Source organism: Tautonia marina, assembly GCF_009177065.1.
GTDB lineage: Bacteria > Planctomycetota > Planctomycetia > Isosphaerales > Isosphaeraceae > Tautonia > Tautonia marina.
In genome coordinates, this window is record NZ_WEZF01000004.1 from 288,358 (window position 1) to 346,028 (window position 57,671).

The 57,671-nt window shown below is 62.0% G+C and carries 37 protein-coding genes (1 of these 37 running past the window's edge); 14 read left to right on the plus strand and 23 right to left on the minus strand.

Annotated features, from left to right (window positions below):
• Positions 1-576: 576 nt before the first annotated feature.
• The gene (locus GA615_RS07235; protein WP_152050601.1) at positions 577-11,184 is read left to right on the plus strand and encodes a S8 family serine peptidase; all 10,608 of its coding nucleotides are present in this window, start codon (positions 577-579) and stop codon (positions 11,182-11,184) included.
• A 299-nt stretch (positions 11,185-11,483) separates the two neighbouring features.
• On the opposite strand, the gene GA615_RS27770 is transcribed toward GA615_RS07235, so the two are convergent.
• The gene (locus GA615_RS27770) at positions 11,484-11,780 is read right to left on the minus strand and encodes a ferredoxin family protein (protein WP_201750125.1); all 297 of its coding nucleotides are present in this window, start codon (positions 11,778-11,780) and stop codon (positions 11,484-11,486) included.
• A gap of 391 nt (positions 11,781-12,171) precedes the next feature.
• On the opposite strand from GA615_RS27770, the gene GA615_RS07245 reads away from it, so the two are divergent.
• From GA615_RS07245 to GA615_RS07275, 7 genes are all read left to right on the plus strand, one after another.
• Positions 12,172-14,658 (plus strand): DUF1549 and DUF1553 domain-containing protein, encoded by a 2,487-nt coding sequence (locus tag GA615_RS07245; RefSeq protein WP_152050603.1) that lies wholly within the window; start codon positions 12,172-12,174, stop codon positions 14,656-14,658.
• 65 nt (positions 14,659-14,723) lie between these two features.
• Positions 14,724-16,112, plus strand: a complete 1,389-nt coding sequence (locus tag GA615_RS07250; RefSeq protein WP_152050604.1) for a DUF1501 domain-containing protein — start codon at positions 14,724-14,726, stop codon at positions 16,110-16,112.
• Between the two features lie 264 nt (positions 16,113-16,376).
• Complete coding sequence (locus GA615_RS07255) at positions 16,377-16,700, plus strand: DUF971 domain-containing protein (protein WP_152050605.1); 324 nt, start codon at positions 16,377-16,379, stop codon at positions 16,698-16,700.
• An 84-nt stretch (positions 16,701-16,784) separates the two neighbouring features.
• A complete protein-coding gene (locus tag GA615_RS07260) occupies positions 16,785-17,822 on the plus strand; it encodes a glycosyltransferase family 2 protein (protein ID WP_152050606.1) in 1,038 nt (345 codons plus the stop codon).
• A 726-nt stretch (positions 17,823-18,548) separates the two neighbouring features.
• Complete coding sequence (locus GA615_RS07265; RefSeq protein ID WP_449343055.1) at positions 18,549-20,498, plus strand: YgiQ family radical SAM protein; 1,950 nt, start codon at positions 18,549-18,551, stop codon at positions 20,496-20,498.
• Positions 20,495-21,958 carry a hypothetical protein gene (locus GA615_RS07270; RefSeq protein WP_152050607.1) on the plus strand — a complete coding sequence of 488 codons (1,464 nt, stop codon included), beginning with the start codon at positions 20,495-20,497 and terminating at the stop codon, positions 21,956-21,958. Before GA615_RS07265 ends, GA615_RS07270 begins: the two co-directional genes overlap by 4 nt.
• Before the next feature lie 220 nt (positions 21,959-22,178).
• On the plus strand, positions 22,179-22,787 hold the full coding sequence (locus GA615_RS07275; RefSeq protein WP_152050608.1) for a sigma-70 family RNA polymerase sigma factor: 609 nt from the start codon (positions 22,179-22,181) through the stop codon (positions 22,785-22,787).
• Between the two features lie 79 nt (positions 22,788-22,866).
• Here GA615_RS07275 and GA615_RS07280 read toward each other — a convergent pair whose 3' ends face one another.
• The 16 genes from GA615_RS07280 to proB form a co-directional block, all read right to left on the minus strand.
• Positions 22,867-24,501, minus strand: a complete 1,635-nt coding sequence (locus tag GA615_RS07280; RefSeq protein WP_152050609.1) for an NADH-quinone oxidoreductase subunit N — start codon at positions 24,499-24,501, stop codon at positions 22,867-22,869.
• Positions 24,498-26,201, minus strand: coding sequence for a complex I subunit 4 family protein (locus GA615_RS07285; protein ID WP_152050610.1), 1,704 nt, complete (start codon positions 26,199-26,201; stop codon positions 24,498-24,500). Before GA615_RS07285 ends, GA615_RS07280 begins: the two co-directional genes overlap by 4 nt.
• A gap of 72 nt (positions 26,202-26,273) precedes the next feature.
• Complete coding sequence (gene nuoL / locus GA615_RS07290; protein WP_152050611.1) at positions 26,274-28,484, minus strand: NADH-quinone oxidoreductase subunit L; 2,211 nt, start codon at positions 28,482-28,484, stop codon at positions 26,274-26,276.
• A complete protein-coding gene (nuoK, locus tag GA615_RS07295; protein WP_152050612.1) occupies positions 28,477-28,938 on the minus strand; it encodes an NADH-quinone oxidoreductase subunit NuoK in 462 nt (153 codons plus the stop codon). The genes nuoL and nuoK overlap by 8 nt, the downstream gene beginning before the upstream one ends.
• Positions 28,939-28,995: 57 nt before the next feature.
• Positions 28,996-29,868: an NADH-quinone oxidoreductase subunit J family protein gene (locus GA615_RS07300; RefSeq protein ID WP_201750132.1), complete on the minus strand. Its 873-nt coding sequence runs from the start codon at positions 29,866-29,868 to the stop codon at positions 28,996-28,998.
• A 4-nt stretch (positions 29,869-29,872) separates the two neighbouring features.
• The gene (locus tag GA615_RS07305; protein ID WP_152050614.1) at positions 29,873-30,499 is read right to left on the minus strand and encodes a NuoI/complex I 23 kDa subunit family protein; all 627 of its coding nucleotides are present in this window, start codon (positions 30,497-30,499) and stop codon (positions 29,873-29,875) included.
• Positions 30,500-30,543: 44 nt separating this feature from the next.
• Positions 30,544-31,608, minus strand: coding sequence for an NADH-quinone oxidoreductase subunit NuoH (gene nuoH, locus GA615_RS07310; RefSeq protein ID WP_152050615.1), 1,065 nt, complete (start codon positions 31,606-31,608; stop codon positions 30,544-30,546).
• A gap of 69 nt (positions 31,609-31,677) precedes the next feature.
• A complete protein-coding gene (locus GA615_RS07315) occupies positions 31,678-33,429 on the minus strand; it encodes a molybdopterin-dependent oxidoreductase (protein WP_152050616.1) in 1,752 nt (583 codons plus the stop codon).
• Positions 33,430-33,501: 72 nt separating this feature from the next.
• A complete protein-coding gene (gene nuoF / locus GA615_RS07320) occupies positions 33,502-34,917 on the minus strand; it encodes an NADH-quinone oxidoreductase subunit NuoF (RefSeq protein WP_152050617.1) in 1,416 nt (471 codons plus the stop codon).
• Positions 34,918-34,987: 70 nt separating this feature from the next.
• Positions 34,988-35,521 carry an NADH-quinone oxidoreductase subunit NuoE family protein gene (locus GA615_RS07325; RefSeq protein WP_152050618.1) on the minus strand — a complete coding sequence of 178 codons (534 nt, stop codon included), beginning with the start codon at positions 35,519-35,521 and terminating at the stop codon, positions 34,988-34,990.
• 67 nt (positions 35,522-35,588) lie between these two features.
• A complete protein-coding gene (nuoD, locus tag GA615_RS07330) occupies positions 35,589-36,818 on the minus strand; it encodes an NADH dehydrogenase (quinone) subunit D (protein WP_152050619.1) in 1,230 nt (409 codons plus the stop codon).
• Positions 36,819-36,947: 129 nt separating this feature from the next.
• The gene (locus tag GA615_RS07335; protein WP_152050620.1) at positions 36,948-37,475 is read right to left on the minus strand and encodes an NADH-quinone oxidoreductase subunit C; all 528 of its coding nucleotides are present in this window, start codon (positions 37,473-37,475) and stop codon (positions 36,948-36,950) included.
• A 62-nt stretch (positions 37,476-37,537) separates the two neighbouring features.
• Positions 37,538-38,134, minus strand: coding sequence for an NADH-quinone oxidoreductase subunit B (locus GA615_RS07340; RefSeq protein WP_390622221.1), 597 nt, complete (start codon positions 38,132-38,134; stop codon positions 37,538-37,540).
• 113 nt (positions 38,135-38,247) lie between these two features.
• Positions 38,248-38,667, minus strand: coding sequence for an NADH-quinone oxidoreductase subunit A (locus tag GA615_RS07345; RefSeq protein WP_152050622.1), 420 nt, complete (start codon positions 38,665-38,667; stop codon positions 38,248-38,250).
• Positions 38,668-38,915: 248 nt separating this feature from the next.
• On the minus strand, positions 38,916-39,632 hold the full coding sequence (locus tag GA615_RS07350) for a hypothetical protein (protein ID WP_152050623.1): 717 nt from the start codon (positions 39,630-39,632) through the stop codon (positions 38,916-38,918).
• Positions 39,633-39,797: 165 nt separating this feature from the next.
• Positions 39,798-40,955, minus strand: coding sequence for a glutamate 5-kinase (gene proB / locus GA615_RS07355; protein WP_235905177.1), 1,158 nt, complete (start codon positions 40,953-40,955; stop codon positions 39,798-39,800).
• Positions 40,956-41,203: 248 nt separating this feature from the next.
• Here proB and GA615_RS07360 point away from each other — a divergent pair, with 248 nt between their 5' ends.
• Complete coding sequence (locus tag GA615_RS07360) at positions 41,204-42,817, plus strand: amidophosphoribosyltransferase (RefSeq protein WP_152050625.1); 1,614 nt, start codon at positions 41,204-41,206, stop codon at positions 42,815-42,817.
• 158 nt (positions 42,818-42,975) lie between these two features.
• On the opposite strand, the gene floA is transcribed toward GA615_RS07360, so the two are convergent.
• Positions 42,976-44,049 (minus strand): flotillin-like protein FloA, encoded by a 1,074-nt coding sequence (gene floA / locus GA615_RS07365; RefSeq protein ID WP_152050626.1) that lies wholly within the window; start codon positions 44,047-44,049, stop codon positions 42,976-42,978.
• Between the two features lie 368 nt (positions 44,050-44,417).
• On the opposite strand from floA, the gene GA615_RS07370 reads away from it, so the two are divergent.
• From GA615_RS07370 to GA615_RS07385, 4 genes are all read left to right on the plus strand, one after another.
• Positions 44,418-45,185, plus strand: a complete 768-nt coding sequence (locus GA615_RS07370) for a PIG-L family deacetylase (protein WP_152050627.1) — start codon at positions 44,418-44,420, stop codon at positions 45,183-45,185.
• A gap of 224 nt (positions 45,186-45,409) precedes the next feature.
• Complete coding sequence (locus GA615_RS07375; RefSeq protein ID WP_161602215.1) at positions 45,410-46,285, plus strand: PP2C family protein-serine/threonine phosphatase; 876 nt, start codon at positions 45,410-45,412, stop codon at positions 46,283-46,285.
• A 95-nt stretch (positions 46,286-46,380) separates the two neighbouring features.
• A complete protein-coding gene (locus tag GA615_RS07380) occupies positions 46,381-47,772 on the plus strand; it encodes a serine/threonine protein kinase (protein WP_152050629.1) in 1,392 nt (463 codons plus the stop codon).
• Between the two features lie 161 nt (positions 47,773-47,933).
• A complete protein-coding gene (locus GA615_RS07385; RefSeq protein ID WP_152050630.1) occupies positions 47,934-49,088 on the plus strand; it encodes a lactonase family protein in 1,155 nt (384 codons plus the stop codon).
• Positions 49,089-49,198: 110 nt separating this feature from the next.
• Here the strand turns inward: GA615_RS07385 and bioA are convergent, their stop codons facing one another.
• Genes bioA through queF form a run of 3 tightly spaced genes read right to left on the minus strand, consistent with a single transcriptional unit; the run spans position 49,199 to position 51,800 of the window.
• Entirely contained in the window at positions 49,199-50,578 is a 1,380-nt protein-coding gene (gene bioA, locus GA615_RS07390; protein WP_152050631.1) for an adenosylmethionine--8-amino-7-oxononanoate transaminase, read from the minus strand.
• 32 nt (positions 50,579-50,610) lie between these two features.
• Complete coding sequence (locus GA615_RS07395) at positions 50,611-51,402, minus strand: SAM hydrolase/SAM-dependent halogenase family protein (protein ID WP_152050632.1); 792 nt, start codon at positions 51,400-51,402, stop codon at positions 50,611-50,613.
• A 41-nt stretch (positions 51,403-51,443) separates the two neighbouring features.
• Positions 51,444-51,800: a preQ(1) synthase gene (queF, locus tag GA615_RS07400; RefSeq protein ID WP_152050633.1), complete on the minus strand. Its 357-nt coding sequence runs from the start codon at positions 51,798-51,800 to the stop codon at positions 51,444-51,446.
• 338 nt (positions 51,801-52,138) lie between these two features.
• Between queF and GA615_RS07405 the strand changes: the two genes are divergently transcribed.
• Positions 52,139-56,437, plus strand: a complete 4,299-nt coding sequence (locus tag GA615_RS07405; RefSeq protein WP_152050634.1) for an amidohydrolase family protein — start codon at positions 52,139-52,141, stop codon at positions 56,435-56,437.
• Between the two features lie 68 nt (positions 56,438-56,505).
• Here the strand turns inward: GA615_RS07405 and GA615_RS07410 are convergent, their stop codons facing one another.
• Both GA615_RS07410 and GA615_RS07415 read right to left on the minus strand, forming a co-directional pair.
• Complete coding sequence (locus tag GA615_RS07410) at positions 56,506-57,420, minus strand: hypothetical protein (protein ID WP_152050635.1); 915 nt, start codon at positions 57,418-57,420, stop codon at positions 56,506-56,508.
• A protein-coding gene (locus GA615_RS07415) for a VWA domain-containing protein (protein WP_152050636.1) crosses the window boundary here: on the minus strand, positions 57,417-57,671 show its 3' portion. 1,860 nt of this gene lie beyond the right edge of the window; 255 of the gene's 2,115 nt are visible here — the last part of the coding sequence; its start codon lies off the right edge, out of view; the stop codon is at positions 57,417-57,419. Before GA615_RS07415 ends, GA615_RS07410 begins: the two co-directional genes overlap by 4 nt.

A 57,671-nucleotide genomic window follows, 5' to 3' on the forward strand; every position in this document is an offset into this window, starting at 1 on the left:
TCGTCACGGCGTTCGGTAGGGAGGGAATCGTGATCAATCCTGCTACATCCCGATCATCCCGTCCGATCCTCAACCGACCGCGACGATCAGCCCACCGACGGTTTGACTCGGCCGTCCCAGGCCCCACACTCCTTAGCAAGCCACGGCCCAACGGAACGTCCAGCCGCTCGGGATTGTTGCGACCACGACACCACTTGATCCCACTTCGAAAAAATCCCACGGACAGGGACTTGACTCGCCCCGGGGCACGGCGCCATGATTGGGTGAGTGCATTCATGCCATCTTCGTCCAAGCGTTTCGATCGAACCAACTGTCCCGACCTGCCCGAAGCCCCTCCAAGCCGGGGGGATGAGGTGGTCGATGACTGAAAGCGATTGGCGCGCGGGGCGGCATCACAACGCGTCGGGACCCTGGCCGAGTTCGGCCGGGACGTTGGAACACTTTGGGATCTGATCGCACCTTATCTCCGAGCATCCCCCGGGAGAAACTCCCCGTTCGTCGCGGGGCATCGTCGGCACGCCACGTGATTGTCCGGCGGACGAGTGGGGGGGCGGGACCAATTCCAGGAGTCGTTCGATGGGCAGCTTCAAGGGTGACAAGCGAAAGCCAGGCCGGAATCGTCCTCGCTCCCTCAGTGGGCTCGCTCGACGCGATATGAGCCCGGAGCGATTGGAAGAGCGGACGCTTCTCTCATCAGGGTTTATCACTCCTCAGCAAGTCACCGCGGCCGCGTTGAACGGGCCGGTCTTCGAGAACGGGGGAAAACACCTCTCCGAGCTGTACGAGGCGAGTCGGGTTGGCGGCAATGACCTGCAGCAAACCATCGCCGCGAAGTCGCAGTTCATCACCTTCCGCAATGGCCTGGTCGGGGTCGACATCTACAGCGATAAGACCGTCGGCTTCGATCGACTCTCGAAGACGCTCACCGATCTGGGCATGCAGATCGTTGCGACAGACTCCCGCAATCAGATCGTCGAAGGCTTCGTGCCGCTCAACCAGCTGGGCACCATCGCCCAGATGGCGGGCGTTCGCACCATGACCCCGATCTTTACCCCGGCGGTTCGTTCGCAAGGCTCCGCCTCGAACCAGGCCAACGAGGTGATGGGGGCCGACGTCGCCCGCTCGCAGTTCAACGTCGACGGCAGCGGCGTGACCATCGGGGTGATCTCGGATAGCGTCAGCCGCTTCCAGGGAGGTCTGGCCGACTCCATCGCGTCGGGAGACCTGCCGCCCCTGAATCGCATCAACGTTCTGCTCGACGAACAAGTCGGAGGCAACAACTCCGACGAAGGCCGGGCGATGATGGAGTTGATCTACGACATCGCTCCAGGAAGTAATTTCGCATTCCATACCGGATTCCTCGGTCCCGTCGGCTTTGCCGATGGCGTCCGCAGACTGGCTCGCGAAGCCGGCTCGGAGCTGATCGTCGACGACGTCGGACTTGCCGGCGAGCCCGTCTTCCAGCCTGGCCTGATCGCCCAGGCGATCACCGATGTCACGACCGCCGACAATGTCACCTACTTCAGCGCCGCCGGAAACGATGGCGACCAGGGGATCGAAACCAATTTCCGGGGCGTCAACGCCACGGTGAACGGTGTCGGAGCCGGCCGCTTCCTCGACTTCGATCCCGGCCCGGGGGTCTCCACGACCCTGCAGGTCACCACCAATCAGGCCAATTCTCGAGTGGTCATGTGGTGGGATGACCCCTGGTTCACCGGCGCCGCCGATACGAACCTCGACTTCTTCCTCCTCGATGCCAACGGCACGGTCGTGGCCTCGGGTGTGAACAACAACATCGGCAGCGCGACCCCTCAGGAATTTGAGGTCATTCCCGCGGCCGGTACGTACCAGCTGGCGATCCGAGTCACCGGCGGCCCCGACCCCTCTCGGGTTCGCTTCCAGACCTTCTTCGATAGCCTCACGGTCGACCAGCAATTCGGCAACGCCGGAGCGACCACCTACCCGACGACCTTCGGCCACCCCGCGCACACCGATACGATCGGGGTTGGTGCGGTCAACTTCTTTGATGCGCCGCCGTTCTCGACGCAGACTCCGACCCCAACGGCCAACTTCACGTCAGTCGGCCCAGTCCTCTACTTCTTCGATGCAGCGAGCAATCGACTTCCTCAATCGCAATTGCTCCTGAAGCCGGACGTTGCCGGTCCGCAAGGAACGAATACCAGCTTCTTCGGCAGCGACATTCCGCAGGATCCCGACACCAACCCGAACTTCTTCGGCACCTCGGCCGCTGCTCCGAACGTGACCGGTGTCGCGGCCTTAATGAAGCAGCTCAACCCTTCGTCTCGTCCCGCTGATATTCGCCAGGCCCTGGTCAACACCGCCTCCCCGGTCAACGGCACTCCAGCCCGTGCCTGGGACAACCGGGGTGGATTTGGTCTGGTCGATGCCGTTGACGCCATGACGGCGATCGACCAGCTCCGAGTCGTCGCATCGACCCCGGCCAACGTGGCCGTGCTTCCGTCGGCTCCCACGTTCGTCGAACTCGAATTCTCGAAAGCGATCGATCCCTCGAGCTTGCAGGCGTCCGACCTGACTTTCCCCGTTGCTCCGAACGGGGTGACCATCAGCGTGGGAACGCCGGTCGTGATCAACCCGATCACCGTTCGGTTCCCGATCACGCTGAACGTCGCGTCCCCCGATGTCCAGGTCAACGGAACCTACGTCTTCCGCCTGGCCGACAACGCCATCAACGCGCAGGACGGCAGCGAGCTGATCGGCCTCGACCGGGCCTTCTCGATCAACGACGTGACCGCCCCTCGCGTCACCAACACGATCCTTCAGGGTCGAATCCTCGTCGTTCAGTTCAGCGAGGCCATGCGAGCCTCGACCATCAACAAGGGCACCGTCCAGCTCATCCGGACCGGCGGAAGCGGCCAGTTCGGTAATCCCTCGAACGTCGTCGTCACCGACGATCCCCGGGCGCTCTTCTTCTACGACGCTCAGTCCAACCGGGCGATTTACGACCTCCGGGCCCTGCCGCAGACGGTGATGCCCTCCGACATCTATGCCCTGGTCGTCAGCGACCAGGCACGCGACGCGACCGGCCTTCGCCTCGATGGCAACTTCACCGGACAGTTCCCGTCCGGCGATGGGGTTGCGGGCGGCTCTTTCGTCCAGAACCTCGGCGGTCGGCTGGTGACGGCTCCCCAGATTGTGGAGTTCGGCCTCAGTGCGTCGTCCGACACGGGTCTTCCGAGTGATCGCAACACCAACCAGATCCGACCGACCTTCACCGGCTTCGTCGCGGCTCAGTTCCCGGCCACCAACGCCGGTCTTCAGGTCGCCGTTCAGTTCATCCAGGATCGTCCCGGCGGCTTCGACCTCGATGTCGGACCCAACGGCGAAGGCTTTGTCGGCACCCCCGACCTGATCGTCACCACCGACTCCGCCGGCTTCTTCTCGTTCCAGGCCCCGGAAGACCTTCGGGAAGGCTTCCACCAGGTCCGAATTGTGGTCGTGGGCGAGGTGGAATGGCCACCGGCCGAAGGGAAGGCCAGCCGCGCCGAGCTGTCCTTCCGGGTCGATACCAACGGGCCGCTGGTCACGGCCAGCTCCATCCCGATGGACTCCCGGATCTCGAACCTTCGAAACATCACGCTCAACTTCTCGGATCCGATCAATCCGACCGACCCGAGCGATCCGCTCGCGGTCCCGGTTCAGCTCGACATCCCGGCACTCGATCCCCGAACCGCCGAGAACCTCGGGAACTATTCGCTCATCAACCTCGGTCCCGACCGTCGCTGGGGAACCTCGGACGACATCGACCTGTCCGATTTCATCCAGAGTGCGACGTTCACTTCGACCACCAATCGAACCGTCTCGACCGATCCCTACACCGCTCAGGTGGATCTGACCTTCTCTGACGGGCTTCCTGAAGGTCGGTATGCACTCGTTGCACGGACTCAGGGCTTCGGCTTCTCCGGGATTCGAGACGCCTCGGGCAACCCGCTCGATAACAACACGGCCCAGGCCGGCAATCAGAGCTTCTTCACCTACTTCGAGCTGCAACCGGAAGCCACCTTCATCAGCGGCTTCAAGGCGTTCAGCCCATCGGCCATCACCCCCGGCACGACGGCCGAGAGTGGCCCCAGGGCCTTCTACGAGGTTCCGGTCCCCGGCTTCACGCCTCGAGCCGAAGCGCCGCCGACGATGTTCCACATCGATTTCTCGAACAGCCTGGAGGTTCGAGACTACACCAACGCGGTCCAACTGATCCGCTCGGCTGATTCCGCCGTGGCCGACGCCGACGGCGACTTCGGGCTGAATGGGTCCACCGGCTTCACCACGGTTTCCGGCCTCACGGTCGAGCTGACCAACTCGATTTCTGGAGCCACTCCCGGCCAGCCGGGCTTCCAAAACCGCCTGGTCGTGCGGCTGCCGCAGGGTCAAACCCTCGAGCCCGATTACTACCGCATTGTCTTGCCGAACACCGGCAGCGAAGAAATCAAGGACGTCTTCGGCAATCATGCCGACCTCGAATTCCTCGGGAATCAGAAGCCCACGGGCACTGACTTCGAGGTCTTCATGCCCGATGGAACCTACCGAGACGGCCTCACCGGCGACGGTGTCGACGGTGGCACGTTCGTCACCGGGTTCGCCGTGGTTCCCGGTCAGCGTCTCGGCTCCGATGGTCGGGTCCGCGGGAACATCATCTACACCCGCCCCGACTACCAGGACGATCCGTTCCTCTCGACCGACGATCCCGACGGCAGCATGCAGCGTCCCTTCGCAACCCTGCTGCCCGAGGCCGAGGCGAATAGCCTCAACGGGGGCGATCTGAACTCGGCCGCCAACTTCGGCACCGGCTTCAACCAGTTGCTCGACCGGAACGCCAACCGCCGGTTCGACCGCTCCGCCTTCTTCGAGGCCGAGCAGAACCGCGCAGAGGGACCGGTCGTGATCGTGGCCCTGCCCGGCATTCCTCGGCCTGGCACCGGTGACTTCCAGACGACTCAGGAGACGTTCGTCATTGCTCCTCCGGCCGGGATCGACCCGACCATTCCGGAAGGCAATGCCAGCGGATCAGTGCCGGAGATGACCACTCTGGTCTTCAATCCCGGCTCGGCCCTGAAGATGTTCAACGCCTCCCTCTTCGTTCAGAATCAGGGGTCGGCGCTCCAGCTCCGAGGTGGATCAAATCCGGGCGAAACCGTCCTCATCACCTCGTTCCTCGACGACACGGTCGGTGGCGACACCAACCGCGACCGAACCAACACCACCCCTCGCGGTGGCGACTGGGGCGGCATCGTCTTCCGGAACTACGACGACGTTTCCAACGGTCGAGCCGCGCTCCCCGCTCAGTTCCCGGTCGATGGCAAGCTTGGCCTGTCGGGCGCCTCGGACGTCATGTCCTTGATCAACCACGCGAACATTCGGTTCGGTGGTGGTGCGGTCCCGCAGACGATCGGCACGCGGTACGACACGATCACCCTCTTCAACAGTCGGCCGACGATCACCAACACGGTCGTTTCCGACAGTCAGGGAGCCGGTGGTTCCCAGGCCGCCATCTCGGCCGACCTCGACTCGCTCCGGGAAGACGCGATCGCTCGCGGCCCTCTGATCCGCCGCGTCGAGTTCGTCGAGAACTCGATCAACGGTATCCTGCTTCGGCCTGCCGTGGGAACGCTCCAGGCCCAGGAAACCGACGCGCAGTTCTTCCCGAACAATCCGTCATCGCAAGGTGGGGTCCGGAACTTCGTCATCGACGACCCGATTCCCTACGTCTTGAACTCTCAGGTCATCATCGGCCAGCGGCTGAACACAATCACCGGAGGCATTCAGGGCGGGATCGGCAGTCGACTCTATGTCCAGCCGGGCATGCTGATCAAATCCAGCCCTGGCTCGTCGATCGCCGTTGCCAGCACCAACGCCAGCCTGAACATCGGCGACCGAGCCTACATCTCCCAGTTCGACGCCAACCCAAGCTTCGGTCCCAACAGCCCGAACTTCCGGCCGAGTGACCTGGGTGACGCCAAGCCCCTGTTCACCACGCTGTTCGACGACGCAGCCGAAACCTTCTTCTTCGACCCGACCACCGGTGTTCGTCGCACGATCGTGCCGGCCAATGCCACCGACGGCAACTCCAACAATCCGCAGCCCTCGCCGGGGAACATCCCCTCGTCGCTCCGCTGGGGCAACATCTCTGTCACCCCCGGTGCCCGAGCGGTCATCGACGAGGCTGAGTTCCGCTTCGGTGGCGGCCGGATTATCGTCCCCGAAGGCGGCCTGGGGAACCGTCAGGTGCTCAACCTGTCGGGCTTCGGTGCGGGGGCCTTCGTCTCGGTCACGAACAACGACTTCTACGACAACTTCGACGTCCCGATCCTCGTCTCGCCGAACCAGTTGCTCGCCGCCGATCCGACCCGGCCGCTGCTGTCGGGCAACCCGTTCTTCCGCGGCAACGTGATGGAGCGAAACTCCATCAACGGCCTGGGGATCAGCACCGGTGGGTTCGTGATCCCTCCCGTGAATTTCCAGGGAGATTTCTACGCCGAAACCGTTCCGTTCAACGGCAACTCCCCGAACCTGACCGTCGACTCGGTCTGGGACGACACCGACATCGTCCACGTTCTTCGCGGAACCGTGATCCTCGCTGGCTGGCACAACAGCGGCTTTGGCTCCAAGCCGGTCCCGAGTTCCACCACCTTCGAGGATGAACTCGATCCCGCCGTCTCGTTGACCCTCCAGAGCGCCTTGCCCGATACGCTGCTAAGCAACGGCGAGCGGATCGCCCGCCCCGGCGAGGAACTGGTTGTCAAACTGTTCAACGACACGCCGATCGGCAACCCCGGCCCCGGCGACGCGATCGACCCTGCTCTGAGCATGCAGACGCCCAACGTCACGGGCAATCTCTTCGGCGCCGGCTTCAACGTCGGCTACGATGACGGCGCCGACCCCGACCAGCCCAGCCCGACCGTTGATCCCGGCTATGGCAGCCAGATCCGCATCGTCGGCATCGGTTCCAACGAATCGACCGGTCAGCAGCGGGTCCCCGTCGTCATCACCTCGTTGCGAGACAACACCGCCGGACCGGTCGTCCGCGGGGTTGACCAGTCCGATACCTGGTTTGCCGACTTCCGCGGCCGTAACATCCCGCTCGACACGCCGGCCCCCGGCGACGGTGGGATGATCGGCATCGGTGGCGGCAGCCTGTTCGACTACAACCTCTTCGACCCCCGCAACGGCAGTCTCATCGACAACGCCGACATCCGATACCTCCACCGGATCGAGTTCCAGGCCGGCGGGATCGTCGACGCCTTCGACCTCGACGACAGCGACGCGATCGACCTCGCCGACCAACTCCGCTTCCAGAAGCTCGGCCTCGATCCGGCCACGCAGTACAACGCTCAGCATGGCTGGACGGTCTCGAACTCCAACCTGTCGAGCTTCCGCGATGCCGGTATCCTCGCCGATCAGGGCTTCGACCTCATCGCCCGCGAGCTCACCGATATCGGAGGAAATCTCACTGCTGGTTTCCCGGCCCGCATCAGCGGCCAGAGGGGCCAGCCGGTCAACCTGTTCCTGGTCAACAACACCATCGCCAACATGCCGGTGGGCGTCCGCGTCAACGCGACCACTGGCAACAACGACACCTCGCAGTCTCCGACCCAGATCGTGATGCTGCACAACACCTTCTACAACAACGGTGTTGGTTTCCGTGCTGAAGCTCCGGCCTATGCCGGTGGCCCTCCTCCCAACAGCCTGTCGCATGTCTACTTCTTCGGGATGAACAACATCTTCGATGGAGGGACGATCGGCAGTCAGGCCGGAGCCGCGGCCGTTCGAACCAATGGTATGGTCGGTGGCAGCGAACTGCTGTTCAACGTCTTCCACAACTACACCACGAACGTCGAGATCAATAACCCCGCGATCGCCGGCTTCGGCTTCCTGGGGAACAACAACCCGATCTTCGGCGATCCGCGGTTCCTCGATCCTCAGAACGGGAACTTCTTCCTTCAGCCCGGTTCGGTCGCCATCGACGCCGCGATCAGCGAAATCGGTCCGCTGGCCATTGGCAACATGCTCCGACCGGTTTCCAACCAGGTGCTCGACGCCTCGGGCGGAATCCGGAACACTACCGGACGCACCAACCCGTTCGGGAGCCTGGGCAGTCCCTCCTCGACCCTCGATGTCATCACCTTGCCCGGCACTCCCGGTCGAGGATTCGTCGACCAGTTCATTCCGGTCTTGCAGGGGACTCCCGGCGGTGTCATCGGACCGGCGTCCAGTGCCGCCACCTTCGCCTTCCGCCCACTCGGTGGCGAACGCGACCTGGAAGGCTTCCTCCGGATCGACGATCCGAACACGCCGAACCTCGGCTTCGGCAGCCGGCCATACTTCGACATCGGTGCCCGAGAGTTCCGCATCTTCAACCCGCCGATCGTCACCAACCAGGGGGCGACGGATGTCAATGGAGACGGGGTCGGTGACGGCGTCACGGCCACGATCATCGATCCGACCACCGGCAACCCGCAAGACATCAGCATCTACATCCCTGGTGGTGTTGCCGGTGTCAACCAGTCGCCGCAGACCCTCAGCTTCCAGATCAACAAGGATCTGGACCCGCAGACGGTCAACAGCCAGACGGTCCTGCTTCAGGCCTCCGGTGGCGACGGCATCTTTGGCAACGCCAACAGCCCGGCCGACCGCACCATCCCGCTCTCGGGCCTGGTGAGCTTCGACCCGACCACCAACCGCCTGGTCGTCGAACTGGCCTCGGCCAACCTCCTGCTGTCCAACGATCTCTACCAAATCACGCTCGTCGGCACCGGCGGCAATGTGATCCGAGATCGACAGGGCAATGCCCTCGACGGCGAAAACCTCGCCACCAACGGGCTGCCCGGCCCCTTGCCCTCCGGTGACGGCTTCCCGGGCGGCAACTTCATCCTGCCGTTCACGATCGACACGAGGGCGCCGGAAGTCGTTCCGGGCACCTTCCGCCTCGATCCGACGAACGACCCGACCTTCCCGGTCGGCATCACCAACGTCGACATGCCGACCTTCGTTGGCCGGATCACCGACCTGTTCCCGCCGGTCAACCCGCTGGTCAACCAGACGGTGGTGCTCGATGTCGACAGCAACGGCGACGGTGTCTTCGACCTGATCGGCATCGGCCAGGCCATCACCGACGCCAACGGCAACTTCGTCATCACGGCCAACCAGTCGTTGCCCGATAGCCCGTTCAACGTCGGCCCCGACGGAATCTTCGGCACCGCCGACGATACCGGCTACAGCCGAGCCCGCGTCCGGGTCACCGATGTTTCCGGCAACGAGTCGGACCCGAACGACCCGAACGCCACCATCCGGTTCGTGCTCGACACCCGCTCGCCCGAGCTTCTTTCGACCACCCCGGCGGATGGCTCTCAGGTCAGCAGCGGAGGCTTCCAGGTCTCCTTCACCGCCGACGAGAACCTCTTGCTCTCCAGCCTCACGGCTCCGGGTTCCATCCAGGTCGTGGGCGCCGGGCAGGACGGTGTCTTCGGCACCGGAGACGACCGCACCGCCAATGTCGTCCTCTCGTCGCTGAACATCGCGTACCTCGCCACGGCACCGAGCGGCCCGGTTCGGGTCAGCTTCAACGTGACCGGCGCGGATGTCAACGACATCTACCGGGTCACCGTCAACCCCTCGGTCACCGACCGGGCCGGGAACTCCATCGAGGACGGCGGCTTCAGCATCGACATCGTCGTCTTCACTCCCGGTCAGGAACGGTTGCTGTTCGTTGGACCGTCGGGCTCGTTCAACCCGACCGGCTCCCGCAACAATCCGTTCCCGACCATCGCCGCCGGCCTGGCCGCGGCGACCGTGGGCGACACCGTGGCGGTCTTGCCCGGCACCTACAACGAGGCGGTCACGCTCAAGTCGCTCGTCCGTCTGGTGTCGGCCGACCTCTCCAGCACCGACAGCAACGTCGTCCCCGGTCGGGCTCAGGCCACGATCATCCGAGCTCCGTTGAATCCGAACGGGCCGGAAGTCACGGTGACCGGCTCCGACCTGATCGGCCTCGGTGGCGACGTCGATACCGAGCTTCGTGGCTTCGCCATCGTCGCTCCGCTGTCGAACGTCAGCACCGGGCAGCTTCAGGAAGACTCGACCGGCCTCTTGCTGCTCAACTCCGGCGGCCTGTTCCACCGGAACATCATCATCAACGGTGGTCGCGGCATCGACATCACGCCTCGATCCTCGGGCGACAACGCCCGGATCGAAAGCAACGTCATCGTCGGCAACCGCACCGGCCTGGTCATCATGGACGGCGACAACACCGACCCGATCGATCCGGTTCAGGTGACCAACAATACCTTCGCCTTGAACAACGGCGGCATGGTGGTCTACGACGCCGCCCTGAACACCGGCTCGATCGTGCTGACCGATGTTGCCAACAACATCTTCTGGCAGAACAATGACCGCACGCCGGGTGCCACCGACTCCCACCTTGCCGTCTACCCGCCGGTCGCCCAGGTCCGCGGCAATATGTTCGGCTCGAACCCGAACAACCCGCTCCTCGGCTTCCCGGTGGGTGCGATCAGCACCACGCCGAACCCGACGGCCGCCTTCAACTACATCGGTGAGCCGGCCTTCATCGCGGCCCGAGACCCGAGGCCCGGATTCGACGGCCCGACCGTCACCCTGCTCGACGGCAACTTCGGCCTGACCCCGTCCTCGGCCGCCATCGACGCGGCCCTCGGACAGGTCGCCCCCACCCTCGACTTCCTCGGTCGAGCCCGGGTCGATGTGCCCAATCGCGGCTTCGTCAACCTCGGGCCGGCGGATGTGGGAGCCTATGAGTTCCAGCCGTCCAGCCAGGTGATCATCCCCGGCTTCCCGGGCATTCCGGGATCGCCGATCTCCCCGACCCCGACCCCGACCCCGCCCGGCACGATCCTCTTCGGAACTCCGGGAGCCGCCTCGCCGAGCGAACCGGGATCGCCGGTCAACGTCGGACCTAACAACCCCGCCGTCACGTTCCAGCCCGGAACCGGCGTCGGTCGGGCCGCTCAGACTTCCGGCACCTCGCAAGCGACCGCCGGGCAGGCCCGCCGCGATCGAGACGCCCTGCGAGGTCTCCTCACCGGCAAGCAGACCAAGGTCGCGGAAACCGCTCCGCAAGGCAAGCGAGCCTGGCACGACCTGATCTCGTTGACCCGCTTCCGCCGCGGCAACTGATCTCGCTTCGCCACCCCGTCAACACTCAGGCGAGCGGTCCCTCGGGACCGCTCGCCTTTTTGTTGTTCCGGAGCTGGAGCAACGACACCCGCGATCGCCGATTGCCGGCGTTCCCTCGCGCGTCATTCTCACACGCTCTTCCCAACCGAAAACCCCGCTCCCGCGCCCGATGGGTCCACCCACTCATCCGAGTCTGGGGAGACAGCCAGGAGAAGGGGCTTCTCTCACACAGTCAAACACCGCTCAACATGACGCAAGGGCCACCCGAGAGCGATGGCCCGTTTCGTCCCGTCCCGTCGTCAGGACTTGCCGGTGCAACCTTCACCTTCCAGCGCCGGCTTTTTCTCCGTGATCACGGGACACTTCAGTGATTCTTCCGCGTTCAACGGGGTAAATTCCTTCCACTCGTCAGGCACGTTGTCCTCGTGGAAGATCGCCTCGACCGGGCATTCCGGCACGCAGGCCTCACAGTCGATGCACTCCTCCGGGTGGATGAACAGCATCTGCGCCCCTTCATAGAAGCAATCGACCGGGCATACCACGACGCAGTCGGTGTACTTGCAGTCGAAGCATGGCTCGCAGACGATATGCGCCACGTTGCGCTCCTTTAAGTTCTTGAGGAATTGAGCGAAGCAAATCAACCGATCGTTCGGCCGGATCGGTCTGGGAGTCAACACCAATTGTAAAGAGTTTGCAAGTCCACTGCACGACGGCCGGGGCGGTTGTCGTCGATTCCCCGCGTCGCTTCCCTCTCGCAAGAATCCCCGCATCCCGCTCGTACAGTCGTCCAACTCGCTCGATCGAATTGACGACTCGCCGTTCTCCGGAAACACAATCGTGCGATCCGGTTCGCGTGCGTCATCCGCTTGACGCGCCCCGCCGATCGGCCCTATGTTGAAGAATTGACGGAGATTCGGTCGCGTTCCCGCCGGATCGGTCCTCCTCGTGCCCCGGTCCTCCCGCCTTCGCCTCCGAGGAGCATGCCCCGTGCGACTCCCTTCCTCCTTCCGATTCGGATCGACCGTCCTGGCACTGGGATGCTTCGTCTGGTCGCTTCCGAACCTTCAGGCAGCCCCCTCCTCCCCCCAATCCCTTTCGATTGAGCCCGCCTCCATCCACTTGAGCGACCCGAGCGACCGCCAGCAGGTCGTCGTGACGGCGCACTTCGCCGATGGTTCAATCCGCGACGTCACGTCAGAAGCCACCTTCTCCGTCGATTCCGACGGTCTCGCCCACGTCTCACCGTCTGGCGTCCTCACGCCTCGCACCGGCGGCGGCTCGACCTCCTTGATCGTTCGCTTCGGAGCCGCCACCGCCGAAGCGAGTATCACGGTTGCCTCCACCGAATCCCCTCGGCCCATCAGCTACCGGCAAGACGTGGCCGCGGTCTTTTCGAAAGCCGGATGCAACATGGGAGCCTGCCACGGCAATCTCAACGGCAAAGGGGGCTTCAAGCTCTCGCTCCGCGGCGATGACCCCGGCCTGGATCTGCTCACGATCACCCGGGGCGTCTTCGCCCGTCGGATCGACACCGTGGCCCCTGAGTCCAGCCTGATCCTCCTGAAGGGCCTCGGCCAGCTCCCGCACGAAGGAGGCCGTCGCTTCGGTCCGGAAGATCTCGAGGCGCACATCCTCCGCTCCTGGATCGCCGGAGGCGCCCGGGACGACCTTGGCTCCGTCCCCGAAGTCGCCTCCCTCTCCATCTTCCCGAGCGATCGGATCAACGCCGCTCCCAGCCTGACTCAGCAGCTCGTCGTCACGGCCACGTTCACCGACGGCTCCACCCGAGACGTCACGCGTCTGGCCGCCTTCGACCTGGACGATCCGACTGCCGTCGCCGTCTCTCCCTCCGGCCTCGTCCGCCGCAATGGTTCGGGAGAATCAGTCGTTTCGGCCCGATTCCTCGGCAATCACGCTGTCTCCCGCCTGGCCTTCCTCCCCGATCGTGCCTCCTTCGCCTGGGACGGACCCGCGCCGAAAACCCCCTTCGACGAGGCCGTGTTCGCCAAGCTCGAAGCCCTCAAGATCCACGCCTCCCCCCCGACCCCCGATCACGTCTTCCTCCGTCGTGCCTTTCTCGACGCCATCGGCGTCTTGCCCACTCCCGACGAGGCCCGCGCCTTCCTCGATTCCGACGATCCCGACAAACGGGCTCACCTCGTCGATGCCCTCCTCGATCGCCCCGAGTTCGCCGACTTCTGGGCCTTGAAGTGGGCCGACCTGCTCCGCAACGAGGAAAAGACGATGGGTCCGAAAGGCGTCTGGGCTTTCCAGCGCTGGCTCCGCGACCAGATCGCCGCTGATGTCCCCCTGACCAACTTCGCCGAGGCCCTGCTCACCGGCTCCGGTTCCTCCTGGGGCAACCCCCCGGCCAGCTTCTACCGCACGAACCGCGACCCCGAAACCTGCGCCGAGAGCTTCGGCCAGATCTTCCTCGGCGTCCGCCTGCAATGCGCCCGATGCCACAACCACCCGTTCGACGTCTGGACGCAGGACGACTACTACGGCATCGCTGCCGCCTTCGCCAACATCGAGCGCAAGGAAGTCAACAACACGCGGCGCGACCGGCTCAACTCGCACGAGATCAACGGCGACGTCCTGGTCCACCTCAAAGGCACTCCTCGAATGACGCATCCGGTCACCCGCGAGCGGGTCGCGCCGACGGCTCCCGGTGGCGTCTTGCTGGAGTTTGCCGACGACAACGACGCCCGGGCCGCCCTCGCCGACTGGCTCACCCGGCACGACGAACAGTTCGCCCGGAACATGGCCAACCGCGTCTGGTTCCACCTGTTCGGCCGGGGGGTCGTCGATCCGGTCGATGACTTCCGATCTTCCAATCCCCCGAGCAACCCCGCCCTCCTCGACGCCCTGACCGATGCCTTTATCACCGGTGGTTACCGGGTCAAACCCCTCGTCCGCCAGATCATGACCTCCGCCGTCTACGGGCTCGACTCCACCCCCCGACCGACCAACCTCGACGACGAAGCCAACTTCGCCCGGGCCCGAATCAAACTCCTCCCCGCCGAGGTCCTGCTCGACGCCATCGCCTCGGCCCTCGACCGCCCGGCCGACCTCGACGGCGTTCCCCCCGGCACCCGCGCCGTCTCCCTTGCCGGCGCCAACACCGGGCCCGAATTCCTCGACGCCTTCGGCAAACCCGACCGCCTGCTCACCTGCGAATGCGAGCGATCCGAGGAAACCACCCTCTCCCAGGCTTTCCAGCTCATCAACGGCTCGTCCGTTCGCGCCATCCTGGAAGATCCCAACAACCGCCTCGGTCAACTCCTCGATTCCCAACTCAGCAACGAGGCCAAGCTCGACGAGCTTTACGTCGCCTCCCTCTGCCGTCCGCCGACCGACGAGGAGGTTTCCGGAGCCCTCGACTACCTCTCCTCCGCCACCAACCCCCGAGCCGCCTGGGAAGACATCGCCTGGGCCCTGGTGAATAGCAAGGAGTTCCTCCTCCGACGCTAGGAACTCAACCGAGAAGACTCTTGGCCTGCGCTCAACGACAGTCGCTCAACCGGGAGAACGCCCCGATGAACCGCGGATGCCCCGATTTCCAGGCCACTGCTCTCCTCTCGCGCCGAAGCCTCCTGCGCGTCGGGAGCCTCGGCCTCGCCGGCCTCTCCCTCCCAAACGTTCTGCGGGCGGCCTCCGACCCGAGCAAGTCGTATCGCCCGGCGACCGCGAAGAATGTCATCTTCCTCCACCAGTTCGGCGGGCCGAGCCATATCGACACGTTCGACATGAAGCCCGACGCACCCGAGGGGATTCGCGGCGAGTTCTCGCCCATCGCCTCGACCGTGCCGGGGGTCAACGTCACCGAGCATCTCCCCCGCTTCGCCCAGGTGATGGACAAGGTCGCGCAGATTCGATCGGTCCACCACCGAATGAAGAACCACAACTCGGCCAGCTACTACAGCCTGACCGGCCACGCCCCCCCGCTCGACGATATCCGCCTCCGCGACACGCTCGAACTGTTCCCCTCCTACGGCTCCGTCGTCGCCAAGCTTCGCCCGAGCGACGACCCAGCCGTCCCCTCGTACGTCTCCTATCCGCACGTGATGCGCGACGGCAGCGTGACCCCCGGCCAGCACGCCAGCTTCCTCGGCAAGCCGTACGATCCGTTCTTCATCGGCCAGGACCCCAACGAGCCCAGCTTCCGCCTTCCTGAGCTGGACTTGCCCGAGTCCACCCCCCTGTCCCGTCTTGACGACCGCCGCGGCCTGCTCGAACTGATCGACCGCCAGGCCCAGCTCCTCGAATACGACGCCACCGCCCGAGGGATCGACGACTTCTACGGCCGAGCCCTCTCGATGCTCGCCTCCCCCCGGGTCAAGGGGGCGTTTGATCTCAGCCAGGAACCCGACGACCTCCGCGACCGCTACGGCCGGACCACCTACGGCCAGTCCTGCCTGCTCGCCCGCCGCCTCGTCGAGACTGGTGTCCGGTTCGTGACCGTCTATTTCTCCCGATCCATCGGTGGCAACGGCTCAAACGGCTGGGACACGCATCAAGACAACTTCAACGACCTGAAGAACCGGCTCCTGCCGATCACCGATCAAACCGTTCCCACCTTGATCCAGGATCTCGATGCCCGCGGCCTGCTCGACGAGACCCTCATCGTCTGGATGGGCGAATTCGGCCGCGGCCCGAAGATCGGCGACCGCGACGGCAAAGGGCGCAACCACTGGCCCAGTTGCTACACCGTGCTGTTTGCCGGTGGCGGCACCACCGGAGGCGCCGTCTACGGCTCCAGCGACCGCATCGGCGGCTATCCTGCCATCGACCCCGTCCCTCTGGAGAGCATCGCCGCCACCATGTATCATGCCCTCGGCATCGACCCCGAAACCGAGGTCTCCGACCGCCTCAACCGCCCTCTTGCCATCGCCTCGCAGCGTCCGATCACCGAGATCTTCTCATAAAGTGAATTGGGGAAGCCGGAGGGGAGTATATGCCACGGATGAAACACAGATAAGAAAACACCACCAAATAGAACAGAACCACAGCGAAAAGTTCCGGTAGAACAAACCGACCAATCCAAGCACTCCCCTCGAATCGTCTCTTCGCTCGATCTCTCTCGTTGCGTTGGTGCACTCTTCCCTCATCTGTGTTCCATCAGTGTTTCATCCGTGGCTCAATTTCCCTCTCGCTTCTGCCCTTCCTCTCCCTCGCCCCCGTAAACTCCCATGAGCGACCCACCCACCAACATCCGAGCCCACCAGGCCGACCAGGCCCTCGAACTCTCCTGGATCGACCTGGGCACCTCCAGGGTTCCTTACCACTTCATCCGGAGCGAGTGCCCCTGCGCCTCCTGCAAGGACGAGTGGACCGGCGCCCGCATCCTCGACCCCGCCACCATCCGCCCCGACCTCCGCATCGAGGCCCTCGAACCGATCGGCAACTACGCCGTCCGGATCGCCTGGAACGACGCCCACTCCTCCGGCCTCTACACCTGGGACCACCTCCGCGACCTGACCCAGCGGCACGAGCGAGACGCGACCCCCTCCTGAACCTGACCTGATCCCAGACCTTGGTATCGCTCAGGCGGGGCGATTCCCCCCGATCGAACCCTCTATTGAAGTCGAATGGCCGGGATGTCTCCCTCCTCTGTCCGCCTGACCGTGGCCCTGCCCACCTACAACGGGGCTCGCCACCTCGCCGAGGCACTCCGTTCCATCCTTGACCAGTCCTCCCCACCGTTCGATCTGCTTGTTTGTGACGATCGCTCCGAGGACGAAACCCTCTCCGTGATCCAACAACTGGCCGGCGACCGAGCCCGGATCGTCGTCAACCCCGAGCGCCTGGGCCTCGCCGGCAACTGGAATCGCTGCGCCTCTCTGTCCCGAACACCCTACCTGGCGATTGTTCATCAGGATGATGTCCTCCTCCCCGGACATCTCGCCTTGCTCCTCCGCGTCTTCTCCCAGCATCCCGACCTCGGCATGGCCTGCGGAGCAACCCAGGTCATCGACGAATTCAGCCTGCTCATCCCCCCCTCGGTCATCGAGCGTCCCGACCTCGGCCCGACCGACCGTCTCTATCCTCCCGGTGCCTTCGTGGCCGAGCTGGCCGAGCGGAACCCGGTCCGCTGTTCCTCGGTCATGCTCCAGGTCGACGCCCTGAATGACGTCGGCGGCTTCGACCCCTCCTATCGCTACGCCGTCGACTGGGATTGCTGGCTCCGCATCGCCCGCCGCTGGCCGGTCGCCTGGCTGACCACTCCCACGGTCGCCGTCCGCTGGCATTCCGAGAGCGAAACCCACCGCTTCCACCGCGGCACGGCCGATCTCGACGAAGTGGCCCGCCTGCTCGATCAGTTGCACACGCTCGACTCGGCTCTCTTGCCCGACCCCCTCGCCTCACGCCGGGCCGCCGATCGTGCGCTCTCGGCCGCCTACCTCAACCGATCGCTCGACGCCCTTCATGCCGGTGACGCCCTCCTGGCCCGCTCGAGCCTCGGCCGATCGTTCTCCCTGCATCGCCCGATCCTGGGACGAATCCTCCGCGATCCTCGCCTCGCCCTTCAGATGGCCGCCCTCGTCCTCGCCCCTCGTTGGGCCTCCCGACACTTGCAGCATCCCGCGGAATCGCCCAGTGTTCCACCTCGAAACGAACCGCCCGCCGAGCCTTGAGTTCGGCCCCCCTGGACCGATCACCCCCCGCCCGAGCCGCCTTCTTGAGCGGTTCCGAAAAAAATGTGACTACCGAAGTGAGAATTCTCGATCATTTTGGTGTCAGGCGATCCCCAACGAGGGCCACTTCCTCGGGAACCCCGCGACCGCGCCTGCTCTTGATCTTTGGCAAGCTGACCAGCCCTGGCGAATTTGATTCACCTTCGGGCTCCAACGCCTCCCACCCGCGCGAAACAAAGCCATTCCGGAGAAAATCTGCTGTGCGAAACGAGGCCATTCCCTCACGCCGATTCACGGAACGAACCCAACGAAAAACACTTAAGGTGCTTCCATTTTAAGCTTTACGACAACAACGCACCAGCGCTCCGGAGCGTTCCAGGAGTCGATCCGAGACGCTCTCCCCCCAGGCTTTCCACCACGTATTCCGGTCCGAGCCTGGTAACCGATCGTGTCGAGTTCGCGGCCCAGACGGTGCGCTTGCCCCTGAGAATTCAGATCGTACTCGAACTTCCATCACCCCGGACCGTACAATGATCTGCTCAAGAGTGAAGTTCCAGCCCTCGATTCGCAAAATCTGACCCTTGGCGGTCGCCGCTTATGGACCTCGTTCACCTGCAACTTGCCGACGCCGCTCGGAACGAGCCGAACCGGGCCATGACCCAGTTACCGGTTCTCGACGATCATGCGACACGCGCCCTCCCGCCGCTGCCCGCCACCCGGGCAGAGATGGACGCCCGAGGATGGGAGGCCGTCGACGTGGTCTTCGTCACCGGAGACGCCTACGTCGATCACCCCTCCTTTGCCAACGGCATCCTCGCCCGAGTCCTCGAAGCCGCGGGCTACCGCGTGGCCGTGCTCGCGCAGCCCGACTGGAAGAGCGCCGACCCCTGGCGGACCTTCGGCCGCCCGCGCCTGTTCTTCGCCATCAGCGCGGGGAACATGGACAGCATGATCAACCACTACACGGCCAACAAGAAGGTCCGCAACGACGACGCCTACAGCCCCGGCGGCCGCATCGGCCTGAGGCCCGACCGCGCTACCTTACCTTACTGCCAGCGTGCGCGCGAGGCCTTCCCCGGCGTCCCCGTCATCGCCGGCGGGGTCGAGGCATCCCTTCGCCGCCTGGCGCATTACGATTACTGGAGCGACACCGTCAAGCGCTCGATCCTGCTCGACTCGAAGGCCGACCTCGTCGTCTTCGGCATGGGAGAGCAGCCCATCCTGGAGATCGCCCGGCGTCTTTCCTCGGGAGAAACGGTCAAGGACCTCCGCGACATGCGAGGTGTCGCCTATGCCCTCGGCGCCAAGGAATCCCCCCCGTCCGACTGCCTCACGCTCCCGACCTTCGAGGAGGTCAAAACGGACAAGCTCCAGTTTGCCAGAGCCACCCGAATCATCCACCAGGAAACCAACCCGCTCAATGCCCGACGCCTGGTCCAGTATCACGACCGCCAGGCAATCGTCTGCAACCCTCCGGCCTTGCCCGTGACCGAGGCCGACATGGACCGCATCTACGGCCTGCCCTACACCCGACGACCCCACTCGATGTACGGCAATGAGCCGATCCCGGCCTTCGAATCGATCAAGGACTCCGTGACCATCATGCGAGGCTGCTTCGGCGGCTGCACCTTCTGCTCGATCACCGCTCACCAGGGGCGGATCATCCAGTCCCGCTCGAAGGATTCGATCCTCAAGGAGTTGCAGGCGATCGGCCAGGACCCGAGCTTCAAAGGGGTTGTCTCCGACATCGGCGGGCCGACTGCCAACATGTACCAGATGAAATGCACCCGTCCCGAGGTTGAAGCCGTCTGCAAGCGCCAGTCCTGTGTTCATCCGAAGATTTGCAAGCTACTCGGCACCGACCACGGCCCCCTGATCGAGCTGATGAAGGAGAGTCGAGACATCCCCGGCATTCGGAAAGTTCTAGTCGCCTCGGGCGTTCGGATGGACCTCGCCCAGCAATCTCCCGAGTACCTGCAGGAGCTGGCCGCCCACCACGTCGGAGGTCACCTGAAGGTTGCCCCCGAACATACTGATCCCGAGGTCCTCAAGCGGATGAAGAAGCCGGAGATCAACGATTACGAGTCGTTCGACACCGCCTTCCGCGCCGCCAGCCAGCGGGCCGGGAAGACCCAGTACACCGTCCCTTACTTCATCGCCTCGCACCCCGGCAGCGACCTGAAGGCGATGATCAACCTCGCCCTGTTCCTAAAGCGCAACGGCTACAAGCCCGATCAGGTCCAGGACTTCATCCCGGCCCCGTTCGACGTGGCCACCTGCATGTACTACACCGGCCTCGACCCGTTCACCGGCGAAGAGGTGTTCATCGCCCGCCACCTCCGCGATCGGAAGCTCCAACGGGCCTTGCTCCAGTTCTTCAAGCCCGAGAACTACTTCGAGGTCCGCGATGCCCTGCTCAAGGCCGGCCGATCCGACCTCATCGGTGCCGGTTGCGACTGCCTGATCCCGTCTCAGCCTCCAAAGGCCGCGCTTCGAGCCCGGATGGAACGGGCCAACAAGGCCGTCGACGAAGGTCGCTACGTCCATCAGATTGACTTGAAGTCAAACGCCTCCGGACCGCCCGCCGCCACGGCCAGTACCGATCGCACCGGCCAGGGGCCGCGAGCGGCCGGCTATCGCCCGGGTCGCTCCGGTGCTCGGAGGCGCAAACGATGAGACACCCCCGACCCACGCGCGGCCGACGCTCGGGCCCCTCCCCCTCCGTCAAGCGTCCTCCTCGATTCGATCGTGATCAGGCTCCCCCCCAAGACGACCCCACAGCCTCGCTCGTCGAACACGCCGCCCCCGCCGTGGAACTGGCGAAGGCAACCGCCTCGATTGCCTTGCAGGTCGAGTCCGCCCTGTTCGTCGACCGGAGAAGGCCGGACGCGCTCATCGCATCAGCCTTGAAACGACAACGGGCCTTCTCATTGGTCGATCGCCTGTTCGTGTCCCGTTCGATCGACGCCCTGTTCCGCTGGTGGGGCTGGATCGAGCCGCTCCGCCTTGACCCGATTGAGGCGAGACTCCTGATCGCCGTCCTGCTCGATCGCTCGGACGTGCCCGAAGCCTGTCGGGTTTGGGCGCGACAGATTGGCGTCGATTCTCGGTGCCTCTCTCCCATTGGCAACGCCCCAAGCTGGGCTCGGCGCGCCGAAGCCTTCCGACGCCTCGTCGAACAGCCCCGAGCCACCACCGAACCCTGGGCCTTGTTCCCCCGCTGGCTCCGGGACGAACTGCTTGAACCGCCCGGCACTCAGCCACTCAAACACCGGATCGCGGATCTCCTTCAGACGCTTCAGCAGCCGATTCCCTCCTGGGTCCGTGTGTTCCGAGGGCAGCCTGAAACCGTCTGGAACGAGCTCCGAAGCGCCGGCTGTCCTCCTCGCATCCACCCTCACTATCCCGACGCCGCAACACTCGATCCCGGCACGATCCTCCAGACACTCGAACCGTTTCGCCGCGGTGACATCGTGTCACAAGATCTCTCATCACTGGCCGTCATCGCCTCCTGTGACGCCGATCCTGGGGAACGATGGTGGTACGCAGGCAAGCCGCGCGGAGAACGCGCGGTCCTCCTCGCCGATCGCATGTCCGGCAAAGGGACCTTGATCGTCGCCGAACTCGATGCCCGCAACCGCGCAAGAACCGCCAAAATTGCCCAGAAAGGTCCTTTCTCGAACGTGGCCACGCGTGTCTGGGACGGTCGCCACGTGGTCGGAAAAGCAGGAACCTATCACGGGGTTCTCCTCGAACCTCCCAGCTCCGGGATGGGACTCTGGCGTCGGGAACCGGCCCTTCGATGGCTCATCGATCGGCCCGAACTGGATCGCCTAATCGAGCAGCAAACCGGACTGCTCCATGCCGCGGCCTCCGGAGTCCGTCCTGCGGGCGTCCTGATCTACGCAGTGCCCTCCCTTGTTCGAGCTGAGACGACGGCGCAAGTCGAACGGTTCCTCTCAGAGCACCCTCAATTCCAGCTCGACCCGTTTCCCGATCCCATCGATGGAACACCAACCGATGGAACCTTCGTTCTCTGGCCAGATCGGGCCGAGACCGAAGCCTGGTATATTGCTCGAATCATTCGATCCTCTGAGTCCCGTGACAGCGAGTCGCCCACCCTCACCCAGGAGTAATCAACCCAGTCCATCACAACGTAACCCGCGAGAGCATTCGCTATCATTGCCCAATTCAAGCAAAAGAAAGCCGGCTACACCATCTCTTGATTGAGCAAAGCCATTCATGGAATTGGATGAGACTTGACAGTGTCCAAGGTTTCACCTCATAGTGCATGAGGTTTGCCGGATTCCTGATCAACTTTCGATCGAACCAGGTCGGATCTTACGGAGCCATCTGATGCCGCTCTTCGCTCCTCAAACGCCACCTGAAATCCGCTTTCATCAACTGCTCCGAGAAGCTCGTGATGGCTCGACCGAAGCACGCTGGCTCGTTGTTCAACTCTTTCGGAAGATGATGCTTACGATTGCGAACGAGGAGGTCGATCAGGCGGTTCAGGCACGCGAAGCACCGTCCGACATCGTTCAGGAGACCATCGTCGAAGCGCAACGCGATCTGGACCGCTTTCATGGAATGACCGAGAAAGAGATGCGCGGGTGGCTGCGAAGAGTCTTGAAACGGAATATTCAAAACCTTCATCTAAAATACCGGACTATCAAGCGCGACCTGAAACGTGAACGATCAATCGAAACTCCAACTCAGAGTCACGATCTCAGCATGACCGATCCGGGTCCGTCACCAAGCACGGTGTTGGATCGTCGTGAGCGACTGCAGGGGATCGATCGGGTCATCAAAACATTGCCCGACCACTATCGCCAGGTCATTGAGCTCTACTATCGAAAAGGTTTCACCTTTGCTCAAATCGGAGAAGTCATGAAGCGATCGGAAGGGGCGGTTCGACAGCTCCACGCCCGATCGCTTCATGAACTCAGCAAACGTCTCAAGTAACCTGAGTGCCACTTCTCTCTGAGTTCGAAGCGACGTTCTGGTCAATGGAACGTCACTTCCTTGAGGTACGCACCGCGATTCAACGAGTTTCCTGAGCCTCGAGCTGGGCGAGTTCGTCGGTGAGGTCTTCGTTTGAAGGAGCTTCGACTCGTACTGGAGAGGGTTGATAAATCGCTGAATCGGCAGCCTGACGGCTTGCAGTTTGAAGCGGCCCTGGAATGCAACCGAGGACCAGGCTCAACACCGCACAGGTACCAACTGCCGCGACCACAGGCCAACTAGGGCGAACTCGGTCGGTCGAATCGGTGACCTGCGCGGGAGTACCGTAATACATGGCTGCGACGATTCGCAGATAGTAATAGGCACCCACTGCCGCGTTGATCACACCGATCACCGCCAGCAGTCGAAGCGAGGGAATCCCCTGGATCGGAGCCGCGTTCCAGGCGGAAGCGAAGATCAAAAACTTGCCCCAGAACCCCGCCAGCGGAGGTACTCCCGCAAGGCTGAACAGGCAGAGTGCCATGGCGAGGCTCAGCAGCGGCCGAGTGCGGGAGAGACCGGACAGGTCGTCGATCGTTTCAGCACGCTCCCCGACCCCTTCGAGGAGTAAGATGACTCCGAAGGCACCAAGGGTCATCAACGCGTAGGCTGCGAGATAGAAGATAAGACCTTCCGCCCCGGAGTTGGGTCCGAGGTTCGAGGGATCCTCGACCGTGGCAAATGCCACCGCGATGCCAATCATTAAGTACCCTGCGTGGGCAATCGATGAGTAGGCAAAGAGTCGCTTGAGATTGGTCTGGACCAGGGCCACGGTATTGCCAAGCACCAATGTTGCCGCCGCAATAATCCAGGCCAGGAAGACCGCCCGCTCCGACAGCATCGGATCACCCACACTGACGACCGAGGTGAGCACTCGGATCATCGCCACGAAGCCGATCCCCTTGGGAATCCAGGCGAGCAACGCGGTGATCACCGTCGGAGCTCCCTGGTACACGTCAGGGGCATAAAAGTGAAACGGGACTGCCGCCACGCGAAACCCGAGGCCGGCGGTGATGAACACCACGGCGATCAGACCGAACGCAACGTTCCCCGAGGTGATAATCCCTTCCCCTTCGTGCATCAGAAAGGCGAGTGCTTTCAGATTCGTGACCCCGGTCAACCCATAAAGGTAGGCGAACCCAAAAAGGAGTAAACCGGTCGAGAAGACACTCAGGAAGAAGTACTTCGTCGCTGCCTCTTGAGCCTGCCGATCGCGTCTCGGCAGGTACAGCAAGAGATAGGTGGGAATCGAAATCAATTCGAGCCCGACAAAGAGAAATACCAGTTCATTCGCGGTGCTGACCACCATCGAACCGGCAATCACGAAGAGGATTGCCCCAAAGAACTCGGGAGCTCGATCATCTCCGATCTGATTCGATCCGAGCGCCAGCAAAATCAACCCGGTGAGGAGGAACGCGAGCCTCGCATAGAGCGATAGCGCATCGTTCAGAGCCACCGTGCCATAAGCGAAGTCGGTCGTTTCTAACCGAGCGATCGCAAGCAGGGTCACGAGCGACGCAAGGATTGCAGCTCCTGAGAGTCCAGCCCAGAGTGACCGCCCCCATCGTACGAAAGGTCCAGCCACCATGATGGTCGCGGCGGAGATCGAAAGAACGATTTCCGGCAGCAAGATCAGGAGTGTCCGGGTAAGCGTTTCCGACTGATCGGGAGTCATTGGGCGATCACCTGCGCCGGTCCGGCGAGAAAGGCCCGAGGCGGCACAGTGTCGCGCTCGGCCGAGACGGTCTGAGTCGATTCATCGGACCGGTCCGCCCCAACCTCGGGGAATCGAGCGACAATGGGCTCGACCGAAGGAGTGATCCGGTCAAAGAACGGTTTGGGATAGACACCAATCAGCACAATGAGGACCAGCAGGGGAGCAAGCCCCGCGATCTCATACCATTGCACCGGAGGCACCTGCGTGTCGTGAGCGTGCCCGTGCTGCTCGGGCTCACGAAGGGGGCCGAAGATCACGCGTTGCAGCATCAGGAAGAGGTAGTAGGCGCCGAGGATGATTCCGAACCCTGCAAACACGGCAGCCACCGGGAACCGAGCGAAGCTTCCGACCAGAATCGGAAACTCTCCCACGAACCCATTGAGGCCAGGAACCGCGGCCGAGCCCAGTGAAGCAAGCATGAGAAAGAAGGCGAGCAAGGGCATCCGGTTCCAGATGCCTCCCATCTGACTCATCTCTCTCGTGTGATAGCGCTCATAGAGAATGCCGACGCAGGCGAAGAGAGCCCCGGTGGTCAGGCCGTGATTGATCATCTGAAGCACGGCGCCATCCACACTGACCAGCGTCATGGAAAAGAGTCCGAGCGCGATGAAACCCATGTGACTGACCGAACTGTACGCCACAAGCCGTTTCACATCGGACTGGGCCAGTGCGGTAAGCGCTCCGTAAAGAATGCCGATCACCGCAATGGTGACAAGCATCGGAGCCAGGGCCGCGGCCCCCATCGGCGTCATGGCCAGATTAAAGCGGAGGAAGCCATATCCGCCAACCTTGAGCAAGACACCTGCGAGCAGGACAGAGCCCGCCGTGGGAGCTTCCACGTGAGCCAGGGGAAGCCAGGTGTGAAAGGGGAAGAGAGGAACCTTGATCGCAAACCCGGCAAAGAGCAGCAAGAAAATCAAGACCTGAGGTTGGAGCAAGAAGGCCCCATAACCCTCTGCCCCAACGGTTGTGCGGGTGTTGATCCACTCCTCCCATCGCAAATTCGCCAGTCCGGACGTTAATTCCGGGATCGAGAACGTCAACACACGCTCAGGCGAATACTGGTAATGCACGACAATCAGTGCAATCACACCGAGGAGCGTGAGCAAGCTGCCGGCCAACGTGTAAAGAAAGAACGTGATCGACGCACGTTTTCGTTCGGGTCCACCAAAGAGCCCCACGAGAAAAAAGAGGGGGATCAGGGTGAACTCGAAGAAGATGTAGAACAAGACGACATCGAGGCTCGCGAACAGACCGAGCAGCCCCGTTTCGAGGAACAGCAGCAACGCGTAATACGTTGACGAGCGTTCGACGATGGACGACCACGACGAGAAGACGGCCGTGATCATCAGCAACGCGGTCAGGGTGAAGAGAGAAAGCCCCAACCCATCAAGCCCCATTGCGAAACGGATGCCCGGCCCGTCGCCGACGGCAACCCAGGGCAGACCGTAGTGTCCCTCGCTCGACTGGGTCGAGAATTGCGGGTCTGCGGAACCGACCTGAAAGGCAAAGGTCAAGATGAGCGAGAGGGCAAGGGTGACGAGGGTCGTCACCAGAGCACCCGATCGGGCGACGGTATGGTCAAGCCTGGGCGCGAGTAAGAGCGCGAGGCCCCCAAACAGGGGAAGCATGACCGTGATTACCAGGAGCGTTGCCATCTCGAATTCCTTCTCACCTCGGATCGATGCGGGGGGCTTGAAGCGGGGCCAGGCGATCGGTTTTCACTTGGATTAGCCGACGAACATCAAGAGGATCAAAAGCGCGGCAATCCCCATGGCGGTCACAATCGCGTAGGACTGGACCAAGCCGTTTTGGAGCGGTCGAAGCGCGTCTTGACCAATCAGTCGAGGCACAAAGGCCACGAATTTCACCAGGCCATCGATGACATAAACATCGAAATACCGGCTGATGGTAGCAAGAAGTCTCGTGGGAGCAACGACGAGCACGGAATAGGCTTCGTCCACGTAGAACTTGTTCCACGAGGCGTTTGCCAGGGGACGAATGGCATTGAACAGCTTGCTCGGAAGTTCGGAAGGTCGAGCATACATGATGATGCTCAGACCGAGGCCGATGAGGGCTGCCAGTGTTCCCGTGATTGCGGTGGCCCAGTCAAACTCATGCTTGCCATGTTCGAGCAGATCGAACGTCGGGGTTGCCTCAACATGGTGTGCGAACCAGTGAGTCGTGGGGCCGAAAATGACACCGACCAGGACCGCACAGACGGCCAGCACCATTAACGGAACGGTCATGATCGGCGGTGATTCGTGACCGAAATGGGAATCGTGACCGTGATGGGAGTCATCGCCGTGTCCGTGAGGAGCGTGGTGCCCCTGAGACTCCGGTTCACTTCGGTGAGACCCCATTGCAGAATCGTAGCGAGCAAGCTCGGGAGAGTCTGGGGCAGGCGTATCGACGCCGAAGGCCGCTCCGCCTGAAACAGCATGTGCGTCCGAAGCGGATCCGGAGGTCGAATGATGGCCATCCGGAGTCGGTAATTTCTCCGGACCCCAGAAGGTCAGGAAGAAGGCTCGCCCCGTGTAGAAGGCCGTGAGCAACGCAGTGAAGGTCGCGACCCAGTAGATTCCGAGATAGAGTCCGGCGTAGCGGACACTCTCGTCGTGAGATGCGGCACTCAATGCGGCAAGAATCTCGTCCTTACTCCAGAATCCCGCCAATGGGAACAGACCGCAGAGGGCCAGGGCACCGATCGCGAAGGTCCAGCACGTATAAGGAAGTCGGTGGCGAAGCCCACCAAACTGTCTCATGTCGATGACGCCACCCATCGCGTGCATGACAGAACCGGACCCGAGGAAGAGCAATGCCTTGAAGAACGCGTGGGTAAACAGATGAAACACCGCGGCGATCACAGCGAACTGTGCGATGTGACCCACCGCCGCGCCCAGGCCCATGAACATAAATCCGAGTTGGCTCACGGTGGAGTAGGCCAAAACACGTTTCAAATCCGTTTGCGTCAGCGCGATCAACGCGGCGAGCAGCGCTGTTGCGCAGCCGATGGTCGATACGACAGCCTGAAGACCGGGTTCGGCTGCGAGCAGGAGACTGGATCGAGCGAGCAGGTAGACCCCGGCCGTCACCATGGTTGCGGCATGGATAAGGGCGGACACCGGCGTTGGGCCTTCCATGGCGTCGGGCAGCCAGACATAGAGAGGAATCTGAGCACTTTTCGCGGTCGCCGCCCAGAACAGGAGTAAAACGACCCAGAACAGGGCCGACTGCCCGAGAAACAGCGGTGTTGAGGAGAGAAGGTCCCGAGTCTCCAGTGTCAGGATATTCGAGTAACTCAGGTCATGGTTCGGCGCGTAGGTCCAAAGGATGAACAGGGCGATCGCAAACCCAAGGTCGCCGATCCGATTGACGAGGAACGCTTTCTTGGCTGCTTCCGCGGCCTCTGGCTTGGCGTACCAGAACCCAATGAGAAGGTAGCTACAGAGACCGACGCCTTCCCAGAAGGCATAGGTGAGCAGGAAGTTGCTCGAAAGCACCAGTCCCGTCATCGAGAAGACGAACATGCCGAAAACAAAGAAGAACCGTGGATAACCAGGGTCTCCAGCCATGTAGCCCGCGGCAAAGACGGCGACGATCGATGCCACGAATGTCACCATTCCGAGCATCATGGTCGTGAGGCCGTCCACCCGAAACTCGATCGGGATCGTCAGGGCGGCATCTCTGAGATCAGTCTCGGCGGCCTCCGCGGAAGCGATCGTCTGATCGATATTGAACCAGGAATAAACCTGGGTGACCTCGGCCCCATCGGTGCCGAGGAGGATGGTCAAACTGAGCAAAAAGGAGAGGGCGATTCCAGCGATGACCGGCAGGTGGTTCCAGCCCTGCAATCGCCGGCCGCCGACGAAGGCGATGAGCCCGCCCAGAAGGGGCAGTAGCGGGATCAGCCAGACGTTGCGGATCAGCGACTCAACCACGACGTTGCTCCCAGGGCTGGCGAGGGTGCGGCGGTTCCACGCCGGACGGGGTCAGGTTCGGATAGCTTTCGGGTCCAGGCAGCGGGACGTACGGCTCGGCCTTATCCGTATCGAGCGACTCAGGCAACCCAGACTCGCGGAGGCCTTGCCAGAGCGAAACATCGAGCGAGCGGTTTCGATTGAACAGGACCAGAATGAGGGCGAGGGCCAGGGCGGCCTCACTCGCGGCGACGGTCAGCATCACGATGGTGAAGACCTGCCCCGTCCAGTTCCCATGAAACCGACTGAACGAGACGAGCGTCAGTGCGGTCCCCTGGAGCATCATCTCGGCCGAAAGAAACATGACGATCAGGTTTCTCCGGGAGAGAAACCCGAGCATCCCCAACGACATCAGCGCGGCGCCGATGATCAGGTAGTTCGAGAGCTGATCAAAAGAAAAAGCGTAGTCCGTCATGGATTCAAGGGCCTCTGTCGAGTTCTCGCTCCGTTCAGAAGAGAATCAGCTCACGCGTCAGGCAGTTCCGGCAGGGGCAGACGAAGATCCGGGCGCCGAGCCTCCAGAGCGATCGGGGCGAACCGGAGTTCGGGGTGTTGCGATGGCAACGGCTCCAATCAGGGCAATAAACAGGAGCAACCCGATCACCTCCACCGTCAACAAATGGTCGGTGAAAAGAGTTCCTCCCAGGCCTGCGACGTGGGGCGGACGCTGGCCAAACTCAACCGGTTTGGGCAGGCGAGCCGTTTCGCGAACTGCGGAGGACGCCACCAGAGCCACCGGATCGATTGAGGAATTCTCAACCTCAATCAAGTCCTGGACCGACACGACGGGCGAGGGAGTTTCGGGAGTCACGTCAGAGCCCGTGGCGATGATTGAAGCGACTAAGGCACCCAGGAGCAAGAGGCTGGTGAATGACGACGCCAGAGGACGCCGGGCACTTCGGTCGTAAATGGCTTGCCCGTGGGATTGAGCGAGCATCAATACGAACAAGAAGGTGACGATGATGGCTCCGGCGTAGACGATCACCGTCCCCGCCGCCAGGAACTGTGCTCCCGCCAAGAGAAACAAACCCGAGCTGGAGAGCACGACCGTGGCGAACCAGAGTGCCGAGTACACCGGATCGCGAGCGGTGATCATCAGGACTGCGCCCACGAGCGCTAGGATGCTGAAGGCGTAGAAAAACAAGGTCGGCAGGAGGGGGCCCGGAGGCGTCAGGAGGGGAAGGATCAGCAATAAAGTGATCCCGGCAAGGAGTGCACCGACCGAGGTGGCGCGGGTCGTCCGAGCCCCTCCGTGGCGATGGGGCAACAGGAGCCACAAACCCACCCAGCCGAATACGACGATCGCCAGGATCCAGCCGAAGTCGCGAGTGTCGAGCAGCGTCACGGGGTCAGCTCCTGGAGGGCATGTCGGCGGAGGAGGAGGATCGAGGGCCAGGCCCCCCGGGTTCAAGCGGCGAAGTAGGCAGGGCAAGGGTCGCCGGGGGATTTCCCGACTGCATCGGCTCGGCATCCTTGGTCATGTCAAAGACCGAAAGGAGCTTGGTTTTGTCGTAGATCATCTCTTCCCGACTGAGACCGGTGAGGTCGTACAGGCCAGTCAGTTCAATCGCATCGACCGGGCAGGCTTCCTCGCACATGCCGCAGTAGATGCACCGCAATTCGTCGATCACGAAGCTTTCAGGATACTTCTCGCGATCGTCCCACTCAGGCGGAGCGGTGGCCCCGACGATGTCGATGCAATGCGCAGGGCAGGCGGTGGCGCAGAGCATGCAGGCGACGCATTTCACGCGCCCTTGCTCGTCTTTGTTGAGACGGTGAACCCCACGATAGTTCGCCGAGGGAACATGCTGCTCCTCAGGGTACTGGACCGTGATGGCCTTTCCACCAACAGCCGCCCCGAGAATGTGACGTCCGGTGACCGCGAGCCCACCGAGAATTTGAGGCAGGTAGGTTTTTTCGAAAAGCGTGAGCTTCGGTGGCTCAACACGCTTGAGGTTGGGATCATCCAGTTTCATGAGAGTCCTCCGGGAGTGAAACAATTCGGGAGTGTCTGCTGCGCTCAGCCGATACCCCGGAAGATTTGAAGAAGAATCATGGTCACGATGAGATTTAACAAGGCCAAGGGAATCATCGCCTTCCAGGCGAGGTTCATGAGTTGGTCGTAGCGGAAACGGGGCAAGGTCCAACGAATCCACATGATGAAGACGACCATCAGGAAGACCTTGAAGAACAGGACTCCCACCTTGATCACCGCCGGAATCCAGCCATTCGAACTAAGGTCGAAGAAGAGGGGATCCCAACCTCCCAGGAAGAGGATCGACATCAGGAAGCTGACCGTGATCACATGCAAGTATTCGCCAAGGAAAAACATGCCGAACTTCATCGCCGAATATTCGGTATGAAAGCCACCAACAAGTTCCTGCTCAGCTTCCGCAAGGTCGAAGGGCAAGCGATTCGTCTCGGCGAAAGCGCTGATCAGAAAGATGAGGCATCCAAGCGGTTGGACGAGAATTCCCCAGGCAGGGATGAATCCCAATCCATTTTGCTCTTGCCACGACATGATCTCGCCGAGATCAAGGGAGCGGGCCATCATGACCATCCCGATCACGGAAAGACCGAGCGGGATTTCGTAACTAATGATCTGAGCGCTGTTACGCAACCCACCGAGAAACGAGTATTTGTTGTTTGAGGCCCAGCCGCCGAGGATCACCGCATAGACCGCAAGGCTGCCGATGGCGAAGACATAAAGAATTCCAATATCGACATTCGGAGCAATCTGGAATTCAATCGCATGCCCGTTGACTGTCGGAGCGTCCGAACCGACCGGTCCGAACGGCACGACCGCGAAGCCGATGGTGGCGGCAACAATGGCAATGGCCGGAGCGAGCACGTAGATCGGTCGGTTGACGTAGCCGGGGATCACATCCTCCTTCAGCAACATCTTCGCACCGTCGGCGAGTGGCTGAAGGAGGCCGAACGGGCCGGCCCGATTGGGGCCAACGCGGTCCTGAGCCCAGGCCGCGATCTTCCGTTCGAGCATGATCATGTACGCCACGGCACCCTGGAAGAGTCCGACGATCACGAGGATCTTCACCAGGATGACGAGAATCTGCCAGGTCGCCATTGCCCGAGTCTTCCTTCAATTGGCATCACGGATTGAAAGTCACTGCATGCCGTCAGTTCTGACGGTCCATCATCGAGCCAATGTGACCTTACCCCGAGGAGCATGCCAGGGGTCAACATAGAGTTCCATTCCCGGTGCCGGTGACTCGTCCTCGTCCAGGAGGAGCCCGAACGCGGGGAACTCACCTTCGAGCCGGGTCACGGCCTCGAAGCCGGGAACCTGAGCGGCCAGTTCCGCAAGGACTTCACCGGAGGAAACGGGACCGCCACCGGGCCGCTCCATCAGGATCGCCAGGATGTCGAGGTCAGGGAGGCTTCCGTCCCGAGGAGGCAAAACCGCGGACGCGTACTGCAGACGACCCTGTGCATTGACGTAGCAGCCGGCCTTTTCGGCGAAGGTTGCGGAGGAAAGGATCACGTCCGCCAGTCCCGCCAGATCCGTCGGCCAGACATCCTGAACGACGAGGAACTTAGTCGCGTCTCGCAAGGCCGTCATCTCGGGGCCTTCGAAGACCGGATCATGACCGCCGCCGGTCACCAACAGGGCGTCAAACGGTTGCTTCGCCGCGTCCGTGCGGAACTGGTCGAACGGAATCACCGAGCCCTGGAAGTGGGTCAAGATTCGCTCAACGCCGTTTCGGTTTGGACACTTCTCGGCGTGAATCGTGAAGGGGCGAGGGACCACGAACGACGTGTCTCCTGTCCGCCCGGCGCGCTGATCGGGAGAGAAGACAACATCGTCACCCACAACCGAATAAGGGCCGAGCACCAGTTGAGCCGACGCACTCAGTCCCTTGACATAGGAGCAGAGGAGATAAGCCTCTTCGACCGTCAAGAACGGGGAAACGATCGCGGCGATTCGTCCGCCCTGGGCGGCGACCTCCTTCAATCGGGTCCGGGCCACGTCGAGCGCTCGGTCCGCCGGAGCTTCTTGAAGCGATCCCGAGTCGCGAAGGTACATCGCAGGCAGGAGATTCTTGTCGTTGGCCGACTTGTAGCTGTAACGACCCTCGTCGCAGATCCAGTAATCATTGACCTTGGGGTTGTACCGCGCCCGAAGGCGCCAGATCTGCCCACGATTCTCCTCGGCCGTGATGTTGCAACCGGTCGAGCAGCGGGTGCAGAGCGACTTGTGCTGGTCGTTGAACCAGAACCGTTGCTTGTGCAGAAAATCCTTGTCGAGCAGCGCACCAACGGGGCAAAGATCGACCACGTTGCCGGCGAGCGGATTGTCAAGCGGATGATCGGGGAAGGTCGTGATCTCGGCGTGGTTGCCACGACGTTCGACTTGCAGCTCGTTGGTTCCCGTAATCTCTCGGGTGAACCGAACACAGCGGGTGCACATGATGCACCGGTCCATGTTCAGTTGAATTTGGTCCGAGACGTCCTTGCGGGGGTTAATGGTCCGCTCTTCCACGAACCGGTGGACCGACTGACCGTGCTTGAAGCTGTAATCCTGCAAGCCGCACTGCCCTGCCTGGTCGCAGACGGGGCAGTCAAGTGGGTGATTGATCAGAAGGTATTCCATGATCATCGACTGATGCGCCTGAACTTCAGGGCTATCGGTGACGATCACGGTCCCATCCTTGGCCGGTGTCTGACACCCGGGGACCATCTTGGGGATCATCTTGATCTCCCCGGTCTTCGGGTCCTTGGCACCGACCTGGATCTCGCACATCCGACAGTTGGCCACGACGGAGAGGGCGGGATGCCAACAGTAGTACGGGATCTCGATCCCGAACCGCTGCGCCGCCTGAATGGCGTTCAGCCGCTCGCCCTCGGGCAGCGTGTACTCCGTACCGTTGATGATGATGGTGGCCATCGAAGGTCCTGGGCGTCTGGGAACCGTGCAGAGCGTGAGCGGTCAAACCGGTGTGTGGATCGGGTTGGGCCGTTAGGGGCCGGGCGTGAGGCGAGGGTTGTCCCCGGGAGCGTCCGGCAACGCCAGCGGCTCGGTCGGATCGGGCATGCTTGTCCCGAAGCGAGAGGGGGAGACACCCTGGAAAATCGCTTCTTGAAGCGGGTTCGGTCGCGCTTCGGGTCGTTGATGCGTGCGAATGTAGTCCTCCAGTTCGGCCCGGAACTTGGCCAGGGCATTCTTGACCGGCCAGGCGGCACCATCAGCAAGACCGCAAATGGTCGTGCCGGGGGTCAAACCCATGTTATTCGCCAGTTGGCCCATCACCTCGAGGTCTTCCAGGCGACCGCCACCGGCCTTGATGCGCTTCATGGTTTTGTAGAACCATGTTGTCCCTTCGCGACAGGGAGTGCACTGGCCACAGCTTTCGTGAGCGAAGAAGCGGCACGTATTGTAAAGGACATCCATGATCGGGGTCTGGTCATCGACCACCGTGACCGCAGCAGTTCCGAGTCCGAGGCATCCGGTTTTGCGAATTTCCTCGAAGTCGAGGGGAACGTCCAGTTCCTCGGCGCTCAGTAAACCCATACTGATGCCGCCGGGAACCGCAGCCTTGACCTTGCGTCCTTTCCAAACGCCTCCTCCGTGATCCTCGATCAACTGACGAGTGGTTACCCCGAGCGGGAGCTCGACGCAGACCTGCTTGTTGACGTGGCCGGAAATCGTGTACAGCTTCGGTCCGTAACTCTTGGGAGTCCCGATCGACTTGAACCAGTCGACCCCTCGCTCAACAATGTGGGGAACGCAGCAAAGCGTTTCGATATTATTCACCACCGTCGGCTTGCGGAAGGCTCCCTCGACGGCCGGAAACGGCGGTTTGATCCGAGGCCAACCCCGCTTCCCCTCAAGACTTTCGATCAACCCTGTTTCTTCACCGCAAATGTACGCCCCGGCGCCTCGGTGAACGTAGATTTCCAGATCGAAGCCCGATCCGAAAATGTTTTTCCCGAGGTAACCCGCCTTCTTCGCCTCGGCGATTGCCTTTTCCATGATGCGGGTGGCGGTAATGTACTCGAAGCGGTTGTAGAGGTAGGCGGTGCTCGCCTTGGTGGCGAAGCAGGAGATGATGATCCCCTCGATCATCTGATGGGGATCACGCTCCAGAAGGTAGCGGTTGTTGAAGGTGGCCGGCTCGCTCTCATCGCCATTGACGCACATGAACGTCTGCTGGCGATCCTTCGGGAGAAACGTCCATTTCAGGCCGGTCGGGAATCCCGCCCCGCCTCGTCCCCGCAGTTCGGAATCCTTGACGAGTTGGACCACCTCGTCAGGCGACATCGAGGTCAACGCCTTCCGAGCGGCCTTGTAGCCACCCCGAGACTCGTAAACTTCGAGCGATTGGCTGTTCTCGACGGCGAAGTTTCGGGTCAAAACGGGTTCAAATGCTGCCACGGTCGTTACGCTCCCAGATCGATCGTTTGTGGGCGGCCAGATGAGTCTCGAGACGTCAGGAACAGTTGCGTCAACCCTCGGTGGCAGGAGCACGGGACGAGTCCCGAACATCCTGAATCATCTCGGCAACCTTCGCTTCGTCGAGAGGCCCGTAAATCCGTCCATCATCACAGAGAGCAGCCGGTGCATGGTCGCAGATTCCAAGGCACTCCGCGAATTCGACGGTCAAAGCTCCGTCCGAGGTCGTCTGACCCGAGCCCTCCACGCCGGCCGCCCGACAGGCGACGCCGAGCAATTCGTCCCCCCCGCGGAGCATGCACGAAATGGATCGGCAAATCCAGAGGCGCTTTTCTCCGATCGGCGCCTGAGGAAAGAAACCGTAGAAGCTCATCGTGTCATGAACATCCGACGGTTGGAGTTCAAGAATCTCCGCGATTTCCTCCATCGCCCGGTACGGAACGCACCGCAGATGATCGTGAACGATGTGGAGCGCGGGGAGCGTGACCGCCCGCTTGTCAGGATACCGAGGGATGTACGCGCGGATTTTTTCCCGGATCGACTCGTTGAGCAACGGGGCGGTGCTGGGACTCTCGGCAGCGGGCATCGGCGTCTTGGTCCTTCTTCGACAAGGGCGAAGGGCGAGGGCGTAGAGTAAGGATCCCGAAAATTCCTCAGCGATCCAGTTCCGCGGCAATGATACTCAGGCTTCCCAGAATCGCCACCACGTCGGCGATCAAGTGATCTTTGATCAGGTGCGGGAAGACGGCAAAGTGGATGAACGACGGCGGGCGGGTTCGGGTTCGCCAGGCAACCTGCGAGCCATCGGCCACGAGATAGTAACCGAGTTCGCCATTGGGACTCTCGACCGCCGCGTAAACCTCGTCGCGAGGACTGTCAGGCCCTCGATTGGGCATGATCAGCTCGAAGTGCTGAATCAGACCTTCCATGCTGTTGTACGCGGTCCCCTTATCGGGCAGTGGGAACTTCTCGGAGATCGGCACGTTCGCAGGACCGCTCGGCAGGTTCTTCACCGCCTGTCGAATGATCTCAAGCGATTGAACCATTTCTTCCATGCGGACCTGGAAGCGGGCGTAGCAGTCCCCTTCCGTGGCGTAAGGGACCTGGAACTTGAAATCCGGATACGCGAGGTAGGGTTCATCCTTGCGCAGGTCGTAGGTGACCCCACTGGCCCGGGCGATCGGCCCACTGCAGGAGAGGTTGATGGCCATCTCCTTGGTCAGGACACCCACGCCCCGCATGCGCTCCAGGAAAATCCGGTTCCGGAAGAGGAGCTTTTCCATGTCCTTGAGCACCTTGGGAGTCTGCTGGAGGACTCGCTCAATGCGCTGAAGGACCTTGTCGTCGAAATCGTAGAGCACTCCACCGACCCGGGTATATCCCGGATGGAACCGGTAGCCCGACATCTGCTCATAGATGTCGTAGATCAGCTCGCGGAGGTTGAAGGCGAAGAGAAACGCCGTGAAGGCACCAAGGTCGAGTGCGGCCGCCCCGGTGCAAAGCAGGTGATCGCTGATCCGGGACAATTCACCGATGATCACGCGGATGTACTTGCACCGCGGTGTGAGTTCGATGTCCAGCAGTTTCTCGACCGCGTGATGCCAGGCCACCTCGTTCATCGGGGGGCTGATGTAATTCTTGCGGTCGGCCACCGTCACGTACTGGTTGAACGTGAGGTGTTCACCCAGTTTCTCAAAGCCCGAATGCAGGTAACCAATGTGAGGCGTGGCTTTGACGATGCGCTCGCCATCGAGCTCCAGAACCAGGCGCAGGGTCGTATGGGTGGCCGGGTGTTGCGGGCCGAAGTTGAGCGTCCAGTGATATTCTTGCTCGCCCGTCCCGACGTTCGCGTCGAGGTCGTCTTCGAGCAGATTGACCGGCATTGCTGGACCTCGCGGGTAAGGTAGAAAGCTGGACGGAGCCGGGATCAAAACGCCCGGTCAAGCAGTCGTCAAGGGGGGAGGATGGTGTCTCAAGCGATCGCAACCCGCAGCAGCGGGAGCGAGCGAAACTCAGGACTGTTCTCGGGTGATCTTCGGGAAGTTATGGCGTTCCCCGCGACCACGAAGCGGGTAATCTTTCCGCAACGGGTAGGAGGTAAACTCATCGGGCATCAAGATCCGGCGGAGGTCAGGATGACCCTCGAACCGAATCCCGTACATATCAAACACCTCACGCTCCATCCAGTCAGCCCCTCCCCAGAGAGACATGACCGAAGGAAGGGTGGGGTCGGGGTCATCAACGCCAACCTTGATGATGATCCGCTCCGACGTCTCCTGCTTGAGCAAGACGTAATGGACTTCGAAGCGAGCCCCTTCCTTCCGATCGGGATACCCGAGGTAGTCGGTGCCACCCAGTTCGGAGAGAAAGGTATAACCGGCGTCGTTCTTCAAGAACGAAAGAACCTCGATGAGAGCCGAGTGATCGACGAGCACCCGCAGATTGTCCCGAAACGTCGACGATCGGATCACGGACGCACCGAATCGCTCGGATAATTGGTCGACGATCGGATGCGAGGTCACCGGGGTCTCAGCGCTCATCAACGGCTCCGAAAGTTCAGGCAATCATGCTCGCGGTCGATCGAGCAAGACGACGCGGAAGGTTAGCGGGTTTCGTCGATCCCAAGCAAGGCATCGCCACCCGGAGATTTGTAGCCGAAACGTCCCTCATCACCTCGCTCGGTGGCAGTGGCGAGGCCCGCGGGAAGGTTGCGCTTCTCGGCGAGCATCTTCTCGCGTTCGGCGAGTTCAGGAAGACCGGTGCCGAAGACCGAGCCACCCGCCTGAATTTTGGCCTGCATATCCATCAAAGCCCTGAGGATCTGCTCGGGCCGGGGCGGGCAGCCGGGGATGTAGACGTCGATCGGGATGAAGCGATCGACCCCTTGTACAACGGCGTAAGTGTCGAAGATGCCTCCGGTGCTGGCACAGGCCCCCATGCTGATTGACCACTTCGGCTCGGGCATCTGCAGCCAGATCCGTTGCAAGACCGGCAGCATTTTCATGGCGACTCGACCGGCGACGATCAGCAGGTCGCACTGTCGGGGGCTGAACCGCATCACCTCAGCGCCGAAGCGGGAGATGTCGAAGCGGCTGGCACCGACGGCCATCAACTCAATTCCGCAGCAGGCGGTAGCGAAGGGCATGGGCCAGAGGCTGTACTTCCTGGCCGCGCTGACGACCGAATCAACCGTCGTCATGATGACGTTTTCAGGAACCTCGATTCCGCCCTTGGTTGCCGGCAATCCTGCCGCAGGACGATTGGTCAGAACCGGGCGGGACGAGGCCGGGACGGAACCGCCGGTGTTCTGGTTCATCGCCATTCGTAGACCCCCTTCTTCCAGGTGTATGCGAATCCGGCGACCAGAATTCCGAGGAACGCCAGAACGCCGAAGAAGGCCATTGTCCTCAATTCCAGTGGCACACCGAACGACGCCCCGAGGGCGGTCGAGGTCTCGTCACGGTGCCACTGGCCAACGGCCCAGGGGTAAAGGAGCAGCAGTTCCACGTCGAAGATGAGGAACTCGATCGCCACGAGATAATAGCGAATGTCAAACCGTTGCCGAGCATCGCCGATCGGGTCCATCCCCGATTCATAGGGCATTTGCTTGACTCGGTTCGACTGCGTCTTGCGGCGACCGGGGCTTAGCAGGTAGCTCATGGTGAGCATGCCCACGGCCACGGAAATCCCCACGAGGATCATCAAAAAGATCGGTGTGAATTCCAGGCCCACACGTCCGCTCCCATTACATCGGGTGATCGTCAAGTCGAAGCGACCGGCGCCCGATTGTGAACAGTTTCACAAGAGGTTTGAAAAAAAAGCTCGGTCAGGCCAATCCTCGGACGAGGAACGTCCAAGCAGCGTGACCGAACAATTGGTCAAGCCGAGGTCGGAAACGATCGGAGATTCTCCAAAACGTTCCTCGACGCTCGGCATGATTGTAAGGTTCGAGGTTCGCCCGTCAAGACGCCAGCGACCGCTCAGTTCGAGTCAGGGCGAACGATTCCGACCGCAACAGCCTGTCGGTTGATGGCACGCGACCATTGGGCGAGGTCTTCGTAAGAGCGAACGGTCCGTGGGAAACCGTCACCGGAGGTACGATCGGGCTGCCCGGAAATCCGGGGCGCGGCACCCTCTTGACCTGTTCGAGGAGCCTGGGAGTCTCGACGACTTGTCGGGGACATGCCTAGACTGATCCGTCGGCTCAAATCCTGATACTGGCGCCGAAGTTCGGCCTTTCGCTCGGGATCGGTTTCTCGCATCGCCTGGAAGTAGAGTTCCTGCCGGGCCTCTTGCATGCGGGCGAATTGTTCGTCGGCTTCGGCGTTGGGCCGATAGACGCGACCAAATTCCGCATCGTAGCGACGGTAGACGTCGTTGGACGGAGAGAGCAAGTCGAGGTCCGCACTGAAACGTGACGTCGAGGGAAGCGGGTAGGTCGGGTTGGTGAACGAGGCATCCCAGGGAACCCCGATTCCGGGAACGCTTCCCATGCCGGGAGGGGTCACCACCCGGGCTCGCCCCGGCCCGAACTGCGTGGCCATCGGAATGGTGGAGGAGCGATACGAGGCTCGGTACGGATCAAACGGGTCGCCGTTGAACTGGGCCTTCAGAGAAGGAGCCAGCCCGAACACCGCCACCAGGAGGAAGCCTCCCGCGGAAAGCCGTCCCGTGTATGCTCGAAAGGCGCCTCGCATGGCGATAATCCTTGATAGACTGCCAGCAATGGAGAGAAGCAGGAGTGACGTCGATCCGTCGATCGGCCTGCAACTCGCGATCCGTTTTCGCGCACTCTCCTAAATCTTAGCATCGAGGCCCAATGAACGTCAGAAAATTCCCGGTAACGCTCCTGTGAGAAGCGGTCATCCGAGCACGACCAGATTATCCCGATGGATCACTTCCTCGTAGTCGGTTCGTCCCTGAAGTTCCTGAATCTGATCGGTGCGGAGTCCCCGGATGGCTCGCGTTTCTTCGAGCGAGTAGTTGCAGAGTCCACGCGCAAATTCGTGGCCTCGGAGATCCCTGATCCCGACCACATCCCCTTTGCGAAACTGCCCTTCCAGCTCGACAATCCCGATCGCCAGCAGGCTGCCTCGACCCGATTCGAGGGCAAGCCGTGCCCCGTCATCCACGATCAAGTAGCCTCGTGGGCGAGCGGTCAGACCAATCCAGCGGCGTCGGGCCTGCTGAGTGGCCCCGGACGCGGGGATGAGGGTTCCGATGGGACGACCATTCAGCACCTGTCGGATCGCGTCCGAGCGCAATCCCGAGGTGATAATGACGGATCCGCCGGCTCGGGCCACGAGCCGAGCGGATTCAAGCTTACTTTTCATCCCCCCTGACCCCAGCTGGCTGCGTCCCGGTCCCACGTGCTGTTCAATGGCCTCGTTGAGATCGTGAATGACCCGGATCGGCGTGTTCTCGATCGACGACGTCAGCGACTCGGCCTGCGAGGGGTCGCAGCGGAGCAGACCATCGACCACGCTCAGGATGACGAGTAACGGCGCCGAGAGCAGATTGGTCACGAGGGCGGCGAGGAAATCGTTATCACCGAACCGAATCTCGTCGACACTCACTGTGTCATTTTCGTTGATAATCGGGATCGAGCCGTATTCGAACAGTGTCAGCAAGGTATTCCGGACATTCAGATAGCGAACGCGATCGTCAAAATCCGATCGGGTCAACAGCAGTTGAGCCGCGCTGAAGCCATGTTTCCGGAACGCCTCATCGTACGCTCGGATCAGATGCGCCTGTCCCGAGGCCGCGGCCGCCTGCAAGTGTCGAAGGTCGGTCGGTCGCCTGGCCAGCCCCAGGCGACCAATCCCGGCACCGACGGCTCCCGAACTGACGATCGCAACGCGTTTGCCGGATTGAACGACTTCGGCGATCTGGTCCGAAAGACTGGCGATCCGTTGTTCGTCCAGTCTGCCATCAGGCGCAGCGAGAACACTGGTGCCGACCTTGATGACCCAGATCGGCGACGAGTGTGCAAGGTCTTCCCGGACCAGGTCCCGCTCCATCCTCATCTCTCCGTCTGGAGCATGCCGAAGCAGAAGACGATCCGGCAGGATTGGCCGAGTCGAAAGCGTCTCCCGCAATTGAGTCTCTCCAGGTGCCCGATTATAATGAAGTTCGCTTCAAGGCCCAGGGCACTCGAAGTCGATGCAAACGTTCCTTCCCCCCCAGGAGAGAACCGTTTGCTCGCCGGATCTCTCGAACGGCCAAACAGGGCTCTCTCCCCCGTAGGACCGGCAGGACTTTCGCGACCATGGGTGAACTTCATCACGAATGCGGCGTGGCCGCCATTGCTCACCTCGATCAGGAGCACGGCCCGCCGGTCGCGCAAACACCTCGCTCTCCGGAGCACGCGGCCCGCTTGATTCCTCGGATGCTGCTCGACATGCAGAATCGAGGACAGCTCGCGGCCGGGATGACCAGCTACCACCCGCGCCGTGACGCCATCCTGGAAACCTACAAACAGCTCGGCACCGTTGCCGAGGCGTTCCGTCTCAATCATCGCGCGAAGTTCGAGTCGATCATGCGCGGGATGGACGGACCGGCGGCCATCGGTCATGTCCGATATGCCACCTGCGGCGGCGATCAGCGGAGCCTGGCCCAGCCGTTCGAACGCGCTCACGGTCGCAAATCGAAGTGGTTCGCCGTGGCCTTCAATGGTCAGCTCACCAACTTCCAGGAGTTGAAGGAGGAGCTGCTCGCTCAGGGAGACTATCACCTGAAGCGGGACACGGACACCGAGATCCTGATGCACTCGATCAGTTACGAGTTGCAGAACGAAGGCCCCGAGATTGATTGGGTCGGGGTGTTCACCCGCCTCTCAAAGCGATTCGATGGGGCATACAACATCGTCTTATTGTCGGCGACGGGTCAGCTCATCGTGGCTCGCGATCCCCTGGGTCTTCGACCGCTCTGCGTGGCCCGCGAAGGGTCGCTCTTTGCGGCGGCCAGCGAGAGCGTTCCCCTGTCGAACCTCGGATTTACGCGGATCGAGTCCTTGCCGCCGGGTCATCTTGCGGTCGTTGATCGCCACTCCGTCCGGGTGACCAGGTTTGCGGCCACTCCGAGGCGAGCGCACTGCTTCTTCGAGTGGATCTACTTCGCGAACGTCGCCAGCACGCTCGACGATTGCTCGGTGTATCTGAGCCGCGCTCGGCTCGGGCGAGAACTGGCCCGAATGGAAGATGTGCCGCGCGATGCCGAAACCATCGTTGTCCCGGTGCCCGACACGGCCAAGGGGGCAGCCGACGCGATGGGCTTCGAGCTGAATCTTCCCTCGGTCGAAGGCTTGATGCGTAATCGCTATCTGGGCCGAACCTTCATTGAAGGGACCGCCGACCGCGAGGCCAAGGTCCGGTTGAAATACACCCCCCTGCCCGAGGTTCTGTCTGGTAAGCGCGTCCTCCTGGTTGAGGACAGTATCGTCCGATCGACCACCATGCGAGCCCTGGTTCATGAGATCCGCCGCCGAGGCGGAGCTCGAGAAATCCATCTCCGCGTGGCGTGTCCGCCGATCATCGCCCCGTGTTTTTACGGGATCGACATGTCGACGCGGGACGAACTGATTGCCCCGCAGTTTGCCGACCTGCCGGACGGCGGACTTTCGGAGGAGGCTCAGAACCGGCTCGCCCAGGAACTCGGGGCTGATAGCCTCCGTTACCTGCCGGTCGATGCGATTGCCCGGTCTATTGGCCTCTCCCCAAACCACCTCTGCCTGGCCTGCGTCACGGGACGCTATCCCACCCCGGCCGGCCAACGCCTCTACGACCTCGAACTGGAGGGGTCGGCCTGTCACCAAAATGGCGCCGGGGGGATTCGAGCCTACGAGACACCGCGTCGTGTCGAAGGAACCGTCTCTGGAGACTGAGGATGTCAAAGGGCGGCGATCACCGAGCCAGGGTTCCCAGAACTCGTACGTTTGGCAATCACCGCCCCCGAACATGAACAACTGGTCTCGTAAGGTGACCTGTCTCAGCAGGCGATTGCCAACCCCGGGCCAATCGGCTTCGGCGATTGATCCAGCAATCAATCCGCCGTTCCGGAATCGAGCGTTCGACGAGCGTTGGTGCCGGTTCCGGCGATGGCGGCCCGCATCTCGGTGTCGGCCTGGACATTCTTGAGCGAGTAGTAATCGCCGATGCCCAGCTGTCCCCGCCGGAAGGCCTCGGCAATTCCCTTGGGCACTTCAGCCTCGGCCGCGACGACCTTGGCGCGGTTTTCCTGGACGGCGGCGAGATTCTCTTGCTCCAGGGCGATGGCGGCGGCGCGCCGTTCCTCGGCCTTGGCTCGGGCCACGCGCATGTCCGCCTCGGCCTGGTCAGCTTGAAGCCGAGCCCCGATGTTGTCACCCACGTCGATGTCGGCAATGTCGATCGAGAGGATCTCGAACGCGGTGCCGGCGTCGAGTCCCTTCTCCAGCACTCGCTTGGAAATCATGTCGGGATTTTCAAGGACCGTCTTGTGGGTCTCGGCAGAGCCGATCGTGGTCACAATGCCTTCACCCACCCGGGCGATGATCGTTTCTTCGGTGGCACCACCGACCAGGCGGTCGATGTTGGTTCGAACCGTCACGCGAGCCTTGGTCTTGAGCTGAATCCCATCCTTGGCGACCGCGTCGACCGTTTGCCGCCCCTTGGCCGGATCGGGACAGTCGATTACCTTCGGATTGACGCTGGTCTGGATCGCCTCAAGCACATTTCTGCCGGCCAGGTCGATCGCCGCGGCCCGTTTGTAGGTCAACGGAATATCAGCCCGTTGCGCCGCGATCAAGGCCCGGATCACATTCATCACGTTGCCACCGGCCAAGTAGTGCGCTTCGAGGTTCTGCCGCGTGACCCCGTCGCGATCGGTCACCCCTGCCTGGACGGCCATGATCTTCGACCGAACAATGATGTTCGGATTGACCTTTCGAAACGTCATGCCGATCAATTCGATCAGCCCAATGTTGGCGTTGGTCGTTTTGGATTGGATCCAGAGGTTGAAGTACTTGGCAAACAGAATGAAGGCAAACAAACTGATAATCGAGACAAAGAGCACGAGAAACACGAGCAGAACGAAGGTATTATTCCCGTCCTGCTGGGCGATCAAGGGAGCGAACATCGGCGACTTCCTGAGGTTGAGCCCTGGTTGGGACGAACCGGCAGCATGGAGAAGACTCTCGCTATAGGGTGTGGACGAATCGACCTGATTTTCAAGATGCTTCTCTCCTCGGCCCCAGGAACGTCATGAGTGTGTGATCGTCCCGATCCCCACGATGCACAGATTCCCAGACCGTTCCTCTCGGGAGGTTTTTTTTGTACGGTCTTCAGCCACGAATCGCTCCCCTCTGAGCCGGTGTTCCCCGCGTGGCTGGGAGACACCCCGAACCTCACCAAAGTCGTAATAGCGTTCAGATATTGACCTTACGCTCGATTCATTCTAGACTTCGAACAGACTGTTGGGATCATTGCCAGGATCGGATGAACGCCATGGCCGAGTCGGATGACCTCCCGTTGGACCTGATCGCCGTCGGAGCGCACCCCGACGATCTTGAAATTGCCTGTGGAGGGACCCTGGCTCGGCTCTCTGACCTGGGCTACCGCGTGGGGATGGTCGATCTGACCGACGGGGAACCGACGCCAGGATCTGCGGGGCCTGATGTCCGGGCTCGTGAAGCGGAGCGCGCAGCGAAGATCCTGGGTGTTGCGGTTCGGGTCGGATTGAACCTTCCCAACCGTCGCCTCTTTGACGGGTTCGAGCAACGGATCGCCCTGGCGAAGGTCTTCCGACGCTACCGACCGCGGGTCGTTCTTGGATTTGGAGGGAAGACGATTCTTGCCTCTCCGGACCACTATCAGGCCATGCTCATGACCGATGCGGCGGTTTTCTATAGTCGCTTGTCGAAATGGGACGAATATTTCGACGGACTGCCGCCCCACACGATCACGAACCAGTTGAGTTTTCCGATCGCGCTTCATCGCCTGGATGCCCCGGATTCTTCCGGGTACATTGTTGCGGACATTGGCGAGACCCTCGACCGGAAGCTTGACGCGATCAGGGCCTACGAAACGCAGTTTCCCCCCTCGAAAGCGCGGCTCTTTCAGACCGTCGAGGCGATGAACCGCTACTTCGGTTTGACGGCAGGGTTCGAGGCCGGTGAACTGTTTATGCACTATCGCACCTTCGGTGTCGACGATTTGATGCGATGGGCCGCGCCTGCTCCGGCCGAGCAGCGACCGGCTCATCGATCGGGATGATGAAGGACCGACGTCTCGTCTGATCGTCTCTGCGTCTTTCCCTCGCCCTTCCCTCGCCGCGAGTTCGCAAAGGGAATCCGGTGTCCTTGAAGAACTGGTTGAAGCGACTCTGGCAATCCAGCCCATCGCGTGGGATGTCCTCGTCGTCGGGCACGCTCGCGGGAGGTTCCCGGAGCTCCGACCCTGCGGAACTCTCACGACGGCTCCGGCTGCGTGTTGGCGTCGTGACCACGACAGGGAACGTCCGCGAGCATAATGAAGACAACTTCTTCGTCCCTGGGCGCGGCTCCCTTTCCTCCTGGCCAGAGGGACTCGATTCCAGTGTCGAAGTCGTCTTGCAGCCGCTCTCGGAGGGTTCCCACGCCACCGACAATGGCACGACTCGCTCGGGGGCTCGCTCAGACATCGGCGGCCCATTCATTGTGGCCGACGGGATGGGAGGGCAACTGGCCGGCGAGCAGGCCAGCCGGATTGCCGTGGAGCTGATCCCCAAGGAATTGCTTGCGAGGCTCGACAGTCAGGACGATCAGGAGGCGATCCGCCAGGCGATCGCCGTGGCCAACCGAGAGATCATTGCCCAGGCTCATGTGGTTCCCGAATGCTCGAACATGGGAACCACAGTGGTGCTCGCCGTCTTTCGACCAGGACGAGCCCTGATTGCCGGGATTGGGGACTCGCGAGCCTATCGGCTTCGAGGAAAGGTGCTGGACCGGCTCACCCGAGATCACGACCTCGCCTCGGCCTTGATCTCGGCGGGGACCATCCGTCCCGAGGAGGCCAGGAACCACCAGTTCCGCCACGTCCTCTACCTCTATCTCGGGAGTCCCGAGGCCCGGGACGGCCCGGAGGATGTTCGTCTGGAAGACCTCCTTCCCGGTGATCGTTTTCTGCTGGCCTCGGATGGCTTGACTGGGGTCGTGACCGACGACGCGTTGACGGAACTGCTCGGCCGGGCGGACGACCCGCACCAAATCGCTCAGGATCTGGTCCGAGCGGCCTTGCAAAACGAGTCTCGCGATAACGTCACCTGCATGGTCATTACGGTCGAGGCGTTGAACGACGAGTCCGAGAAGGCACCATCCGTCGAGCCCGCCGGCTGACATGATTGAATCGTTGATTGACCCGCGAGGCTTGCCAGCGGCACGGTCCATGTTCCTGACCTCGACCAGGGTCATTCCCAAAGGTCCTCCGGCCCATGCTCCGGCTCGACACCTTCGTCCAATGCCTGATCAAAAGTCGCTTACTCTCCTCGGAAGAGATCGACCGCCTGCGAACCTCGCTTCCTCCGGGAACCGAGACTGATGCCGTTGGCTTCGCCCGGATGCTCGTGGATCGCGGCCTTCTGACCCGATACCAGGCCAATAAACTGCTCAACGGGCGGACCTGGGGATTCTTCCTGGGCGATTACCGCATCATGAAGCGGCTCGGCGAAGGCGGGATGGGTAAGGTCTACCTCGCTCGTCGAGAACGCGACCATCTCCGCGTTGCCATCAAGGTTCTCCCTCCAAAGAAAGCCCTCGAAGATGAGCAGGCGCTTCGTCGGTTCTATCGAGAGATGGAGTTATCCCGGCGGGTCCACCACCCGAACCTGACCCGAACCCTCGAAGTCGGCTCGGTCGGTGATGCCCATTACATGGTGATGGAGTACGTGCCGGGGGACAGTCTCTATAACCTCGTCAAAGGCATTCACGGAGGTTCCGGTCCGCTCCGATTCGACGAGGCTGCGCGCTACTTCGTTCGGGTCCTTTCGGGATTGCACGCGGCCCACGAGGCAGGCCTCGTTCATCGCGACATCAAACCCTCGAACCTGATGGTCACTCCCGAGGGAGACGCCAAGATCCTTGACCTCGGGCTGGCCAAGTCGATGGGTGAAGAAGGGGCCTTGACCCACCCGAACGCAGTCGTCGGCACGCTCGACTATGCCAGCCCCGAGCAACTCGCCGACGCCTCGCAGGCCGATCGCCGCAGCGATCTGTACAGTACCGGCTGCACCATCTATTTCTCCCTCGCCGGTCGGCCGCCGTTTGAAGGGGGAGACATTGTGAGCAAGATTTTCCGCCACCGGATGGAGGATCCCGACCCTCTGGAAAAGCTCTGCCCCGATGTCCCCCCCGCGTTTGCCGCGGTGATCGCCAAGGCCATGGCCAAACAGCCCGAAGACCGCCACCAGTCGGCCCTCGAACTCCAGGCCGATCTGGCGCGTTGGACCGATACCCGAGCGCTTCGGCAAGCGACCTCAGGAACGAAACGGACCTTCCGCCCCCCTCCTCCCGAACTGGACGACGACGACTTCCGTCTCGACGGCGATCCCAGCCAGTTCTCCGCCCTCGGGGCGCTCCGCGATCTGGGCGAAGCGGAAATCTCGGCACCCTTGAGCAAACCTCCCGTGGTCCCCCGCACGGCGGTCATCCTCCGTGATGAGGACGTGACGGACGATGATCCTGATGAATCCGGCTCCTACCCGAACATCCCGGCCATTCCCCTTCCCACCCGATCCGACGATGATCGCGTGGTGCGGATCGCCTTCACCATTCTGGCAATCGTTGTGGTCCTGATTCTCCTCGCGGTCATGATCTCCAACTTCTGAGGAAGGCAAGGTTGGAGCTCAAGCGCTCGCCGCAATCGCAGGCTCGTAAACCCGTTCTCCACCGAGTAAGCTGGCGAGAAATGTCCCTCTGAAGGACCGCTCAATCCCTGAGGTGCTTGAGGGTCGGTCCTTGCGGGTTCAACGACTCGGAGCGATTCCCGATGGTTCACCGATCAGCGTTGCTTCTCAGTCTCCTGGCATTCAGTCCCTGCGTCATCGAAGCCAACGGGCAGGAGAATGATCCCGTGCGGATCTACGTGGGAACCTACACGGAGGGAGACGATCAAGGGATCAACCTCCTGGAAATGGACCCCGAATCCGGCCGAATCACCCTGAACGGGGTTGTTGCGACCACCGAGAACCCCTCCTTTTTGGCATTTCATCCGAGCAAACCCCTGCTCTACGCCGTCAACGAGGTCGGACAGTTTGAGGGGGAATCCAGCGGGGCCGTGAGCGCCTTCCGCATCGACCCGGAATCCGGCACGCTGACCCTGATCAATCAGCAAGCCTCGAAGGGTGGCGCTCCTTGCCACATCATTGTTGATTCCAGTGGCAAGAATGTTTTGATCGCCAACTATAGCGGTGGCAACGTCGCGGTCTTGCCGATCAACGACGACGGCTCGCTGGGCGAGGCCAATGCGGTTCAGCATGAGGGTTCCGGCCCGAATCCGAGGCGCCAGGAAGGGCCGCACGCCCACTCGATTAACCTCGACGCCACCGAGAACTTTGCCGTGGCCGCCGATCTGGGGATCGACAAATACCTGGTCTACCGCTTCGATCCCGAATCCCACACCCTGACCCCCAACGATCCCCCCGCCGCCTCGGTGCAGCCCGGCGCAGGGCCGAGGCATTTCGACTTTCATCCCAGCAATCGGCTCGCGTTTGGCATCAACGAAATCGACTCGACAGTCACCGCGTTCCTCTTCGATCCCGACGCCGGAACACTCACGGAAACCCAAACCGTCTCGACCCTTCCCCCCGATACCGACGTCTCGAATTCCACGGCCGACATTCACGTCCACCCTTCCGGTCGGTTCGTCTACGGATCGAACCGCGGTCACAACAGCATCGCCATCTTCCGGATCGACGAGGAGGCAGTCACCATCGCCCCGATCGGGCATCAATCGACCGGTGGTTCCACGCCGCGCAACTTCGCCATCGACCCGACGGGCCGGTTCCTGCTCGCCGCCAATCAGGCGACCGGCTCGATTGTCGTCTTCCGGATCGACCAGGAATCCGGAACCCTGACACAAACCGAATTCCAGGTTGAAGTCCCCTCTCCCGTCTGCCTCAAGTTCGTGCCCCACGGGGATTGATCCGTCGAACATTCGAGGTGCGGCCCGATCGATCGCCATTCGCCAACCGTTTTCCTCCTTGCCCGAGCGGAAACGGTTGGCGCCACTTCATGCTCAGAACCAGAAGCCTCTCAAGCGTCTGAGGCTTCCGTCTCGGCTTGAACACAGCGGAACATGATGTCCATCATTCGGTTGAGCTGCTCGGTCGTAATGCTCAACGGCGGCATCACGACCAGAACATCTCCGAGCGGGCGGATCAGGAGTCCCAACTCCCTGGCCCGGCGACAGACCCGCGGGCCGACCTGGCGATGCCACGGATACTCGGCCTTCGACTCTTGATCCAGCACCAGTTCAATGCCCGCCATCAGCCCCCGCTGGCGAATGTCGCCGACATGCCGGAGCGCGGCGAACTCCTGCAAACGCTCCGTCAGGAATTCGATTTTCGGACCGAGTTGTTCCAGCGTCCGCTCCTCATCAAACACCCTGAGGGTTGCCAACGCCGCCGCCGCGCCGAGGGGATTGCCGCCGTAGGTATGCCCGTGCTGAAAGGTCTTCCCCTCGGCCGCCGTCGCGTCAAAGGCTGAGAAAACCTCCTCGGTCGTTAAGGTCGCGGCCAGAGGCAGGTAGCCGCCGGTGATCCCCTTGGCCAGACAGAGGAAGTCGGGCGTCACCTCCTCCTGTTCGCAGGCAAACATCGTCCCGGTGCGACCAAAGCCCACCGCGACCTCGTCGGCAATGAGGAAGGTCCCGTGCCGCTGGGTAATCTCGCGCAGTCCCCGAAGATACCCCTCCGGATGGACGACGATTCCGGCCGCTCCCTGGACAATCGGCTCAATGACCACCGCGGCGACCTTTCCCGGATGCGCACCGAGGAGCCGGTCCACCTCATCGAGGCAGGCAATCTCGCACTCCGGGCGCTTCAGACCCAGTGGGCATCGGTAGCAGAACGGAATGGGAGCCCTCAGCACGGGAAAGAGCAAGGGCTGAAACATCGTATGGAAGCGATCGACGCCTCCGAGGCTCACGTCTCCGAGCGTATCCCCGTGATAGGCCCCCCCGAGGGCGACGAACTTGGACCGCTCCGGCTCGGGATTGGTCTTCTGCCTCCAGTACTGGAAGGCCATCTTCAGGGCGACCTCAACGGCGGTCGCTCCGTTGTCAGAGTAAAAGACGCGGGTCAAGCCTTCGGGAGCCCGCTCAACAAGGTGCCGGGCCAGTTCGATGGCGGTCGGATGCGTCAGGCCGAGAAGCGTTGAATGAGCGATCGCATCGAGTTGGTCTCGGATCGCGGCGTCAATCGTCGGATGCCGGTGGCCGTGGACGTTGCACCAGAGGGAGCTGACCCCGTCGAGGTAGCGATTGCCTTCCGAGTCAATCAGTTCGACACCCTCTCCGCGCTCAATGATCAGCGGCATTCCCGATGCCCAGTCGGCCTGAGCGGTGAACGGGTGCCAAAGATGCTCGATGTCCCATCGGCGAAGGGTGTCGGAGTCCGGGCGAGAGGTCGGCATGGTGACTCGTGAGCGGGCAAGGGCCTCGCCGTTCATCCTTTCTTTCGGAACCAGACCGTGGCTCCTGCGCCACAGTCGAGAAACCGACCGGCATCACCGTTGACGAGGGAAACTTCGAGCCAGCCCGAACTGCCCACCAGGCTGACCAGGGTTCCGGGGGGTTGCAGGCCGTAGGTCCGGGTCAGCCCGTGGATGCGATGCCCGGCGATCTCAATATCCCAGTCTTCCGGAGACGTCTCACCGAGCATTTCGACTGGAACGTTGGTAATCAGGTTGCCGAACGAGTCGCCGAAGATCACCTCTCCAACCACCTCGGAACCATCGCGACGAGGCTCGACGGCCGGGAGTCGCGTGATTCCGTGCCTCGGAGGACCGAGTTCCTGCGGCGGCCGACCGAGCAACAGATGGGCCGCCGCGGGAGCAAGCAGATCTCGTCCGTGAAACGTGTTCGAGATCGGCTCTCGGGCAATCGCCCGGTTCTCCAGTTCAAAGACCTCTTGCACCGAGAAGTTGCGGGCCACGTAGGTCAAGAATCCATTGTCGGGAACCACAAACCACTGTTCGGCCAGCCGGGCGGCGATCAGCCGACGCTGGGTTCCGACTCCCGGATCGACCACGCCCAGATGCACGGTGCCCGGTGGAAACGTATCGACCACGCAGGCAATCACAAAGGCGGCTTCGAGGACATTTTGAGGGCCAATCCGATGGCTGACGTCCACGAGTTGCACGTGAGGGACGCGGGCCAGGACGACTCCCTTCATCGCAGCCACGTAGGGACCGTCGCCGCCGAAGTCGGTGGTGAGCGTGAGGATGGGCGGTCTCATAAACGGTCCCTCTCGATTTCCAAGGGCCGAGTTGACTCAGCTCAGCCGGGCGAGGAGGACGAAGCCGCCTCATGGTACACGGTGATTTGAGACGAAATCCCCCCCCGAGGGGTGAACTGCCCGATCACGGTCATGCGTCGGGGCTCACAGGCCGCCACCAGATCATCGAGAATCACGTTGATCGAGTTTTCGTAGAAGATGCCACGATCCCGATACGCTTGAAGGTACATCTTCAACGATTTCAGCTCGATACAGCGTGTGTCAGGGACGTAGCGAATCGTGATCGTCCCAAAATCCGGCTGACCGGTCTTGGGACAAACGGCGGTAAACTCCGGGCAAACGATTTCGATCTCGTAGTCCCGTCCAGGAAATTGGTTCTCGAACGTCTCCAGCGACATGCTCGGCTCCCAGCAGGACCCGTCGTCTAGGGACGGTTGGCGGGTCCTCGTTGATCAAACACGATCACGGTTCTGACGAGCAATTGTACCCAAATTCACCCATCCTCGTCCCCCCTTCCCTCCCCGACACCTTGCGACCGATTCGAGGGGCTGGATAACGTAGGGAACACTTCGCGATCCGAACGCCGATGACCTCTCCCCCTCTCCCAAGGTCTCGCCGCCTGTGTTCTGACTGCGCGACTTCTTGGAACATCGTGGCCCTTCCCAAGGATATTGAGACACACATCATGACTCGACCCCCGCAACCGCGGCCTCCTGCCAGATGGGGCAGACGTGCGATGACTGCCGCGACGTTGATCGTCATGCTCGTCGCTCCGGCAATCTCTCGGGCGCAAGGCCTCGAACGCCGCCCCGACTATCGCCCCGCCGCCTTTGCCATCACCGGAGCCACCATCGTCGCCAGCCCCGACCTCACCATCGAGAACGGGACGGTGATCCTTCGGAACGGTCTGATCGAGGCCGTGGGCCCCACCACGGACATCGAAGTCCCCTACGATGCGGAGACAATCGACGGAGAGGGACTGTTTCTTTACCCCGGATTCATTGATCTCTACACCACGATCGGCCAGGACGAGAATGTTCCCCGTTCCGAGACCGGACTGAGTCGGCCGATCCCGCTCCGTGAATTTGCTCAGGCGAGCACTCCTCCCGACAACCGGAACGGCCTGACTCCGGAATTTCGGGTCGCTTCGGCGCTCAAACTCGACGAAAGCACGGTCAGCGCTCGCCGGAACCTCGGCTTCACCACCCTGATCTCCGCCCCTTCCGGCTCGATTGCCACCGGCCAGAGCGCCCTGGTTTCCCTCGGTGGCCTCGGCCGACGGGAGTCGATTATCAGTGAGTCGGTGGCGCTTCATCTGAATCTCGCCAACCCTCGCGGACGAGAATACGGCCTCTTTGACGCCTTCGGGATTCGTCACGACGAACACTGCGCAGGCCATACCCACAGCCCCCAGGACGAGGTCTTGATCCATCTGATCGAGGAGGCGATGGCCGCCGCCGGCCCTCCCGATTCCGGTGGATATCCGGGTGCCTTGATGGGTGTGGTTGCTCACTTGCGCCAGGCAATGCTCGACGCCGAGTATCATCACAAGCTCCTGGAATTCGCCCGTGACAAGGGTGGGCCTCTTCCTCCCTTCGACCCGAGCCTGGAAGCCCTGTACGCCGCCCGCACCAGAGCCTTGCCCGCCTGGTGGCAAGCCGACAGCCGAGACGCCATCCACCGCGTCCTCGACCTCGCGGACGAGTTCGGCACCAGCGCGGTCCTCGTCGGTGCTCAAGAGGCATCCAAGGTTCTCGATCGCCTTGAAGCCACCAAGACCCCGGTGGTGCTTCGAGTCGACTTCTCGAAAGAGCCCGAGGTTCCCTCCGAGGCCGAGTACCGCGAGAAGCCCCTCGCCGAGCGCGATCCACCACTCCGCGAGCTTCAGCAGAGCAAGGCCCGATGGAACGATCGGGTGGGACTTGCCGCCACCCTGGCCGAGGCCGGGATCCCTTTTGCCTTCTCCAGCGATGGCCTGAATCGCGTCGGCGACTTCCACGCCAAGGTCCGCGAGGCGATCTCCGCCGGCCTCGATGAAGCCGATGCCATCAAGGCCCTGACTCTCGACGCGGCCCAGATCGCCGGGGTGGCCGATCGACTCGGCACCATCGAGCCCGGCAAGCTGGGCCATCTGGTCGCGTGGGACGGATCGTACGCCTCGAAGGATGCCAAGCTTCGTTACCTGTTCGTCGATGGTGCGAAGTTCGAAATGAACGCAGGAGAGCGTTCGAGCAACTCCAATCGAACCGCGGAAGAACCCTCCGATTCGTCTGACGACGATGAGTCTGAAGACGACGCAGAGACAAAGCCCGAAGACGATGCCCAGGAGGAGCAGGAAGCCGAGGATGAGCCCGCGTTCGTCGATGTTGCAACCGAGTTCGATGAGGACCGCGTGCCCTCGCTGACCACGGGTGGGAACGTCCTGATCAAGGACGCAACCATTCTCACGGTGAGCAACGGCACGATCCCCAAAGGCTCGATCCTGATCAAGGACGGCAAGATCGCGGAGATTGGCGCATCGGTCGAAGCTCCCGAAGACGTGACCGTCCTCGACGCAAAGGGCATGGTCGCCCTTCCCGGCATCATCGACACCCATTCGCACATGGCGATCGAAGGAGGCGTCAATGAAGGGTCGCTCTCAATCAACCCCGAGGTGCGCGTCAAGGATGTCGTCACCGGCGACGACGTGACCATCTTCCAGGCCGCGGCCGGAGGCGTCACCGCGGCCCGATTGCTTCACGGTTCGGCCAACACGATCGGTGGCCAGGACGCCGTGATCAAGCTCGTCTACGGCAAGGCTGCCCGTGACCTGATCATTCAGGACGGTCCCCAGGGGGTCAAGTTCGCCCTTGGCGAGAACGTGACCCGCAAACGGGACTCTCGCCCCGATCGGTTCCCCTTCACTCGCCCCGGTGTCGAAGCGGTCCTGATCCGAGCCTTTGAGGAAGCCAAGGATTACCAGGCACGCCGCAGAGCGTTTGCCGATGCCGTTGCGGCTGGCAAAGACGTTTCTCCTTTCCGCCGCGATCTGCGGCTTGAAGCCCTCGCCGACATGCTCGACGGCACGATCAAGATTCACAGCCATTGCTACCGGGCCGATGAAATCTTGATGCTCCTTCGCACGGCCGAGCGCTACGGCATGAAGGTCCAGTCACTCCAGCACGTGCTCGAAGGCTACAAGGTCGCGGCCGAGATCGCAGCCCACGGCGCGAGCAATTCGACCTTCTCCGACTGGTACGCCTACAAGGTCGAAGCCTACGACGCCATTCCGCACAACGCGGCCTTGCTCACCGAGGCCGGCGCGGCCGTCTGCATCAAGAGCGACAGTGGCGAGGAGGTTCGCCACCTCTACGTCGAAGCCGCCAAGATGGTCCGCTATGGGGGAGTCTCCGAGGACCAGGCCCTTGCCATGATCACCCTGAACCCCGCCCGAGAACTGGGGCTCGATCACCGTCTCGGCTCGATCGAGGTCGGGAAGGATGCCGACATCGCCCTGTTCAACGCGCACCCGCTCGACGGCTTCGCCCAGTGCCAGCTCACCCTGATCGACGGCGAAGTCGCCTTCCAGCGTTACCACGGTGAGGACAAGCCGATCCTTCGCCCTCGACCGGGGAGCCACGAGCAGATGCCGCAAGCGCCCGAGGCCATTCGCGCCCAACAGGTCGAGATCGCCACAAACGCGGATGGGCTTTATGCGTTGATCAACGCGACGATTCACCCCGTGACCGGCCCAACGATCGAGGGCGGAACGATCGTCATCAAGGGCGAGACCATCGCCGAGGTTGGGGGTGCGGAGACAGCCGTTCCTGAGAATGCCACTACCATTGACCTCGGTGGTCTCGACGTCTGGCCGGGAATGATCGACTCGGGCAGTGATCTCGGCCTGAACGAGATCGGCAGCATTTCCGCCACCCAGGACGCCCAAGAGCTTGCTCCTTACCAGCCCGAGCTACGCGCCAGCGTGGCGATCAACGCGGATTCGGCCCTGATCGCAGCGAACCGGATCGCCGGCGTCCTCTCCGGCTTCGTCCGACCGACCGGCGGCACGATTTCCGGACAGGGAGCCTTGATCGATCTGAACGGCTGGATCTGGTCTGAGATGGTCCAGGGTGACGAACTGGCCCTTTATGTCAACGTCCCCCCTGCCCCTCCGGCGAACCTCGATGACGTGCTCAGCCGTGTGTCGGCTCAGTTTGCCGAACGATATCGGGAACGGTTCCGGGATCGAGAAAAGCGTCTCGATGAGTTCAAGCAACTGTTTCGGTCGGCGACGCGGTTCGATGAAATCCGACAGGCCGCACTCGATCGCGGCGAATCCCCTCCGGTCGATCCTCGTCTGGAGGCCCTCGCACCCTTCGCCAGAGGGGAGAAGCCGGTCGTCTTCGCGGCCAACGGCCGGGGAGAAATCCTCTCTGCCCTCGATCTCGCCGATGAACTCGGCCTGAAGGCGATTCTTAGCGGCGGTGCGGACGCCTGGAAAGTCGCCGATCGGATCAAGGAAGCAGGTGTCCCCGTTCTGATCGCCGGAACCCACCGGAATCCTGGTCGTAACGACCCCTACGACGCGGCGTATGCGAATCCGGCCTGGCTCGTCGAGGCCGGTGTCACCGTCGCGATCAGCTCGACCGGCGATGCCTCGGAGGTGCGCAACCTGCCGATGGAAGCCGCGATGGCCGTGGCATATGGCTTGTCCGAGGAAGACGCCATCAAGGCAGTCACCCTCGTTCCCGCCGAGATTTTCGGGGTCGCCGATCAGCTCGGCTCAATCGAACCCGGCAAGCGAGCGAATCTCGTCATTGCCGCCGGTCACTTGCTCCAACCAACCACCGAGGTCAAGCACCTGATCATCGGCGGTCGGCCTGTTGCTCCCGAAAGTCGCCAGACGGAACTCTATGAGCGTTATCGTCGCCGCCTTTCTGAGATCCGAGACGGCATCAGCCCCATCGGTCTCGTCCGTGATGCAGCCGCCCCACCCAGCACGGTCGGAGAGACCGATCCGTCACGGGATGAGCCGGCAAAGATCGAGTCACGCTGAGTGACTGAAGATCTGGATCAGAGCCGTCACCCCGGAGAAGTTGCTCGGGGTGACGGCTCGTTCTGCGTTCAAGGGTTCGGAAGTGCACTCAAAGGAATCGACTGATACGCAATTCCAGACCATGACACCTCGGGACTCCAGTCATCGTTGATTCGACCAAGTTGGTCTGCCGAACGCTCGCCTTCAGTCGCTCCATCGCGCAGAATCGTTGCGGGAAGATGGCGACGGACCTCCGCAATCTGTTCATCGCTGAGTCGGTCTTGCTCACCAAGCGTCCCGAGTATTGCCGAAATTCGACCGGGTGGTGAACCTGCTGCCGTCGGTTCAAGCACGAGTCGCAACAGTTCAAGCAATTCGTACCGCGTTACCAACACGCCAAACGCTTCCGAGGGAACCTCCTCGATTCGAACCCAGCCCGTAACTTCAACCTTGCTCCAGAGTGCGCTGGGGTCCCAGACCGCGACGTGAACCTCCTCGGAGTTCCAATCGAGGACCGGCAATGGCACCGAGCCAAGATCCATGAGGGTGCCTTGCTCATCTCCCGAATCACGCCGAAGCCTCAAGGACCTCCCCGACGGATTGAGGACGAGGCGGGTCTCCCAGGGAAGAACCGATTCGGCCTCGACCCAGCCAATCGGACGACGATTGCCGATTCGATAATGCGTTGGCGCACCACTCGACGGCCATACATCGTACACATCGGCGAAGATCCGTCGTCGAATCGTTTCGACCGGATCTCCCTCGGGGACATCCGTCGCCTCGACTCCTTCCTTGAGCAAGAGGACCTTCCGGACAATTGGCCCTCTCACCCGCATCGGCTCGGTCGACTCCGGGAACGGGGGACCGGATCGAATCCGATCAATCCCAGCCCAAACCGGAGCGGTAACCGTGGCGAGCCAGGTGTTTCCTCGCCAAACCAATAGACACAAGACCACCAAAACGATGATCGTCGGCAGTGGATAGCGGAAGGGAGGAGGCGTCATCGGTTCACTCGCAACCGCGCTGCCGATCGTCGGCGCATCAATCCTGGGAGCAAGGCAAGCCCCACCAGAACCCCGATCAGCCCCAGAAACAATCGCGGCCAACCCGAGGCCGGCACCACCATTCCCCGGATAAACACCTCTGTTTGTGCTCCCACGGTTGCCGATCGGAAATACACCGCCACCGGACGCAACGTTCCATCGGGCAAGGGCCGCTCGGTTTGGTAAACCAATCGATACATCTGCCCAAGTCG

Excerpts from the sequence above, each read along its gene's own strand:
- GA615_RS07235 (WP_152050601.1), top strand. The coding sequence starts at position 577 with ATGGGCAGCTTCAAGGGTGACAAGCGAAAGCCAGGCCGGAATCGTCCT.
- GA615_RS07250 (WP_152050604.1), top strand. The coding sequence starts at position 14,724 with ATGAACCGCGGATGCCCCGATTTCCAGGCCACTGCTCTCCTCTCGCGC.
- GA615_RS07255 (WP_152050605.1), top strand. The coding sequence starts at position 16,377 with ATGAGCGACCCACCCACCAACATCCGAGCCCACCAGGCCGACCAGGCC.
- GA615_RS07260 (WP_152050606.1), top strand. The coding sequence starts at position 16,785 with ATGTCTCCCTCCTCTGTCCGCCTGACCGTGGCCCTGCCCACCTACAAC.
- GA615_RS07265 (WP_449343055.1), top strand. The coding sequence starts at position 18,549 with ATGGACGCCCGAGGATGGGAGGCCGTCGACGTGGTCTTCGTCACCGGA.
- GA615_RS07270 (WP_152050607.1), top strand. The coding sequence starts at position 20,495 with ATGAGACACCCCCGACCCACGCGCGGCCGACGCTCGGGCCCCTCCCCC.
- GA615_RS07275 (WP_152050608.1), top strand. The coding sequence starts at position 22,179 with ATGCCGCTCTTCGCTCCTCAAACGCCACCTGAAATCCGCTTTCATCAA.
- GA615_RS07280 (WP_152050609.1), bottom strand. The coding sequence starts at position 24,501 with ATGACTCCCGATCAGTCGGAAACGCTTACCCGGACACTCCTGATCTTG.
- GA615_RS07285 (WP_152050610.1), bottom strand. The coding sequence starts at position 26,201 with ATGGCAACGCTCCTGGTAATCACGGTCATGCTTCCCCTGTTTGGGGGC.
- nuoK (WP_152050612.1), bottom strand. The coding sequence starts at position 28,938 with ATGACGGACTACGCTTTTTCTTTTGATCAGCTCTCGAACTACCTGATC.
- GA615_RS07305 (WP_152050614.1), bottom strand. The coding sequence starts at position 30,499 with ATGAAACTGGATGATCCCAACCTCAAGCGTGTTGAGCCACCGAAGCTC.
- nuoH (WP_152050615.1), bottom strand. The coding sequence starts at position 31,608 with ATGGCGACCTGGCAGATTCTCGTCATCCTGGTGAAGATCCTCGTGATC.
- GA615_RS07315 (WP_152050616.1), bottom strand. The coding sequence starts at position 33,429 with ATGGCCACCATCATCATCAACGGTACGGAGTACACGCTGCCCGAGGGC.
- GA615_RS07325 (WP_152050618.1), bottom strand. The coding sequence starts at position 35,521 with ATGCCCGCTGCCGAGAGTCCCAGCACCGCCCCGTTGCTCAACGAGTCG.
- nuoD (WP_152050619.1), bottom strand. The coding sequence starts at position 36,818 with ATGCCGGTCAATCTGCTCGAAGACGACCTCGACGCGAACGTCGGGACG.
- GA615_RS07335 (WP_152050620.1), bottom strand. The coding sequence starts at position 37,475 with ATGAGCGCTGAGACCCCGGTGACCTCGCATCCGATCGTCGACCAATTA.
- GA615_RS07340 (WP_390622221.1), bottom strand. The coding sequence starts at position 38,134 with ATGACGACGGTTGATTCGGTCGTCAGCGCGGCCAGGAAGTACAGCCTC.
- GA615_RS07350 (WP_152050623.1), bottom strand. The coding sequence starts at position 39,632 with ATGCGAGGCGCCTTTCGAGCATACACGGGACGGCTTTCCGCGGGAGGC.
- proB (WP_235905177.1), bottom strand. The coding sequence starts at position 40,955 with ATGGAGCGGGACCTGGTCCGGGAAGACCTTGCACACTCGTCGCCGATC.
- GA615_RS07360 (WP_152050625.1), top strand. The coding sequence starts at position 41,204 with ATGGGTGAACTTCATCACGAATGCGGCGTGGCCGCCATTGCTCACCTC.
- floA (WP_152050626.1), bottom strand. The coding sequence starts at position 44,049 with ATGTTCGCTCCCTTGATCGCCCAGCAGGACGGGAATAATACCTTCGTT.
- GA615_RS07370 (WP_152050627.1), top strand. The coding sequence starts at position 44,418 with ATGGCCGAGTCGGATGACCTCCCGTTGGACCTGATCGCCGTCGGAGCG.
- GA615_RS07380 (WP_152050629.1), top strand. The coding sequence starts at position 46,381 with ATGCTCCGGCTCGACACCTTCGTCCAATGCCTGATCAAAAGTCGCTTA.
- GA615_RS07385 (WP_152050630.1), top strand. The coding sequence starts at position 47,934 with ATGGTTCACCGATCAGCGTTGCTTCTCAGTCTCCTGGCATTCAGTCCC.
- bioA (WP_152050631.1), bottom strand. The coding sequence starts at position 50,578 with ATGCCGACCTCTCGCCCGGACTCCGACACCCTTCGCCGATGGGACATC.
- GA615_RS07395 (WP_152050632.1), bottom strand. The coding sequence starts at position 51,402 with ATGAGACCGCCCATCCTCACGCTCACCACCGACTTCGGCGGCGACGGT.
- queF (WP_152050633.1), bottom strand. The coding sequence starts at position 51,800 with ATGTCGCTGGAGACGTTCGAGAACCAATTTCCTGGACGGGACTACGAG.
- GA615_RS07405 (WP_152050634.1), top strand. The coding sequence starts at position 52,139 with ATGACTGCCGCGACGTTGATCGTCATGCTCGTCGCTCCGGCAATCTCT.
- GA615_RS07410 (WP_152050635.1), bottom strand. The coding sequence starts at position 57,420 with ATGACGCCTCCTCCCTTCCGCTATCCACTGCCGACGATCATCGTTTTG.